The sequence below is a fragment of the Streptomyces sp. NPDC048644 genome (assembly GCF_043199105.1).
In the GTDB taxonomy this organism is placed as follows: domain Bacteria; phylum Actinomycetota; class Actinomycetes; order Streptomycetales; family Streptomycetaceae; genus Streptomyces.
This window is the reverse complement of record NZ_JBICVO010000012.1, coordinates 115,344-173,014: the sequence shown is the minus strand read 5'-3', so window position 1 is coordinate 173,014 and position 57,671 is coordinate 115,344. Positions and strand designations below refer to the sequence as shown.

Here is a 57,671-nt window from a genome sequence, read left to right as displayed (position 1 = left end):
CGGAATGACAGAGACGACGAGCGGCCCGGCACGCGGCTCCCGCGCAAAGGGCAGCAAGGCGAGCAAGGGTCTGCGCATCGAGCGCATCCACACCACCCCCGGCGTGCATCCGTACGACGAGGTGGAGTGGGCGCGTCGTGACGTCGTCATGACCAACTGGCGCGACGGCTCGGTCAACTTCGAGCAGCGTGGCGTCGAGTTCCCCGACTTCTGGTCGGTGAACGCGGTCAACATCGTCACGAGCAAGTACTTCCGCGGCGCGGTGGGTTCGCCGACCCGTGAGGCGAGCCTCAAGCAGCTCATCGACCGCGTGGTCAAGACGTACCGCAAGGCGGGCGAGGACAACGGCTACTTCGCCTCCCCGGCGGACGCCGAGATCTTTGAACACGAGCTGGCGTACGCGCTGCTCCACCAGGTCTTCAGCTTCAACTCGCCGGTGTGGTTCAACGTCGGCACCGCGCAGCCGCAGCAGGTCAGCGCCTGCTTCATCCTGTCCGTCGACGACTCCATGGAGTCGATCCTGGACTGGTACAAGGAAGAGGGGATGATCTTCAAGGGCGGCTCCGGCGCCGGCCTGAACCTCTCCCGCATCCGCTCCTCCAAGGAGCTGCTCTCCTCCGGCGGCAACGCGTCAGGCCCGGTCTCCTTCATGCGCGGCGCCGACGCGTCGGCCGGCACCATCAAGTCGGGCGGCGCCACCCGCCGCGCGGCCAAGATGGTCGTCCTGGACGTCGACCACCCCGACGTCGAGGCCTTCATCGAGACCAAGGTGAAGGAAGAGGAGAAGGTCCGCGCGCTGCGCGACGCCGGCTTCGACATGGACCTGGGCGGCGACGACATCACGTCCGTCCAGTACCAGAACGCCAACAACTCGGTCCGAGTGAACGACGAGTTCATGAAGGCCGTCGAGTCCGGCTCGAAGTTCGGTCTGCGCGGCCGGATGACCGGCGAGGTCATCGAAGAGGTCGACGCCAAGGGCCTGTTCCGCAAGATGGCGGAGGCGGCCTGGGCGTGTGCCGACCCCGGCATCCAGTACGACGACACCATCAACCACTGGCACACCTCGCCGGAGTCGGGCCGGATCACCGCGTCCAACCCCTGCAGCGAGTACATGCACCTGGACAACTCCTCGTGCAACCTCGCCTCGCTCAACCTCATGAAGTTCCTGCGCGACGACGACCAGGGCAACCAGTCGTTCGACGCCGAGCGCTTCGCGAAGGTCGTCGAGCTGGTCATCACCGCGATGGACATCTCCATCTGCTTCGCCGACTTCCCCACCGAGAAGATCGGCGAGACCACCCGCGCCTACCGCCAGCTGGGCATCGGCTACGCCAACCTCGGCGCCCTGCTGATGGCCACCGGCCACGCCTACGACTCGGACGGCGGCCGTGCGCTGGCCGGTGCCATCACCTCCCTGATGACCGGCACCTCCTACAAGCGCTCCGCCGAACTGGCCGCCGTCGTCGGCCCGTACGAGGGTTACGCCCGTAACGCGGACGCCCACAAGCGCGTCATGAAGCAGCACGCCGACGCCAACGGTGCCGCGGTGCGCGCCGACGACCTGGACACCACGGTCTGGGCCGCGGCCACCGAGGCGTGGCAGGACGTGCTGCGCCTGGGAGAGAAGAACGGTTTCCGTAACGCGCAGGCTTCGGTGCTCGCGCCGACCGGCACCATCGGCCTGATGATGGACTGCGACACCACCGGTGTCGAGCCGGACCTGGCCCTGGTCAAGTTCAAGAAGCTGGTCGGCGGCGGCTCCATGCAGATCGTGAACAACACGGTCCCCAAGGCGCTCAAGCGGCTCGGCTACCAGCCCGAGCAGGTCGAGGCGATCGTCGCGCACATCGCCGACCACGGCAACGTCGTCGACGCGCCGGCCCTCAAGCCGGAGCACTACGAGGTCTTCGACTGCGCCATGGGCGCCCGTTCGATCTCCGCGATGGGCCACGTCCGCATGATGGCCGCGGCGCAGCCCTTCCTCTCCGGTGCGATCTCCAAGACGGTCAACGTCCCGGAGACGGCCACCGTCGAGGAGATCGAGGAGGTCTACTTCGAGGGCTGGAAGCTCGGCCTGAAGGCGCTCGCGATCTACCGCGACAACTGCAAGGTCGGCCAGCCGCTGTCGGCCAAGAAGAAGGAAGAGGCGAAGGCCGAGGCGCCGGAGCCGGCGACCGAGAAGGTCGTCGAGTACCGTCCGGTCCGCAAGCGCCTCCCCAAGGGGCGTCCCGGCATCACCACCTCCTTCACGGTGGGCGGCGCCGAGGGCTACATGACCGCCAACTCCTACCCGGACGACGGTCTGGGCGAGGTCTTCCTGAAGATGTCCAAGCAGGGTTCGACCCTCGCGGGCATGATGGACGCCTTCTCCATCGCGGTCTCGGTGGGCCTCCAGTACGGCGTGCCGCTGGAGACCTACGTCTCGAAGTTCACCAACATGCGCTTCGAGCCGGCCGGCATGACCGACGACCCGGACGTGCGGATGGCGCAGTCGATCGTCGACTACATCTTCCGCCGCCTGGCGCTGGACTTCCTGCCCTTCGAGACGCGTTCGGCGCTCGGCATCCACTCCGTCGAGGAGCGCCAGCGTCACCTGGACACCGGTTCCTACGAGCCGGCCGAGGAGGTCGACGTCGAGTCGCTGGCGCAGTCCGCGCCGCTCCAGACCGAGGCTCCGAAGGCCGCCCCGGCGGTCCAGAGCGCCGAGGAGACCGCGGCTCCTGCGCCCCGGCAGGCGCACACCAACGCCGAACTGGTCGAAATGCAGCTCGGCATCAACGCGGACGCCCCGCTCTGCTTCTCCTGCGGCACGAAGATGCAGCGGGCGGGCAGCTGCTACCTGTGCGAGGGCTGCGGCTCCACGAGCGGGTGCAGCTGATTTCGGAGCTCTCCCGTGAGCGTCCGTACGTGCTCATGACCTCCGGGTGACCCTTCGGAGGTGAGAAAGGGAGCCGGCTGAGAAGCCGGCTCCCTTTCGGCATGGGCGTACGCCGTCACGGCACGATGGCCACGTCCGGTGAATCCTCGCCGGACGTGGCCTCCCCTTTGCCGGTCGGGTCAGCTGCCCATGAGCGCGGTGAATTCGTTGGGATCGGCGTCAAAGCCGCGGACATCGGCACGGAAGCGCCATTCGCCCTCTTCGTCGCGGACGAATTCGGCCACGACGGCGGCAGTTGACCGCGCGACGGTGGAGAAGTCGTTCTGGGCAAGGGCGGTGTAGCCCTCGTGGATCTCCACTTCGGTGTTGTCTATGTCGCCGAACGTCTTACGGCCGCCGCCCTGTTGGATCGCGACTCCCACCACGACCCGCGTGTAGCTGTCGGCCAGTCGGTCCAGCTCCAGCGTCATGACCTCGTCGGAACCGAAGCCCTGGCCGGTGCGGCTGTCACGGTTGAGGGTGATCGTCCCGTCGGGGGACCGGCTGTCGAAGTGCACCAGGTAGCACGGCTCGCCGACCGGCGTGTCCGCCTCGTACGTCGCGGCGATGATGTCGAGATCGTTGTCCGGCTCGCCGAGGGGGCTGGGATCCCACTTCAGTGTGACCTCGGCCTTCTCGATCCCTTTGTTGAGCGTGCTCACCGGGCTTCCCTTCCTTGGCGTTCCGTCGAACCGGGTCGCACGGAACGGTTCCGCGCGCGGTCGGCTGCCGACTGGTGACCGGGACTGCGGCCCCGGTCGGCCGGCGGGCAGCCGTGGAGCCCCTGGAGAGACCGCTCGCCCGTGCTCGTGCGAACCACTCGCCAGGACACCCCGTTGACCTTCCATGGTGCCACGTCGACGGGGGATCGCGGCGGGGTGAACTGCACTTGTGGAAAACCGGGTTGAGCTTGAGAGATGGCCTGATTGCGTTGCCTCTTCCGGCTGTCGCTCCACTCGTCGCGGTGTCCGGTGCGGGCGGGCCGCGGGCTCCCCGGGGCGGCCGGGAATCCGGGGCTCTCCTCGGGGCCGTCGGGCTTCTCAGTCGTCCGGTTCGCCCCACAGGCGGCGGAGGTGATGGTCCAGCACGTCCAGCGCGGCGGCGGGCGAGATGTGGTCGATCAGCACGTGGGTGGTGAGGCCGTCGACGAGCGCGAGCAGGGTGCGGGCCTCCAGGGCGGGGTCGCAGTCCGGCGTGGCCTCGGCGACGAGCTGTGTGAACACCTCTTGGAGGCCGGTGTAGTTGGCCCGCAGGATCTCGGCCAGGGGGCGGCTGACGGCCGCCTGCGCGAGGAACGCAAGCCAGACGCGGGCCTCGGACCGGTGCTCCTCCCGGAGCAGCGACAGCTCCGTCGTGGCGTGCCCCAGGGCCGTGCGGGCCGACTGGGCGGGGGACTGGACCAGGCGCGCCGACACCCGTGCGGAGATCCGTTCCCCGATGTGCCGCAGGGCGAAGGTCAGCATCTCGTCCTTGGTGCGGAAGCAGCGCTGGACCGCTCCCATGGAGACCTCCGCGCGGGCCGCGACGTCCCGGAGGGTGACGCCGTCCAGGCCGCTCTCCTCGGCGAGCCGGCAGACGGCGTCGGCGATCAGGCGGCGGCGGAACTCGTGGTCCACCAGTTTGGGCATGGCATGCACTCCGCTTTATTCGATGCGTTCGTATCGGCGGTAAGGGTACGATGCCTATCCGATGCAAGTGCATCGGAATGGCTTGTGAGGGCGGGAATGCGTCATGCCGGAGCGCGGGGAAGCCGGCGCATCGGGTGGCGGTACCAGGAGAGGGTGAGTCATGCGGGACATGCTGTGGCGGTTGCCGGCGCACGAGCAGGCGGCGGCCGTACGGGACGGCGCGGTGACGGCCGCCGAGCTGGTGGACGGTCACCTGGAGCGGATCGCCGAGGTCAACCCGGCGGTCAACGCCGTGACGCAACTGCTCGCCGGGCAGGCGCGGGCGGACGCGGCGGAGACCGACCGCCGCCGGGCCGCCGGGGGCACCCTGGGGCCGCTGGCGGGCGTCCCGTTCACGGTCAAGGAGACCACCGGGATCGAGGGGGTGCCGACGACCTTCGGTGCCGCGCGCTTCCGCGACTTCACCGCCCGTGCCGATGCGCCCCCGGTGGCCAGGCTGCGCGCCGCCGGAGCCATCCCTATCGGGCACACCAACATGCCGACCCTCATCCTGGCCGGTATCCACACCCGTAGTGAGCTGTTCGGCGACACGGCGAACCCCTGGAGCGGGGCGGTCACACCGGGCGGCACCAGTGGCGGCGACGCCGCGGCGGTCGCGAGCGGGATGGCGCCGATCGGCCTGGGCAACGACTCCGGGGGATCGGTGCGGATCCCGGCGTCCTTCTGTGGCGTCGCGGGACTGAAGCCGACCTACGGGCGGTACGCCGCCGATCACCGCATCGGTCCCGACGATCCCTCGCTCGCCGCCCAGGAGTTGGTCGTCGACGGGCCCCTGGCGCGTACCGTCGGCGATCTGCGGCTGGTCCACGAGGTGCTGGCGGGCGCCGATCCGCGCGATCCGAGGGCCGTGCCGGTGCCCCCCTACGGGGAGCCGTTGCCCGGACCGCTCCGGGTGGCGGTGGTGGCCGACCCCGGTGGCCACGGCGTGCACCCGGCGGTGCGCGGGGCCGTGGAGGACGCCGCCGACGCATTGCGGGACGCCGGGTACGAGGTGTGCGAGGTGCCGGACGTGCCGCGTCTGGATGATGCCCTGGAGGTCTACGCCCGGATGACGCTCACCGAATTCGCCGTCAGCTGGCCGGTGGTCAAGCCGCTGCTGGGGGAGGGCGGGCAGCGCTACATCGAGCAGGGGATGGCGCGGTCGGGCCCGGTGGAGCTGGCCGAGTACCTGCGGCTGACGGGGGTGCGGCTGGGCATCCGGCGGGACTGGGCGGCCTTCCTGGACGCCTTTCCGCTGGTCCTGGGGCCGGTGTTCACCGACCCGCCGTTCGTGCCGGGGGACGAAATGCGGGACGCGGAAAGCTCGTTGCGGGTGCAGCGCGCGATGCGCCTGTGTACGGCGACGAGCTTCGTCGGCGTCCCCGCGGTGGCCGTGCCCACCGGAGTGACGGGCGGGCTCCCCTACGGTGTGCAGCTCATCGGGCGGGCCTACCGGGAGGACCTGTGTCTGGACGCCGCCCAGGAGGTGGAGCGACGACTGGGTGTTCTCACCCCCATCGACCCGCACTCGTAAGGAAGTTCAGGGCGCACCCGGCAAGGCAGGCAGTGATTCCGGCCACCCCGGGGCCGTACGATGGCGCGGTGCTGGTCAAGTGGATTCGCCTCACCGTTGTGGACCGTCGAGGGTTCGAGCGGGGGCAGCGGAAATGGGCGGGGCTGCTGGGTGAGCCCGGGTTTCGAGGGCAGGGCGGGGGGTGGAGCCGCGGCCGGCCGGGCGTCGCGCACCTGGTCGCCTTCTGGGAGAGCCGGGCGTTCTACGACTCGTTCATGGCGCGCTCCCACGACCGGCTGGCCGCGGCGCAGGTGGGCACCTTCAAGGACAGCCAAGTCCGCCTCTTCGAGCACGAATTCGACGTGAAGGTGGGCTTCGAGCCGCTCTTCGGCGACGTGGACGTGCTGCGTCTCGCGCACTCCCAGGTGCGCGAGGACCGTGTGGAGCACTTCACGCTGATGCAGGAAAAGGTCTGGAATCCGGCGATGGCCGGGTCGCCGGGAATGGTGCGCGGGATGCTGGGGCGGGCTCCGGGGGAGGAGTTCTTGGTGTTGTCGATGTGGCAGTCGGCCGCCGAACGAGGAAAGTACCGCCCCGAACGGGTGGAGCGGCTCGCCCTGCGGGCCCAGATAGCGGCCGACGTGCAGGCCCTGGCCGGGGACGTCGTACAGCTCGAACCCTCCTGGACGGTCTGAGCCGCGCCGTTGCCCGCGGCTGAAGAGGTGTGGGGCGGGCGGGAGTTGCCGCGGTCCGCGCCTACGGAGCCGGCGATTCCCGCTCGTCGGCCGTGAAGGCCCCGGCGCGGGCCGCCGCCACCGCAGCCGCCGCGGACTGCGCCGCCAGGCCGGCGTCCACCGGCTCGCGGGTGATGAAGAGCCGGAAGAAGACCGGCGCCGATGCCGCCCGTACCAGCGCGCCCGCGTCGACGGCTGCGGGCAGTTCGCCGCGTTCCACGGCGCGTTCCACGATGGCCTCGCAGCGGGCGAACCGCTCGGCGTAGTAGGCGCGCAGGGCGTCGGCGGCACGCCCCGAGTGGAACGCCGCCGCGATGATCGCGGAACCGGGCGCGCCCACCTCGCGGTCCGCGAAGGAGCGCACCACCTCCTGGGCGAGCGCGCGCAGGTCGCCCTCCAGCGTCCCCGTGTCGGGCGGCAGCCAGCTGTCGTCGCCCGCGAGGTCCAGGGCGTCGGCCACCATGCCCTCGATGCCGCCCCAGCGCCGGTAGAGCGTCGTCTTGTGGACGCCGGAGCGCTCGGCGACGTACTCGACGGTCAGGCCGGGATAGCCGTGCTCGGAAAGGCCGGTCAGGACGGCGTCCCGGACGGCGGCGCGGGTGCGTGCGGTACGTCCGCCGGGGCGCCGGGTGCCGGGCGTGGCCTCCTCATTCAATTGCAACTCCTGTTGTGTTAGTTCGGGGGTTCGTGTCATCATCAGCGTAACGCAACTGAAGTTGTATTTGATGGTGCGGATGTGCCGCCCTGCCGCCACGCGGCCCAGGGCCGGCGATCCCGCGATCAACCGGAACGGAGCACTGATTGCCCACCCAGATCTCGCTGCACGACGTCACCAAGTCCTACGCCGACCGGCCGCTCCTCGACGGCGTCTCCCTGTCGGTACGCCCCGGCGAAACCCTCGGCATCGTCGGGGAGAACGGCGCGGGCAAGTCCACGCTGCTGCGCATCATCGCGGGCGCCGAACAGCCCGATGAAGGCCACGTGGTGCTCCGCGCCGACGGCGGCGTGGGTTACCTGAGCCAGACCCCCGACCTCCCCGCCGACCACACCGTCCAGGACGCGATCGACACCGCGCTCGCCGACCTCAGAGCCATGGAGCACCGGCTGCGTTCCATGGAAGAACAGCTGGGCGGCGCCTCGGCGGAGGAACTCGCGGCATACGGCGACCTGCTCACCCTCTTCGAACTGCGCGGCGGCTACGAGGCCGACGCCCGCGTCGACAAGGCACTCTTCGGGCTCGGCCTGGACCAGGTGGCCCACGACCGGCCGCTCGGCAGCCTCTCCGGTGGTGAGCAGGCCCGGCTCGGACTGGCCTGCGTGATCGCAGCGGCCCCCGAGGTCCTGCTGCTCGACGAGCCGACCAACCACCTCGACGCGAGCGCCCTCGACTGGCTGGAAGAGGCACTGCTCGCCCACCGCGGCACCGTCCTCACCGTCTCCCACGACCGGCTCTTCCTCCAGCGGACCGCCACCGCGATCATCGAGGTCGACGCCGAGCGCCACCGGATCGTGCGCTACGGCGAGGGCTACGGCACGTTCATCGCCACGAAGGCGGCGGCCCGGCAGCGCTGGGAGCAGGAGTACGCGCAGTGGTGCGACCAGATCGCACAGCTCACCGAGTTCTCCCGCGGCACCGCCCACCACGTCGCCCAGGGCCGGGCCATCAAGGACGGCAACAAAATGGCCTACGACCGCGCCGGGGGGCGCGTCCAGGCATCCGTGTCCAGCCGGGTGCGCAACGCCCAGGAACGGCTGCGCAGACTGCACGAGGAGGCCGTACCCCGACCGCCCGACCCGCTCCGCTTCCGGGCGGCACCGGACCTCGGCGACACATCGGGCGCCCTCGTCACCCTGGACGGCGTACGCGTCGGGAACCGCCTCGCGGTGGACGCGCTCTCCGTCGCCGCGGGCGAACGCCTGCTCATCCACGGCGCCAACGGCGCGGGCAAGACCACCCTGCTCCGCGTCATGGCCGGCCTCACCGAGCCGGACCGCGGCACCGTCGCACGCCGCGGCGGAATCGGCTTCCTCGCCCAGGAAATCGCGGCCACCCGCCCCACGGAGACCCTGCGGACCGCCTTTAGCCGGGGACTTCCGGGCGAGGCCGAAGAACTGGCCGCCCTGCTGCTGTCCTTCGGCCTCTTCCGGGAGGCCGACCTGCGGGTACCCGTGGGCACCCTCTCGGCGGGCCAGCGCCGCCGCCTCGCCCTCGCCCGCCTCCTGGCACGCCCCGCCGACCTGCTCCTGCTCGACGAGCCCACCAACCACCTCGCCCTCGGCCTGGTGGAGGAGCTGGAGGCGGCCCTGGGCGCCTGGCCCGGCGCGCTCGTGGTGGTCTCCCACGATCGCCTGCTGAGCCGCCGCTTCGGCGGCATCCACTACGAGATACGCGACGGCCGCCCGGTCCGCACCCACGGCTGAGAGACGGAGCGCAAGCGGCTCACATGCGGGCGCCGCGGCCCCACCGGGCCCGGCCCCGCCGGTACCGAGGGCGGCTGCGGCACGCTCACGGCAGGCGTTCTAGGGTGGCGTCATGGCACGGCCCCGACGCATCGTCCTCATCCGCCACGGAGAGTCGGTGGGGAACGTCGACGACACCGTCTACGAGCGGGAACCCGACCACGCGCTGAGCCTGACGGACAACGGACTGCGCCAGGCCCGCGAAGCCGGCGGCCCGCTGCGCGAACTCTTCGGCGGGGAACGGATCTCCGCATACGTCTCGCCCTACCGCCGCACCCACCAGACGTTCCAGTCCCTCGGCCTGGACCCCGGCAAGGTCCGGGTACGCGAGGAGCCGCGGCTGCGCGAGCAGGACTGGGGCAACTGGCAGGACCGGGAGGACGTACGGCTGCAGAAGGCGTACCGGGACGCGTACGGACACTTCTTCTACCGGTTCGCCCAGGGCGAGTCCGGTGCCGACGTGTACGACCGCGTCGGGGCGTTCCTGGAGAGCCTGTGGCGAAGCTTCGAAGACCCGGACCACCCGCCGAACGTCCTGATCGTCACCCACGGCCTCACCATGCGGCTGTTCTGTATGCGCTGGTTCCACTGGACGGTGGCCGACTTCGAGTCGCTCGCCAACCCGGGCAACGCCGAACGGCGCACCCTGCTCCTGCGGCCCGACGGGCGCTACGACCTGGACCGGCCGTTCGAGCGCTGGTGTGAACCGGAGCCTTACGGCCTCAGCGGTTAGAGTGCCACCGATGACCGCCGACCACCGTGACGCAGACCGCTTCGAGCGGGCCCTGGCCAGCCTGCGCGGACTGACCGTGGGCGACGCCCTCGGATCCCAGTTCTTCGTCCCCGCCCATTACCCCGCCCTCAAGCGCCGCACGCTGCCGCCCGCCCCCTGGCGGTGGACCGACGACACCGAGATGACCTGCTCCGTGCTGGCCGTCCTCACCACCCACGGCCGCATCGACCAGGACGCGCTGGCCGGGTCGTTCGCCGACCACCACGACGCCGACCGCGGCTACGGACCGGCCGTGAACCGCATGCTCGACCTCATCCGGGAGGGCGGCGACTGGCGTGAACTGGCCTCCGGCCTCTTCAACGGCCAGGGCTCCTGGGGCAACGGCGCCGCCATGCGCATCGCCCCCGTGGGAGCCTGGTACGCCGACGACCCCGAGCAGGCCACCCACCAGGCGGAGATCTCCGCCTACACCACCCACCAGCACCGCGAGGCCGTGGTCGGCGCGATGGCCGTCGCCGCAGCCGCCGCCCTGGTGGCGAACCCGGCCGGCGCCCCCGGCCCCGAGCAGCTGATCGACGACGTGATGGCGCTCATCCCGCGCAGCGCCGTCCAGGCCGGCCTGCGCCGCGCCCGGGACATGCTCGACTACGCGAACTCGGGCACCGTCGCCGCCGTCCTCGGCTGCGGACGGCGCACCACCGCCCACGACACCGTCCCCTTCGCCCTGTGGGCGGCGGCCCGCCACCTCGGCAACTACGAGCAGGCGTTCTGGACCACCGCCGAGGCCGGCGGCGACGTGGACACCACCTGCGCCATCGTCGGCGGCATCATCGCGTCCGGCCGCGGCGGCCACCCGCCCCAGGAATGGCTCGACGGCACGGAACCCCTCCCTTCCTGGATGCCCGTCCCGGCGGGATGACCCTCCGCGGCGCCCCCGCCGCAGTACGTCCCCCGGAACGCCACACCGGCCGCCCCGCGACCCGACACCGGACACCGCCCGCCTCCCGGCGCGCCGCGGCCAACTGGCGCCGCCGGCCGTCGACTTCACGCCTCACGCTGCTCCGGAGCCGCACCGGCCGAGAACCGCTGTTCCGGCACCGCACACCGGCCGCGAGCCCCCGCACACGGGCCGCCCCGGCGCCTTGGCGGCCCTCCTGCCGCGCCACCGGACCGCCCTCCGCCGAGCTCGCATTCCGGCCGATCCGCAGTTGTTCCGTATCCGATGCGGACGCCCGACCCGAATAGGCGTACGCTGGCTGGCGCCATGCCGTACGAGCCTCCCACCCATACCGTCGAGCGATCACTGCGCGCCACGACGGGCGCCAAGATCATCGCTGGTGTCGACGAGGTCGGGCGAGGAGCCTGGGCCGGCCCGGTGAGCGTCTGCGCGGCCGTCACGGGCCTGCGTCGTCCGCCCGCCGGACTCACCGATTCCAAGCTGCTGACCCCCAAGCGCCGGACCGAACTCGCCGACCTTCTCGGCACCTGGGTCACGGCATACGCACTGGGGCACTCCTCACCCGAGGAGATCGACTCCCTGGGCATGACCGCGGCGCTCCGGCTCGCGGCCATCCGCGCCCTGGAAGCGCTGCCGGTCCGCCCGGACGCGATCATCCTCGACGGCAAGCACAACTACCTGGGCGAGCCATGGCAGGTCCGCACGGTCATCAAGGGCGATCAGTCCTGCATCGCGGTCTCCGCCGCATCCGTGATCGCCAAGGTGCGTCGCGACGCGATGATGGCCGAACTGGGCGCCGAGCACGTGGAGTTCGACTTCGCGGCCAACGCCGGCTATCCCTCTCCGACCCATCGCATCGCCCTGGAGGAGCACGGTCCTACGCCGCACCACCGGGTGTCGTGGTCCTACATGGATGCGCTGCCCCGGTGGCGGCATCTGAAGAAGGTGCGCGTCACCCCCGAAGCAGCCGCTCTGGAGGCCGGTGGCCAACTCGGCTTCGACTTCTGAGCGGTGCGGGCATCAACGCGGTACCCGCTGACATGTCCCGCACGCACGTTTGATAGACATCCCTTTATGCCTCTCATCCCCGAGGAGCCTCAGATTCACGAGAGTGTCCCGGGTCCCCGCGCAACTCCGGCCGCCGGCCGCACCGCGTCGACCCCCCGCCCTGTTCCCGGCCCCGGCCCCCGCCCCGCACCTCCGCGTGGCGCTCCCGCGGCCGGCGTCCGTCCGGGCAAGCCCGGACCGTCTGCCCCGCCGCGTGGGCCCGCCGCCCCGCCGGCGCAGCGCACCGGCCCCCCGACGCCCGCTGCCACCGATGCCGGTACGGCAACCGGGGCGCAGCTTCAGCTGATCCCGGCCCCGGCCGACGGCGCCGTCGACGCCGCCGACGAAGCCGTCGATCTCCTGCTGGACTCCGGGCGGGCGCCGGGCGACATCCTGGTGCTCACCACCGGCGACCCCCACCCGTGGGCCGCGCACGAACTGTCCTTCGGCGAAGCGTCCTACTGGGCGCAACACGACGCCGGGGACGATGTGTTCTACGCGGACGCCGCTGCCGAGCGTCCCACCGGACGGCCCGTCGTGGTCGTCGCGGTGAACGGCGGCACCGACGAGGCCACCGCACGGGCCCTGCCCGCCGCGCTGGCCCGTGCCGGGGCACTGCTGATCGTCTGCGGAGACCCGCAGCAGATCAACACCGTGCTCGGCGCGCACGCCTGACGGACCCCTGCCCGGAGCAGCCCGCCGGCCCTTGGCCGGTCGGGCTCGCTCGTGCGCCCGGACACACCGCGGCGGCCACCCGGTGCGCCCGCCGTCCGGACCTCTGCGTGCGCCGGTCGCCGCCCTCCGCTTCCGGAGCCCGGGACACCGGCTTCCGTCAACAGGCCGCCGTGTGCCGCTCGGTCTGCGCGGCGCCGCCACCGGCCCGCGGGGCCGCGCCGCTCCCGCGTCGTGACCGTTCTGCCACCTGCGCACGTGCCGCCGGACGCGATGCCTCCGGTGGACGGCGGAGTCCCGCAGCCCCGAACTGCTCCGGGACGACGGGACGCCCGTCACCGGGGCCCTGCGGCACGGCCCGTGACGTCGCCCGCGACCCGCGCCCGTCCGCCGGAGAACCGGCCAACGGGCCGCGCGGATCGGGCAGTTCGCGCCGCCCCCGGGGCCGACGCCCGCCCCGCTCCTCGCCCAGGACCTGCCAGCGGCCACGGGTCAGCGTGATGTACGCCCCGCACCGCAGCCCGTGCAGCGTGCACGCGTCACGCAGTCCCCACATCCAGGCCCCGTCCGTCTCCGTCCAGCGCGGCTCGCCTTCCCGGCAGTACAGCAGCACCGCCGTACGGACCGGAACCCGCAGCCGCAGGTCGTGCGGGACGACCTGCCGGAGGTGGAGCAGCAGGACGTTGCGCAGCTGCCAGCCGTCCGCCTCCTTGACGGGCTCGCTGAAGGAAGCGCTCGCGGTCACCCGCTGCTGCGGATCCAGCACCGCGACGACGGCCGTCGAAGGAACCGGGCGATGGAGTTCGTGCAGTCTCAAGACGACCTCACGCGGGTTGCGCAGCAGCGGAATCCCTGCCGACGCCCACTCGGCGGGCTCCAGCATCCGGCCCAGTCGTGCAGCGGAAGCGGCGGACGGAGACGAAGACGCGGGCATGAGCGGGACGGAGCCGAAGGCCACGGTCCTCCCTTCGTCTGCACATCCGCACAACGGGCGGCAGCCGGACACGACAAGGCACGACACGGCGGAGCCGGACCCTGCGGCCGGAACGGTACGGGGAGCAGCCCCCATTCTCCCGATCGCACGCGCGTGCGGCAACGCTCTCGCGCCGTCCGCCGACCCCCGAATCGCCCCGTGCGCTGCCCTTATCCTGCCCGCCGCGACGTCTCCTGATGCCGGTTCCACCCCCTCACCTTGGCTCGGCGCACGGCCCCCGGACTATCCCTGGACAGCGAGGACCAGCGGAAACACTCCGTCCGCGCCGGCCTTGCGCAGCAACCGGGCGGCCACCGCCAGCGTCCAGCCGGTATCGGCGTAGTCGTCCACCAGCAGCACCGGGCCCCCTGCCGACTCCAGCGCCCCGGCCAACTCCGGCGGCACGGTCAGCGATCCGTGCAGGGCCCGCAGCCGCTGGGCGCTGTTGCTCCGCGGGATCCGGCCGTCCGTCCCGTCGTCCGCCGAGATCACCGTCCCCAGGAACGGCATCCTGCCGACGGCAGAGATCCGCCCGGCGAGCGACTGGATCAACTCCGGCCTGGAGTGCGACCCGAGAGCGACCACCCCCACCGGGCGGGCCGGCGCATCCGCCCCGCCCGAGGCCCAGCCACCCGGGCCCTTCGCCCAGTCGGCGAGGACGGTGACCACCGCGGACGCCACATCATCGGGCACCGGGCCGTCCGCCGCCTGCGGGGCCAGCATCGGCCGCAGACGATTGCCCCAGCCGATGTCCGAGAGCCGGCCCAGGGCACGGCCGGTCGCGGCCAACTCACCTGCGGGGATCCGCCCCTTGAGATCGACGCCGATGGCAGGCAGCCCCGTCGGCCACATACGCCGCGGCTCCACCTCCACACCGGGCCGCCCCAGCTCACCGCGCGCCGCGTCGAGCGAGGCCGCGGACACCTCCGTGGTGAACCGCGACCCGGCACAGCTGTCGCACCGCCCGCACGCCACCGCCGCCTCGTCGTCCAGCTGCCGCCGCAGGAACTCCATCCGGCAGCCCGTCGTGACCGCGTAGTCCCGCATCGCCTGCTGCTCGGTCTCACGCTGCCGCGCCACCCAGGCGTACCGCTCGGCGTCGTACGACCACGGGCGCCCGGTGGCCGTCCAGCCCCCCTTCACACGGTGCACCGCGCCGTCCACATCGAGCACCTTGAGCATCGTCTCCAACCGCGAACGACGCAGCTCCACCTGCGGCTCCAGAGCCGGCAGCGACACCGGCCGGCCGGCCGCCGCCAGGACGTCCAGCGTCCTGCGCACCTGCTCCTCCGGCGGGAACGCCAACGACGCGAAGTACCTCCAGATCGCTTCGTCCTCCCGGCCCGGCAGCAGCAGCACCTCGGCGTGCTCCACACCACGCCCGGCGCGCCCCACCTGCTGGTAATAGGCGATCGGCGAGGACGGCGAACCCAGGTGCACCACGAAACCCAGGTCGGGCTTGTCGAAACCCATACCGAGCGCGGACGTCGCCACCAGCGCCTTCACACGATTGGCGAGCAGATCGTCCTCCGCCTGCTGCCGGTCGGCGTTCTCCGTCTTACCTGTGTACGAGGACACGGTGTGGCCGCGGTGCCGCAGGAACGCCGTGACCTCCTCGGCCGCGGCCACCGTCAAGGTGTAGATGATCCCGGAACCCGGCAGCTCGTGCAGATGGTCCGCCAGCCACGCGAGCCGGTGCGCGGCGTCCGGCAGCGTCAGCACACCCAGACTCAGACTCTCCCGGTCCAGCGGCCCACGCAGCACCAGAGCCTGCGCCGCGCCCTCACCCGTCCCCAACTGCTCGGCGACATCGGCCGTCACCCGGGCGTTGGCCGTCGCCGTCGTCGCGAGCACCGGTACCCCCGGCGGCAGATCGGCGAGCATCGTCCGCAGCCTGCGGTAGTCCGGCCGGAAGTCATGGCCCCAGTCGGAGATGCAGTGCGCCTCGTCGACCACCAGGAGCCCGGTGGCCGCCGCCAGCTTGGGCAGCACCTGATCCCGGAAATCGGGATTGTTGAGCCGCTCGGGGCTCACCAGCAGGACATCCACCTCACCCGCGGCGACCTCCGCCTGGACGGTGTCCCACTCCTCGGTGTTGGAGGAGTTGATCGTGCGCGCCCGGATACCGGCCCGCGCGGCTGCCTCGACCTGGTTGCGCATCAGCGCGAGCAAGGGGGAGACGATCACCGTCGGCCCTGCGCCGCGCTCGCGCAGCAGCGCCGTCGCGACGAAATAGACCGCGGACTTCCCCCATCCCGTGCGCTGCACGACCAAAGCACGGCGATGGTCGGCCACCAGCGCCTCGATCGCCCGCCACTGATCCTCACGCAGCCGTGCCGCGCCGCTGGGGTCACCGACGAGGCGGGTCAGAACGGCATCGGCCGACGCACGCAGATCTTCGTTGCTCATGCCCCCATGCAACCCGATGCCACTGACAACGCGCGAACCCCGGCCCGAACCTGTGGATAACCACGTCACCCGTGAGTTATCCACAGGGGTCGCGGCGGAGCGCCGAGCGCGGGATCTTCGAGCCATGAATCAGCACAGCGAACCGTCCGACCGCCCGAACCCCGCAGACCGCAAGGGGCCGACGAAGCCCACGAACCCGACGAACCCCACGCGGCAGAAGCGGCCCACAAGCCGAGCACAGTCGGCGAACCCGCCCAGCACCCCCGCTTCCCGCCGCTCCCGCACCGACGAGCCACAGCAGACAGACGCTCCGGACAGCCCGGCATCCCGCGGCACGGACGAAGCCGACCAGGCTCAGGGAAACCGCCCTCGCCGCCCCGCCGACCCCACCTTCTCCCCGACGTCCTTCATCCCACCGAGCCTCGCCACCCCGACCATCCGTGCCGGCCGTCCCGCATCCCCGCCCGCCGAACACACCCCCGCCGACCCGGACGACACCCACCACAGCGCCGGCGACGTTCCCCAGGTCACGCTGCGCGGCCCGGCCGAACTCGCCGACGCGCTGCCCTACCTCATGGGCTTCTACCCCGACGACAGCATCGTCCTCGTGGCCCTGCACGGCGAACGAGGCCGCTTCGGCGGCAGGGTCAGGCTCGGCATCCCGAAGGACACGACCCAGTGGCCCTACATCGCCGACCAACTCGCCGAGTGCCTCGTCTCGGCGGCCGAACAGCGCGGCGAGCGGCCCGCCGGGATGCTCGTCTTCGTCTGCCAGGAACCAGAGCAGGGCGAGAGCGGCCAGGACGTGAAGCAGCGCCTCCGGCCCCTCGCCCAGCGGCTCCGCACGGCCTGCGGCGCCTTGGACGTACCGGTCCTGGAGGCGCTGTGCCTCTCCAACGGCCGCTACTGGTCCTACTGCTGCCCGGACTTCCGCTGCTGCCCCGCCGAAGGGACACCCATGGTCATGCCCGGTACGTCCGTGATGGCGGCGGCTGCCGCCTACGCAGGGATGCAGGTGCGCGGCTCGCTCAAGGACATGGAAGCGAGGCTGACCCCACGCACGGGGCCACGGGCCGCCGACCAGGTCAAGGCGCTGGACGCGGCAGCCGCCGCCCTCCTGCCACGCATGCTCCAGGAGGACGGATCGGCCGTCGTCCGGCGGGACACCATCGACCGCGCCGCCGCGATGATCCACCGCTTCCGCAAGGACACGCCCGCGGGCAGCAACAAGGCGCGCGACGCCTGCGATGACGCGCTGATCACCGACGCCGAGGCCGCCCAACTGATCCTCGGACTTCAGGACCGCGTCGCCCGCGACCGAGCCGCGGAATGGATGGACGGCCCCTCCGCCGCACCCGCCCTCCGGCTGTGGCGCGCCCTCGCCCGCCGCTGCGCCGGCGGCTACATCGAGCACTCCGTGGCACCGCTCACCCTCGCCGGATGGGTCGCCTGGGCCACCGAGGACGAACCCTCCGCCCGGGTGGCCCTCAGCCGCGCCCTGAGCCTCGACCCCGACTACGTCTTCGCCCGGCTCTTGCACGAAGGCATCAACGACGGCCTCGACCCGGAGCCGCTGCGCAGCTGTCTGCGGGGGGAACGCGCCGAACGCGCCGCTGCCGAGAGGCCCGACCCCGGTACGACACCGGACGGCGAACGCCCACTGCAGGGCCGTCCGACGGCAGCCGACCGGCCTTCGGGGCCGCGCGGCACGACCCGGCCCGCCGGCCGCCCGGCAGGCACACGGGCCAAGGGACGCACCGGGCGGAACGGTGACCGGAGCCGAAGGTGACCGTTCCCGCACTGCGCGGCCGGCGTGACCTGTGCGCCGGCCGCGCCGTTCAGGTGGGTGGCGTGAGCCGCAAGGAGCCACGGACCCACAAAGGAGCCCCGCACGTGCCAGGCATAGTTCCCACCCCGCCCGCCCCCCGGCCGTCAGGGGCACAGCGCGCCGCGCCGCTCCGCACCCCGCAGCCCCAACCCGTGCACTCCTCGCTGATCTGCCTGGCCCTGCCCGCCCTCGCGATCTCACCCGCCGACGGACAGCTGAGGGGCGAGGGCCTGAACGGCTACTACCGGGAGGGCCGCCGCATCCTCTCCCGCTGTGAAGTGCGGGTGGCCGGAGCCGAACCCCTCATCGTGCAGGGCAGGTTGACGGCCGCGGACCGCGCCCGCTTCGTCGGGACGGTGCGCAGGGCGGGGGAGCGCGGCCCGGACCCCGAGATCCACATGGAACGCCTGCGCCGAGCCGACGGCACCGAACGGCTCACCTTCCGCAGCAGCGCAGCGCGCGCCCTCCGGCTCCCCGTAGAAATCCGGCTGGGCGCCGACCTCACCGAGCTGGGCGCCGTCGCCATCGGACTCCCGGGCCCCGAACTGCGCGCCGCCGTGCACGGCTCGGGCCTGCGCTGGTCCGGGCCCGGCGCCCATGCCGTGGTGGCCGCGACCCCGGCCCCTGATGACGCGCTGGCCTCCGCGGGGCTGCTGCGCTGGGAACTGGACCTGCCGGCCGCCGGTCACCGCACCATCGACCTCCGCATCTCCCTCGAACTCCCTGCCCCCGGCCACGGGGGAGGCCACCGCACAGCGCAGGACCGGCCCACCGGAGGCGCCCCTTCCGGGCTGGACGACACCGGTCGGCCAGGCTCGTCCGGCTCCCTCGCCCCGCGTCCCCGGGCGGCCCGCCCGCCCCGCCCGTGGACACCCGCGCGGCTGGAATGCGACGACGCACGCGCGGACGCCCTCCTGGCGGCGGCTCTCGGCGATCTCAACGGCCTCCTGACACGTGATCCCGCAACCCCCATGGACCTGTACGTCGCCGGTGGAATCCCCTGGCGACCCGGCCTCGCCCCGGCCGACGCCCTGTGGTCGGCCCGCATGCTGCTGCCCCTCGGCACCCGGCTCGCTGCAGGCACCCTGCGCGCCCTCGCCCGTACACAACTGGCCGCTCCAGGAGCGGATTTCGGCCGAATTCCCGGCCCGCTGCGTGACGCGGGCCCGCACACCCCACCGAGCTGCACCGGCGTCGAGGCCACCCTGCTCTTCCCCGTCCTCCTGGCCGAAGCCAGGCGCTGGGGCCTGCCCGACCACGAAACCGAACGCCTGCTGCCCGCGGCGGAACGCTGCCTGCGATGGCTGCGCAGCACCGGCACGTCCGCCGACACCGCGCACCGCGTGAGCTACGTCCCCGACCCGGCACCGGACGGTCCGCACCGCTGCGAGACCCAGGCGCACGCCCACCGTGCGGCCCTCCTGGGCGCCGACCTCCTCGACGCCTACGGATACCCCGACGCGGCAGCCTTGCGGGACTGGGCCGCCCAGCTCCGCACCCGGTTCCGCAACGACTTCTGGCTGGACGACCGGTCCGGTGGCCGCCCCGCAGCCCTGCGCACCGCGGACGGCCGCCCCCTGCCGCACCTCGGCTCCGCAGCCGCCCATCTCCTCGACACCGGCCTCCTCGGGGACGGCACCCACGCGCCGGGACTCCTCGACTCGACCCGCACGGCGCAACTCGCCGCCCTGCTCGGCAGCCCGGCCCTGGACTCCGGCTGGGGGCTGCGCAGCCTGAGCGCCAAGGAGAGCGGCTACAACCCGTTCGGACACCGGAGCGGCGCGGTCCGGATCCATGAAACCGCCGTAGCCGTCGCCGGACTCGCCGCCGCCGGTCACGAGAAAGCCGCATCTGCGCTGGTCAAGGGCGTACTCGACGCAGCGGAAACCTTCGGCCACCGTCTCCCCGAGATGTACGCGGGGGAGCAGCGCATCGTGGGCAGCGTTCCCGTACCCCACCCGGCGGCCTGCCGCCCCGCCTCGGTGGCGGCAGCCGGCGCCGTACACCTCCTGGTCGCGCTGGCCGGTCTGCGCCCCGACGTCCCCGGCGGGACGGTCGCGGTGCGGCCGGTGAGCTGCGCTCCGCTGGGCGCGCTCCAGTTCACCGGCCTGAGCGTCGCCGAGCAGCCGTTCGCCGTGCGGATCAGCCGCCTCGGCATGGCCATGGTGGAGGAGGCGGCCGATGGCTTGCAGCTGGGGTCCTGAGATGCCACGGGGCCTGTTTATCGTCAGGCGGACGACTATGATCACGCCATGCCTCCCTACGACCCGTCGGCTTTCCCGCCCTTCGCCGTCACCGTCGACCTGGTCGTGCTCACCGTGCGCCGGCACGCCCTGTGCGCACTGGCCGTACGCCGCGGTGAGCCGCCGTTCCAGGGCCGGTGGGCGCTACCCGGCGGGTTCGTCCGCAGCGACGAAGACCTCGAAGGCGCAGCCGCCAGGGAACTCGCAGAGGAAACCGGCCTGCACGCCCACGCCCCTGCGGGGCCGACCGCGTACGGCGCACACCTCGAACAGCTCGCCACGTACGGTGCCCCGCAGCGCGACCCGAGGATGCGGGTCGTCAGCGTCGCCCATCTGGTCCTCGCCCCTGACCTGCCCGCACCGCGAGCCGGCGGCGACGCCCACAGCGCACGCTGGGCACCGGTCGACAGCCTCCTGGGACAGACACCCGACCCCGGCCGCGACGGCGACCTGCCCACTCCGCTCGCCTTCGATCACGCGCAGATTCTCGAAGACGGCGTGGAGCGCGCCCGCTCGAAGATCGAGTACTCCTCGCTCGCCACGGCGTTCTGCACGCAGGAATTCACCGTCGGAGAACTGCGCAGGGTCTACGAAGCCGTATGGGGCGTCGCCCTGGACCCCCGCAACTTCCATCGCAAGGTGACCGGAACTCCCGGCTTCCTGGTGCCCACCGGCGGCACGACGACCCGTCAGGGAGGACGCCCCGCCCAGCTGTTCAGGGCAGGCGGAGCCACCTTGCTCAACCCCCCGATGCTGCGCCCGGAGGCGTGACCGCACGGCCCGGGGCGACGCGATGACGCCGGACACGACACCATGCCACGACCCGGCAATTACGGGTAAATAAGACATGTAGGTCTATCTTGACGGGGTGAGTCCTCTCGTACCCCCCGCTGCCTCCGACCGGTCTCACGCCCCGCGAGGGACGCGATGATCCAGGCCATCGGACTGACCAGCGCGCCCCGCGGCGACCTGCCGCCCGCCGTCGACGACCTCACCTTCGAGGCACGACCGGGCAACGTTACCGTCCTGCACGGCCCCGCCGCAGCAGGCAAGACCACCGCACTGCGGCTGATGCTTCAGCTCGAAACGGGCCGAGGCGTCGCCCTCTTCCGCGGGCGCCCGCTGCACCGCGTCCCGAACCCCGCCCGCGAAATCGGCGTGCTCCTAGGTGACGTCCCCGGGCACCCCTCCCGCACCGCGCGCGGACACCTGCGCATGCTCAGCGCAGCGGCCGGCGTCCCCGCCGACCGCGCCGACGACGTACTCGACCTTGTCGGCCTCAGCGGTCTCGCCGACAAACAGATCGGTGACCTCTCCCGCGGCATGGACCGACGACTCGGCATGGCCGCCGCCCTCCTCGGCGATCCGCACACCCTTGTCCTCGACGAGCCCACCGAAGGACTCGCGCCCCGGGAAGCCGCATGGCTGCACGGCCTGCTACGCGGCTACGCCGCGCAAGGCGGCGCCGTACTCATCACTTCCCGCAACTCCAGGGAAGTCACCCGCATCGCCGACCACGTGGTCACACTCCACGACGGCAGGCTCACCGCCGACCAGGAGGTCGCCGACTTCGCCCGCACCCGCATGCGCCCCCGCGTCGCGGTCTGCTCTCCGCACGCCGACCGCCTCGCGGCCCTGCTGATCGACGAGTCGCAACGAGCACACCACGCCTCCGACCCCGCCATCGGCCGTGCCATCGAAGTCGTCCGCGAAAGCGGCAGTCGCATCGCCGTCTATGGCAGCAGCTGCGCCGCCGTCGGCGAAGCGGCGTTCCGGCATCACATCCTCGTGCACCAACTGACGGACGAGGTAGGCGACACCGCTTCCGCCGCGCCTCTCCACCGGGCCGACGGTCGCCCCGCAAGCGCAGTGGCCGCAGCACCCGAGGCGGTCGTAGTCACCTCCTCAGAGGAGACTGTCACGCACGTCGACGCACATATCGATATGACGACATCGACCATCAGTGACATCGCCTCGCACAGTACGTCGCGCACTCCCGGCGGCACTGCCGCAGTCAGTGACCGTGACGCACTGTCCGACACCCTCACTCTCCCGGTGATCGAGATGTCGACATCGGTGCCACACCAAGCTCTGCCCGTCCGCTCGCCGCTCGCCGAGCGACTCGTGATTCCACGGCTGCCGGCGCCGGGGCCGGCATGGCCGCTGCGCTACGAACTGCGCCGCGCCCTGAGCGACGGCACCGGACTGCTCGTCGCCGTCGTCACCCTGCTTGTGTCGCTGGTGCTGGCGCTACTGCTGGCGCGCCACGGGGCCGCCCCCACGTCCCGGGTGGTGACCGGCTGGCCGCGTCAACTCCCCTTCCCCCCGGCGGCGCTCGGAGCGGGGCTTCTCGGTTCGCTCGCCTTCGGCCAGGAGTTCCGCTATCCGGCACTGGCGCACGAACGCGGTGCCGTGCCACGGCGTCTTGGGCTGCTCGTCGCCAAACTCATCGTCAGCGCGGTCGCCGCGTTGGCGCTCGGCGCCGCCGTGCTCGCCGCGGATGAGGCGTCCTCGCGCCTGCTCTTCGGTCCGGACGCGGCCAACGCTCTCTCCGACTGGCCTGTGTTCAGCCTCGGTTGGGCGGGATTGTTGGTGGGGTGTGCCTGGGCGGGAGTGCTGGCCGCCGGTGTATTCCGTTCCACGGCAATGGGGTTGGCTGCCGTCCTCGCCGTTCCGGTGGTCGTCATGCCCCTGGTGCAGCAGGTGTTGGCCGAGCCGGCTGCCCGTTCCCTGTCCGGTCTGCCCGGGCGCCTGCGGTCGTCGGCTCTGATCCAGTGGCCTTCCGGAATTGACCAAGGTGTGTCCGTAGTGCTGCGCCTGGCCACTCAACCCGTAGGCGGTGCGCTGACGTTGTCGCTCGCGGCCCTGGTCTGCGCCTACGTGCTCACCGTGCTTCGTCATCGGGCTCACTGACCACCGCGCACGGTCGAATCGCGGTCCACTTCTTGTGTGGACTGTCCACAACTCGCCGTAGAAAGCGCGTTTCTTTCCGATAAAGCGTCAATTATGAGGTGACGGGCGATCACCCTTTCGTGTGCTTTTCACCAAAGACCTCAAGGGTGTTGGGGCCGCCGCCGACAAAGGATGCGTGAGTACCCTTGCGCACACCATGATGACCGCGGCTCGCCCCGCCGACAACGGCCACGCAGGCCCGGGCGAGCTTGACCGCTACCCCTATGGCGCCGCCAACGCCGGCGCGGACCGCGCCGAGCGCGTCGCGCCGGTATGGGACGGCGCCGAAGCAGACATGGCCCGTGCAGGCCGCCGCGCGGCGGGCAGCCGTGGCCGCGGCCTGCACGGCCAACTCGTCCAGCAGCTCGGTCAGATGATCGTCTCCGGCGATCTCGGTGCCGACCGTCCACTCGTCCCCGAGGAGATCGGCCAGCGTTTCGAGGTCTCCCGCACCGTCGTCCGTGAATCGCTGCGCGTCCTCGAGGCCAAGGGCCTCGTCAGCGCCCGCCCGAACGTGGGCACCCGAGTGCGCCCGGTCAGCGACTGGAATCTCCTCGACCCCGACATCATCGAATGGCGGGCCTACGGTCCGCAGCGCGACGACCAGCGGCGCGAGCTCTGCGAGCTGCGCTGGACGATCGAACCGCTCGCCGCCCGCCTCGCCGCAGGGCACGGCCGCGAGGACATCCAGCAGCGGCTCACCGACATGGTCGAGATCATGGGCCACTCCGCAGCCCAGGGCGACACCATGACCTTCGCCCGAGCCGACTCCGAGTTTCACGGCCTGCTGCTGCAGCTCGCCGGCAACCGGATGCTCGAGCACCTCTCGGGCATCGTCTCCGCCGCCCTGCACGTCTCCGGTGGTCCGTCGGGCGGCTGCGAGCGGCCAGTGGAGACGTCCGTGGGGCAGCACATGCGGATCGTCGACGCGATCGGCAGTGGGGACGCCACGGCGGCCGAGGGTGCCATGCGCCAGCTGCTCGCCGCGCACGGCGACAGCTCCGGGCAGGTTCCCGGTGCGCCCGTGGATCACGTCGTGCCCGCGCCCCGCGAGCACTGAAGGCCGTACCCACGCGCGTACGGACCGTAGGCGCCGCGTGGGCAGGGTGCCGCGCGTCCCGACGGCCCGGGTGCGATGCACGCGCGCGGGCCGTTCGCTCGCCGGATCCGGACGGGATCCGGATCCGGCGATGCACTTGGGAGGGTTGCATGTCATATGACCGGGAATGTGTCGTTATGGGGTGTGACTCGGGCCACGCAGATTGGGCGTAACGCTCTTCCGGGAAGCGCGATGACTTAAGAGGTGATAGCCGAGGAGGGAATACGAGCGGCGTACGTGACGCTGTTCAACTCCCCGGTTGCCCCTGCGCCGTCGGTCCATCCCCACCGGCGGTCGTCGGCTCCGATCCAGACTGGACGGGGTCGGAAGCCGTTTCCATCGTTCCGAGAGGTTGTTCGTGTCGGCCAGCACATCCCGTACGCTCCCGCCGGAGATCGCCGAGTCCGAGTCTGTGATGGCGCTCATCGAGCGGGGAAAGGCTGATGGGCAGATCGCCGGCGATGACGTGCGTCGGGCCTTCGAGGCTGACCAGATTCCGCCAACCCAGTGGAAGAACGTTCTGCGCAGCCTCAATCAGATCCTCGACGAGGAGGGTGTGACGCTGATGGTCAGTGCCGCAGAGGCGCCCAAGCGCACCCGCAAGAGCGTCGCAGCGAAGAGTCCGGCAAAGCGCACCGCCACCAAGACCGTCGCGGCGAAGGCCGCCACGGTGAAGAAGGCCACCGCAGCGGCCGCCCCCCTGGGGGACGACCCGTCCGGTGAGCCGGAGGCTGCGCCTGCCAAGAAGACCGTGGCGAAGAAGGCCACGGCCAAGAAGACGGTCGCCAAGAAGGCCACGGCCAAGAAGGCGACCGCCAAGAAGACGGCGGCCAAGAAGGACGTCGACGATCTGCTCGACGACGACACGGCCGAGGAGACCCCGGCGCCCGCCAAGGGTGACGCTCCCGAGGCCGCCGAAGGCACCGAGGCAGCCGGCTTCGTCCTGTCCGACGACGACGAGGACGACGCCCCGGCGCAGCAGGTCGCCGCGGCCGGAGCCACCGCCGACCCGGTGAAGGACTACCTCAAGCAGATCGGCAAGGTCCCGCTCCTCAACGCCGAGCAGGAGGTCGAACTCGCCAAGCGCATCGAGGCCGGCCTGTTCGCCGAGGACAAGCTCGCCACCGAGGAGAAGATCGCTCCCAAGCTCAAGCGTGAGCTGGAGATCATCGCCCAGGACGGCCGCCGGGCCAAGAATCACCTCCTGGAGGCCAACCTCCGACTGGTCGTCTCCCTGGCCAAGCGGTACACCGGTCGCGGCATGCTCTTCCTGGACCTGATCCAGGAGGGCAACCTCGGCCTGATCCGTGCGGTCGAGAAGTTCGACTACACCAAGGGCTACAAGTTCTCGACCTACGCGACGTGGTGGATCCGTCAGGCCATCACCCGTGCCATGGCCGACCAGGCCCGCACCATCCGTATCCCCGTCCACATGGTCGAGGTCATCAACAAGCTCGCGCGCGTCCAGCGCCAGATGCTCCAGGACCTGGGCCGTGAGCCCACCCCGGAGGAGCTGGCCAAGGAGCTCGACATGACCCCTGAGAAGGTCATCGAGGTCCAGAAGTACGGTCGCGAGCCGATTTCGCTGCACACCCCGCTGGGCGAGGACGGCGACAGCGAGTTCGGTGACCTCATCGAGGACTCCGAGGCGGTCGTCCCGGCCGACGCGGTCAGCTTCACGCTTCTGCAGGAGCAGCTGCACTCGGTCCTGGACACGCTCTCCGAGCGCGAGGCCGGCGTGGTCTCGATGCGCTTCGGCCTCACCGACGGCCAGCCCAAGACGCTGGACGAGATCGGCAAGGTCTACGGCGTCACGCGTGAGCGGATCCGCCAGATCGAGTCCAAGACCATGTCGAAGCTGCGTCACCCGTCGCGCTCCCAGGTGCTGCGCGACTACCTCGACTAGCAGATCCGGCACGGACACCCCGCGAGCCCGGTCCTCCCGTCATGGGAGGGCCGGGCTCGCAGCCGTCCGGGTGCGGGAGGCGGCCGTTTGGGTCACTCTTGGTGGGCGATCGATGTCTCAGAGTCAGGAGCTCGTATGCGCCCGTTCCTCCGCGCCGTACCCGGAGCCCTCGCGCTGGTCCTTGCCATACCGATGACGGCGACCGCTGACGAGTCAGTGGTCGGCGGTCAGCCCGTACAGGCCACACAGAGCCCCTGGGTGGTGGCTCTCGCGTCCCAGGACCGGTTCGGCGGTGAACGCTCCGGGCAGTTCTGCGGTGGCGTGCTGGTCGGCCGCTCAACCGTTGTCACGGCGGCGCACTGTCTGAGTGAAGAAGTGCTGGGTGTGCCCTGGCGGCAGGTGCGCGATCTGCGGGTCATCGCCGGCCGGGAGGATCTCGCCCGTGCCGGCGGACAGGAGCTCAAGGCGACGAAGGTGTGGGTCAGCCCGCAGTACGACAGCTGGACGAACGAGAGCGACATGGCGGTGCTCACCCTGGAGAAGCCGGTGACCAACCGGGCGATCCCGATAGCCGACAGTGACTCCGGCGCCTACGAGCCGGGCGCTGCCGCCACCGTCTACGGGTGGGGTGACACCACGGGGGAGGGCAGCTATGCGACGCGGCTGCGTTCCGCGCGGGTGAATGTCCTGCCGGACTCGGAGTGCGCGCAGGCGTACCCCGGAGGCGCCGACGGCACGTACAAGGCCGCCTCGATGCTGTGTGCGGGCGAGCCGCAGGGTGGGCGGGACGCCTGCCAGGGTGACAGCGGGGGGCCGCTGGTCGTGCAGGGTCGCTTGGTGGGGCTGGTGTCCTGGGGGACCGGCTGCGGGAAGCGGGGGAATCCCGGCGTCTATACGCGCGCCTCGGCGCTGATCCCGGAGGTCGCCGCACATGGCGCCGGCTGAGAGTCCGGAGCTGCCGCGCGGCGTGTGAGCGTACGAGTGCGGGCGGTCTCCCCGGTTGTGCCGGGGAAGCCGCCCGCAACACGGCACTGGGCCGCTACTCGCTCGTCGTCGTGGATGCGATGTGTCAGCGGTCCTCTTCGGACGCAGACGCCGGAGTGGCGGTGAGCCGCTCCGTCTCGTCCTGTATTTCCGCGGCGATCTTCTTGAGTTCTGGCTCGAACTTGCGACCGTGATGGGCGCAGAAGAGCAGTTCTCCGCCGGACATCAGGACGACGCGCAGGTATGCCTGGGCGCCGCAGCGGTCGCAGCGGTCAGCGGCCGTCAGCGGGCTCGCGGGTGTCAGAACAGTAGTCACGTCGCCTCTTCTCTAGCTCGACGAGCTGTCGTACCAGGGTCAACATCCAACCAGGCCGAAAACGTTCCCGCTCGTGCCTATTCCTCGAAAAAATTCTCCGAGGAGGGCCGGGTGCTGCCGGGTGGCGGCGAATGAGCCGTATTGCTTGGTGGTCTGATTCACGTTGGTTGCTGGGGTATGTCCTCCCGGCTGGCTTGCCGGTCGTTGATGAGGACGTGCCCGGAGCCTAAATGGTTCATGCCTCGAAGGGAACGTGATGTTCACGTCACCTCGCCCTCACCCTATCGAGGGATCGAACGAACGATCGAAATTCTACTAGCATGGGAGCGCTTACGGGTGGCGTCGCATCGGCTCTACTGGGCCTCGGTACCCTCTGACCGGCGACACCGCCACAACAGAGTCCGCGGAATGCGGACTGCCAGAAATTCAGCGAGGAGCGAACCGCGTGACCGCCGAGATGTCCGTGCCGTCCACCGCAGTGCTGACCGGGGCAGACCGGGACGGTTCCAACTACACCGCGCGGCATCTGCTCGTCCTCGAGGGGCTGGAGGCCGTCCGTAAGCGTCCCGGCATGTACATCGGCTCGACGGACAGCCGTGGCCTGATGCACTGCCTGTGGGAAATCATCGACAATTCCGTCGATGAGGCGCTGGGCGGCTACTGCGACCACATCGAGGTGATCCTCCACGACGACGGTTCGGTGGAGGTCCGTGACAACGGCCGCGGCATCCCCGTCGACGTCGAGCCCAAGACCGGGCTCAGCGGCGTCGAGGTCGTGATGACCAAACTGCACGCGGGCGGCAAGTTCGGCGGCGGCTCCTACGCCGCGTCGGGCGGCCTGCACGGCGTCGGCGCATCGGTCGTCAACGCCCTGTCCGCACGCCTCGACGTCGAGGTGGACCGCAACAGCAAGACCCACTCGATCAGCTTCCGCCGCGGCGTACCCGGGATCTTCACCGAATCCGGCCCGGATGCTCCGTTCGATCCGGGCAACGGCCTGCTCAAGGGCAAGCGGGTCGCCAAGGCGAAGACCGGCACCCGGGTGCGCTACTGGGCGGACCGCCAGATCTTCCTCAAGGACGCCAAGCTCTCCCTGGAGACGCTGTACGCCAGGGCCCGCCAGACGGCCTTCCTGGTGCCCGGCCTGACCCTCGTCGTCCGTGACGAACGCGGCATCGAGGGCGCGGGCAAGACGGAAGAGACCTTCCACTACGACGGCGGCATCAGCGAATTCTGCGAGTACCTCGCGCAGGACAAGGCCGTGTGCGACGTCCTGCGGCTGACCGGCCAGGGCACGTTCAAGGAGACCGTGCCGGTACTCGACGACCGCGGTCACATGACACCGACCGAAGTCACCAGGGAGCTGGGTGTCGACATCGCGCTGCGCTGGGGGACCGGCTACGACGCGACGGTCAAGTCCTTCGTCAACATCATCGCGACGCCCAAGGGCGGCACGCACGTCTCCGGCTTCGAGCGGTCGATCGCCAAGACCGTCAACGAAGCGCTCCGGTCGACCAAGCTTCTGAGGGTCGCCGAGGACGACGTCGTCAAGGATGACGCCATGGAGGGCCTCACCGCCGTCGTGACCGTACGGCTGGCCGAGCCGCAGTTCGAGGGGCAGACCAAGGAAGTGCTCGGCACCTCCGCCGCTTCCCGGATCGTCGCCCAGGTGGTCAGCAAGGAACTCAAGGCATTCCTGACCTCCACCAAGCGGGACGCCAAGCAGCAGGCGCGGGCCGTCCTGGAGAAGGTCGTGGCCGCGGCCCGTACGCGCATCGCCGCCCGCCAGCACAAGGAGGCGCAACGCCGGAAGACGGCGCTGGAGTCCTCCTCGTTGCCGGCCAAGCTGGCCGACTGCCGCAGTGACGACGTCGACCGCAGCGAACTGTTCATCGTCGAGGGCGACTCGGCGCTCGGCACCGCGAAGCTGGCGCGGAATTCGGAGTTCCAGGCACTGCTGCCGATCCGCGGCAAGATCCTGAATGTCCAGAAGTCATCGATTTCGGACATGTTGAAGAACGCCGAATGCGGATCCATCATCCAGGTCATAGGGGCTGGATCCGGCCGCACCTTCGACATCGACACCGCCCGTTACGGCAAGGTCATCTTCCTTGCCGACGCCGACGTCGACGGCGCCCACATCCGCTGCCTGCTGCTGACGCTGTTCCAGCGCTACATGCGGCCGATGGTCGAGCAGGGCCGTGTCTTCTCCGCTGTTCCGCCCCTGCACCGCGTCGAACGAATCAACCCCAAAAAGGGCCAGGAAAAGTACATTTACACGTACTCCGACAACGAACTGCGTCAGACGCTGCTCGAACTCCAGCGCAAGAACATCCGCTACAAGGACAGCATCCAGCGGTACAAGGGCCTGGGTGAGATGGACGCCGACCAGCTCGCCGAGACCACCATGGACCCCCGGCACCGCACCCTGCGGCGGATCAACATCAGCGATCTCGAAGCGGCGGAGCGGGCGTTCGACCTCCTGATGGGCAACGAAGTCGCACCGCGCAAGGAATTCATCACCAACTCCGCTTCCACGCTGGACCGGTCGCGCATCGACACCTGAGCCGTCACCGGCCGCTCCGGAGGGCGTCTCTCCACCCGTGGGTGGAGAGACGCCCTCCGCGTTTTCCACCCCCTCCCCACCCTGGCTCCGATCCGCCGGAAGGGCCCGCTCCGTAGCGTCGGAGACGTCGGAATTCCCCGCCCCACGGAGGCCCAGGCCATGAGCGGCTTGCTCAACATCGTTGTGATCGTCGCGGTGGTCGCGATCGTTCTCGTCCGCCAGTTCCAGGCGCAGCGGGTGTCCGACAGCAAGAAGTGGTGGCTGATTCCCGTCGTCCTCACCGTGCTGGCGCTACGCGAGCCCGGCCTCCTGGATCCCGCACACCGGGCGGCCTCCGCCGTGCTGCTCGCCGTCGGCCTCCTCATCGGCCTGGCCGGCGGAGCCGCGTGGGCCTGGACCACCACGATGTGGACCGACGAGACCGGTGCCGTCTGGACGAAGGGCAGCCGGAAGACGGCCCTTGTCTGGCTCGCCGGACTCGCTGTCCGCCTGGGGGTGGTCGGAATCGGCGCGCTCCTGGGTGTCCACCAGGGCACACCGGCCATGATGCTGTCCGTCGCCGCGATGCTGTTGACCCGCAGTGGGATCACGGTCGGGAAGGCCCGGTCCGTACGGCCCACGTACCGTGTTCCTGTTGGTGGCTGAGAAGCGTCGCCACCCACCGGAAGGACCATGTGTGCCGTTGACCACCTGGACGAGCTGGCCCCTACGCGAGTCGCTCTCCCGTGACGACCTGACCGACGTCCGACGGTGGATCGGCCGGATCGTCCGCATCGCCCTGGTCGCCGTCCTCGCGTGGGTCACCCTGGCGCGGTCGGACTTCCACGTCTGGGGCATGGCCGTCGCCGCCGCCGGGATCGTGCTGAGCGTGCTGGCGTTCCGCGGCTTCCACCGGCTGACCCTGCGCCGGCGACTGTGGCCCTCCCTCGGGCTGCTGCTGGCGATGGAACTCGGCGCGTTCGCCTTCCAGACCGCGGGGGCCTCACTGCCCGCACTGGTCCTGTGGTGCGGCTGCGCCATCACCGCGATGGAACGGCTGCCACTCGCCGCGGCCGTCGTGTGCGCCGCCACCGCACTCGGCGCCTACGCCGCCGTCAACCACGACAGCTGGCTCACCACCACCACGACGACAGTGGGACTCGCCCTCGCCGGCTACGTGCTGCGGCTGGACTCGGAGGCGCGCGGCAACGCTCACCGGCTGCTCGCGCAGGAACGCGCCGCGCGCAAGGCCGAGGCCGAGACGGCGGCACTCGCCGAACGCGGCCGTATCGCACGGGAGATCCACGACGTCCTCGCCCACAGCCTGAGCGCACAACTGGTCCACCTGGAGGCGGCGAGGCTGCTCATCCACCGCAGCACCGATCTGGAGGCGGACCGCGACCAGATCCTCGAGCGGGTGGTGGCGTGCCGGGGGATGGCCCGTGAGGGCCTGGACGGCACCCGTGAAGCGCTGTCGGCGCTCCGTGGGGAGATGGCCCCGGTCGAGGACTTCCTGCGCGATCTGACGGCCGCTGAGGGCGCGCAGTTGGCCGTTGCGGGGGAGCGTCGCACGCTGTCGCCGGAAGCCGGGCTCGCGGTCCGCCGGGTCGCCCAGGAGGCGCTGACGAACGTACGCAAACACGCCCCGGGTGCCCGGGTGACCGCCCTCCTGGAGTACGCGGAAAGCAGCGTCATCCTGGAGGTGCGGAACTCACGAGGGCGCGGCAAGCCCGGAGAGCTGGCCTCCAGCGGCTCCGGGTACGGTCTCCTGGGGATGCGGGAGCGCGCCGAACTTCTCGGTGGGACGCTGGAATCCGGCCCCGTCAAGGAGGGTTTCGTGGTGCGGTTGCAGGTGCCCGCATGACGGCGCAGCCGGCCCGCGTGGTGGTCGCGGACGATCAGACCGTGGTGCGCGAGGGAATCGTGATGCTGCTGGGGCTGCTGCCCGGCATCGAAGTCGTGGGATCGGCCCCGGACGGCGAGGAAGCCGTCCGCATGGTCGCCGAACTCGCCCCCGACGTCGTCCTGATGGACCTGCGGATGCCCCGCTGCGACGGCGTCGAAGCCACCCGCCGCATCCGGGCGGACCACCCGGGAACCCAGGTGGTGGTCCTCACCACCTACGCCGACGACGACTCGCTCTTCCCCGCGCTCCAGGCCGGTGCCCGCGGATACCTCACCAAAGACGCGGACGGCGACGAAATCGTCCGGGCCATCGACGACGTGCTGTCCGGGGAAGCCGGACTGGCGCCCAAGATCCAGCGACGTTTGCTGGAGCGCTTCGCGGAACCCGTACGGGACTTGCCGCAACCCGCGGACGAACCGCCCGACGGGCTGACCGCACGCGAGGTCGAGGTGCTGCGGCTCGTCGCCGAAGGGCAGTCGAACCCGGAGATCGCCCGCAGCCTGCACGTCTCCACCGCCACGGTGAAGACCCACATCAACAACCTCTTCGGCAAGGCGGGGCTGCGGGACCGCGCACAAGCGATCCACTACGCGTACCGTCACGGCCTCGCGCAGCCACCCACGTAAATCCGTCACCTGATGGGGTGAAGGATACGGAAGGAAGAGTCCAGGAACTTCCTTTCTGTCCATCCTTGAGGCACACGGTCAACAGGCCCGTGCGACAAGGAGTGTTCGGTGGACAAGCACGACGGCCGCACGGCCGCAGAGCCAGAGGTCGGACCGCTCGACGGCCCCTGGAGCGACGCACTCGCCCTCAGGTGGGACGAGTGGGACTACCCGACGGACCACGGAGACGAAACACACGCCATCCCGGCGGCTCCGCCGGTACCGAAACCGAGGTCCGCGGAGCACGACGAGGTGTACCTCGCCGTGCAGCGCAGCGCCGCCTTCCAAGAAGTACGCCGCCGCTACCGGGGTTTCGTCATCCCGGCCACCGTCCTCTTCCTGGTCTGGTACCTCGCCTACGTCATCGCCGCGACGGCCGCCCCGCACCTCATGGCGCGCCACGTCATCGGGGCCGTCAACGTCGCGATGCTGGCCGGACTCGGCCAGTTCATCACCACGTTCTTCCTCACCTGGGCCTACGCGCGCCACGCCCGTCTCCGCCGGGACAACGCCGCGCTGGACATCCGCTGGGAGACCCAGGAGCTGACGGGAGGGAACCTCCGTTGACCGGCGACCACCAGTCCCTGGCCCTCATCCTGTTCAGCGTATTCGTCGCGGTCACCCTGGGGATCACCACCTGGGTCAGCCGCCGTCGGCACGGCTCCGCTGAAGAGTTCTACGCCGGTGGCCGGCTCTTCTCCCCTCTGGAGAACGGCTTCGCCATCGCCGGCGACTACATGTCGGCAGCGTCCTTCCTCGGCATCTCCGGACTCATCGCCCTCTTCGGCTACGACGGCCTCCTCTACTCCGTGGGATTCCTCGTCGCCTGGCTGGTCGTGCTGTTCCTCGTCGCCGAACTGGTCCGCAACTGCGGCCGGTTCACCCTCGCCGACGTCCTGGCCGCCAGGATGCGTGAACGCCCCGTACGCATCGCCGCCGGTACTGCTTCGGTCACCGTCTCCGTGCTCTACCTGGTCGCCCAGATGGTCGGCGCCGGCAGCCTCGTCGCTCTGCTGCTGGAAGGCGCGGGTGCGCAGGAACGCGCCTGGATGGTGATCGGCGTCGGCGCCCTCATGGTCGTCTATGTCGCTTGCGGAGGGATGCGGGCCACCACCTGGATCCAGATCGTCAAAGCCGTACTCCTCATGGGCGGTGCCATCGCACTGACCGTCCTGGTACTCGCCCGTTTCCACGGCGACATCAACACCCTCCTGACGACCGCCGCCGAACGCAGCGGCCACGGCAGCGACTTCCTCGCTCCGGGCCTCAAATACGGCGGTGGCTGGACGGAACGACTGGACTTCATCAGCCTCGGCCTCGCACTGGTTCTCGGAACGGCCGGGCTGCCGCACATCCTGTCCCGCTTCTACACCGTCCCCACGGCGCGCGCCGCCCGCCGGTCCGTCATCTGGTCCATCGGCCTGATCGGCGGGTTCTACCTGATGACGATCGTGCTCGGCTTCGGAGCGGCGGCGGTACTCGGCAGTGACGCGGTACGGGTCTCCAACAGCGCGGGCAACACCGCCGTCCCGCTGCTGGCCCTGGACCTGGGTGGCGGCGCCGGCTCCACGGGCGGCACGGTGCTGTTCGCCGTCGTGGCGGCTGTCGCCTTCGCCACCATCCTGGCCGTCGTCGCCGGCATCACGCTTGCCTCGTCGGCCTCCGTGGCCCACGACCTCTACGCAACGCTCAAGCGCAACCGCCCGACGAAGCAGGGACGGGTACACAGCGAGGTGACCGTGGCACGCGTCGCGGCTGTCGCAGTCGGTGCGGTGGCCATCGCCCTTGCGCTGCTCGCCCAGGACCTGAACGTCGCATTCCTCGTCGGTCTGGCCTTCGCCGTGGCAGCATCGGCCAATCTTCCGGTACTGCTCTACGCGCTGTTCTGGCGCCGGTTCACGACCAAGGGCGCCGTCTGGTCCGTGTACGGCGGCCTGGTACCGGCCATCGTGCTCGTGGTCCTCTCGCCGGTGGTTTCCGGCAGCCCGACAGCGATCTTCCCGGGACTGGACTTCCAGCTCTTCCCCCTGGAGAACCCCGGTGTCGTATCGATTCCACTGGGCTTCTTCATGGGATGGCTGGGGACCGTGGCCTCTCCGGAACCCGCCGACGCGGCCCGCCACGCGGAGACCGAAGTGCGGGCGCTGACCGGGGCAGGAGCGGCGTAGGCGCGAACTGCGGCCTACACCCACTCGTAGCGGTGCTCGGGGCGTCCGGTCTCGCCATACCTGAGGGTGAGGCGGACGCGCCCGGTCCGCTCGAGCAGCTTGAGATAGCGCTGCGCCGTCTGCCTGCTGAGACCTGCCCGCACGGCGACGTCCTGGGCGGAGAGCGGGGCGTCTGCGGTCCGCAGCACGGACCGCACACGGTCGGCGGTGGCCGCGGAATGCCCTTTGGGCAGTTCCGCCGGGCCCGCACCCGTAGCGCTCAACGCGCCGAAGATACGGTCCACTTCGTACTGCTCCGCCTGCCCGCCGCCCTCGAAAGCGCGATGCAGGGCCGCGTAGCCCTCCAGCTTGGAGCGCAGGCCGGCAAACGTGAACGGTTTCACCAGGTACTGCAGCGCGCCCTGACGCATCGCTGCCTGAACCGTCGCGATGTCACGAGCGGCCGTCACCATGATGACGTCGGTCAACAGACCACGTCGGCGTAGGACGCTCACCAGGTGGAGGCCCGTTTCGTCCGGCAGGTAGTGGTCCAGGAGGATCAGATCGACGGGGTGCGCGTCCAGAGCGGCCAGTGCGTCGGCCACGGTGTGTGCCATGCAACTGACCCGGAATCCCGGGACCTTGGCGACGTAGGCGGCATTGATCTCCGCGACGCGCATGTCGTCGTCCACGACCAGTACGTCGATCATCGGCAGGTTCCCGTGGCGTCGTCGTTGGGGTGGGTGGGCGCCGCGTCCTTACCGCCCCTAGGAGTGTGGGTTTCCGTGACTGTCCCTGGGTGGGCTGCGGCATATGAGTCGGGAAGTACGTCGGAGAAGGCGTCGGGGAGTGTGACAGTGAACATCGCTCCACCACCGGGGCGTTCACCAACCTCTGCTCTGCCTCCGTATCGCTCGGCGAGCCGGCGAACCAGTGCCAAACCGATGCCACGGCGACCGTGGGCCGGTGGGTCCTTCGTCGTCCAGCCTTCGGTGAAGATCTCGACGCGTTGCGCCTCGGGAACACCCGGGCCGTTGTCGCAGACGCGGATGACCGCGGTCCGGCCTTCGGCACGTACCTCTACTTCGAGCCGTGCGTCGCGCGTCGTCGCCGTCGCATCGAGGGCGTTGTCCACCAGGTTGCCGAGAACGGTCACGAGGCTGTGCGGATCTATCAGCCGGTCGGGGAGGAGCGTGTCGGCGGAGATGCTGAGCGAAGCACCGCGTTCGGCGGCGACAGTCGCCTTGCCCACCAGGAGGGCAGCGAGTAGCGGATCGTGAATGCGCTCGGTGACCTGCTCCGCTGTTACCCGGTGTACTCCGACAGCTTGCGTCACGAAGTCGGCGGCCTCCTCGTGAAGGCCCAGTTCCAGCAGGCCAAGGAGCGTATGCAGACGATTGGCATGCTCGTGGTCCTGCGCCCGGAGGGCATCGATCAGCCCACGAGTGCCATCCAACTCACGTCCCAGCCGTTCCAGCTCGGTTCGGTCACGCAGGGTGACAACTGCACCGCCGTCGTCGGTCGGCATACGATTGACAACGAGCACACGTTGTCCACTGACGGCCAGCAGGTCCGTTCCGGATACCCGGCCGGCCAGCACGTCTGCCGTACGGCCTGGAGGGAGCGCGGTGTCCAAGGGGCGACCGACATCCTCGGCACACAGATCCAGGAGCCGTTGTGCCTCGTCGTTCATCAGGCGGATCCGGCCGTGCCGGTTCAGTGCGAGGAAGCCTTCGCGGATGCCGTGCAGCATCGCCTCGCGTTCGTTGAGCAGGGCGGAGATGTCGGAGAACGCCAAGTCATGGGTACGGCGCTGGAGACGACGGGAGACGAGGTAGGCGGCCAGGGCGCCCACGGCCAAGGCGCCGCCTGCGTAGGCCAGCAGTTGGGGGACGGTCGACAACAGCCGCTCGTGCACGCTCTCGTACGCGATGCCAACCGACACTGCACCGATGATTTTGCCGTTCGCGTCCCGCAACGGCACCTTGCCGCGTGCGGACCTTCCGAGGGTGCCTTCGTCGATCTGCATGATGTCGCGGCCCGACAGAGCAGCGCTGGGATCGGTGGAGACATGGCGCCCGATCTCGTCGGGATCGGTGTGTGACCACCGCACGCCGTGATTGTCCATGACCACGACATACTCGGCGCCGGTCGCGGTACGGATCCGTTCGGCTGCGTCCTGAACAGGGCCGTGAGGCGTTGGTTGCGAGGCCACCAGAGCGTCGTCCAGGCGCGGCTCGGCTGCGGTGGTTTGCGCAATTGCCAGCGCGCGATGCATCGCCTGATTGTCGAGTTCGGTGCTGAGTGGGGCGAGGAACAGCCCGGTTGCCAACCCCGTGACGCCGGTCGTGATCGCCAGCTGCATCAGCAACACCTGGGAGAACACGCGACGTGGCCATCCCAAGTGGGTGAGGGTTAGGCGTTTGCGGTCGGTGGCATGGCTGGTGCCACCCGCAGACTGATCACCGGTACCGGCCACGCCCGAAAACGGCCGCGCAGCGTTTTGTGGCTGAGGGGCCGAAGCTCCACTTCGGGATGGCGGGCCGGGAAATGGGGCGGAGCCCGAGCGCCCAGTGGCTCTCGGGTACGGAGCTGGTGCTTCCTTCTCGCCCATGTGAACGAACAGTAAGCGTCGCAGTGGCCGGCTCCGCAATGGGGTTCGAAGGTTTCCGGAAGGTGCTCGTAGAGCAAGGGAAGCCCGACTTTGAGTAGCTGTCGGCGACGCTCGGCGAGTTATCCACAGGCCTTTCGTCTACACACAGTGAGGTCTTAGCCTCGCGGGTGCGAGAGGGAAACGCTCGCGGCTTGGCCGAGGAGCCAGCAGCAGCCGGAGCGGCGAAGAGCTGGAAACAATGAAGTCGACGGGGGAGCGGGGCCTGTGGTGACAGAGCTGCGGAGCGTTGCATGGAAGGGGCTCGCCGTGCCGTTAGTGGTCCCGGCTTTCGGCCTGGGGCTTGCGGTGGCGCTGGGGCTGACCATCGGGTTTGCCTGCGCGCGAGATGGGGGACGTCCTGGTGCTCTCGGACAGAGATCACGTCGGCGGGCCCCTTCCGGGAGAGCCGACCACTCGGCCGAGCCTCGAGGATCAGGTGAACGGAAGCATGGGCACGTCGATCGGAGCCATGGCCAAGTTGCCAGGAACAGCCGCGATGTCGGTCACGGCCATACGCGAAGGTGGGCCGAACAGCGCGCCACAGCTCGCGGGCGCCGAAGCACCGTCGGACCGTTGCTCGACCACGACCTGCCACATGCGTCCGTCGGAGTGCGCGACGGACACGGTCCAGGCGGGGATGCGCCCCGTGGAGGCGCTGTCACCGGGAGGCGTGTTGGCACTCCTCGGTTCGGGCCGCACCGAGTCGGCCCGTACGACGTCGAGTGCGTTCGCCCGATCCTCCCCCAGAAGGTCGCGGACGGCGAGCTCGGCGGCCTGTCCAGGCCGATCCCAAGCGGACCGGCCCCGGCAGTGGTCGAGCGTGACCCTGCCATTGCGCGCCGCGTCCACGGCGGTCTTCACCAGCTGAGCCGAGGCGCGACCGTAGGCGTAGCCGAAGGGGAGCACGAAGAGGGTGGGTGCGAACCGGTGGCCCCCGATATGCGTGACCTCCCAGGTGTCGGCGCCGCTGGACAGGAGCTCAGCCGCGAGCGGACGGCCAAGAACAGCACAGCAACGGTCCCGCCTGCCGTTGGTGCAGACGAGGACCACAGGGTCACCCGTGTGCGGGCTCCACAGTCCGCCGTGATCGCCGAACCCCAGGGCGACGAAATCCAACCGGAGCAGCGCGGCCTGCAGGTCGGTAACTGTCGTCGTACGGATCCAGGTAGAGCCCGGCGCGGTGTGCGCGAGGAAGAGCCGGCGGGAGGACGTTCCGTGGCCGTCGGCGTGTCGTCCGGGCCTTCGGATGAGGGCGACACGGACTCCGGTACCCGTTGTCGCAGCTTCCAGAGCTCGGCCGATGTGCGGGTCGAGGTGGCTGTCCGTAAGCGCCTTCTCGCCCCACGGGCCGGGTTGTTCGATGAGCAGCCAGGTTCGGGCGGTAGCCGCAGTTCCGGCCAAGGATTCGGCCGCTTCGAGGGAAGTGGTGGTGCAGGTGCTCACAAAGGTGAGCCTAACCGGCCTGGTCGGGAGACGGATGTGGGCGGGTGGGGAGACGGTGCCCAAGCAGGCGCGAGAGGCGCGCGTCGTGGGTCACGTACCAGGCGCGGAGGTCGGCAACATCGCTCCCGCGCGGCGGGAGGCGGGAAAAGTCAGCGGCGCAGAGCTTCTGTCACGAGGCCCAGGGGCACGGGGCCTAGGCAGGCCCGCGGGCAGCGAGAGCGGTGACGTTGATCGTGCCCGGCGCGCAGGTGTGAGGAGCAACTGACCGTTCGATCACTGACGGTGGCGAGCAGCGCTGCGGTACCGAGCGCTCCCTCGCGTCGGTTCTTACGGACCTGCTGGTCGTGGCAGTGGCTCTGCAGGGTGTTGTGCTGGATCGTTCGGTCCAGGGGGAGGCTGGTCGCGGGACGACCAGGCGTAGGGGTGGGGATCGGGCCTGTTTCGGCTTCGGCGGTCCGTTACGATCGACAGCTCGTTCGCCGCCGGTTCGTACGGTTCGCCATCCGCAGCTCGGCCCGGCGCCCGCACCATGGAGGCGCATCCCTTGGCCACGCAACAGATTCCGGTTGTCGTCCTCGCGGGCTTTCTGGGGTCGGGCAAGACGACGCTGCTCAATCATCTGCTCGCCGCCGGCGACGGAACGCGTATCGGCGCGATCGTCAATGACTTCGGCAGCATCGAAATCGATGCGATGACCGTCGCCGGTCAGGTGGACTCGATGGTGTCGCTCGGCAACGGTTGCCTGTGTTGCGCTGTCGACACCAGCGAACTGGACGACTATCTGGAGCGCCTCGCCCGGCCTGCGGCTCGTATCGACGTGATCGTCATCGAGGCAAGTGGCTTGGCCGAACCGCAAGAAGTCATCCGCATGATCCTGGCCAGTGAGAACAGCCGCATCGTCTACGGCGGGCTGGTCGAGGTCGTCGACGCGGCAGAGTTCGAAGCGACACGTGCCCGCCACCCGGAGCTCGACCGTCACGTGGCGATCGCTGACATTGTCGTGCTCAACAAGGCCGATCGCATCGGAGACGCGAGACGAGCACAGCTCAGGGACACGCTGGCGGAGCTTGCTCCGGGGCGGCCGGTGATCAGCGCGGCGTACGGGCGGGTCGATCCGGAGCTGTTCTTCGACCGCGGGCCAGGTGAGGACAACGATGAGGCTGTGCGCCAGCTGTCGTTCGAGGACCTGCTGAGGGAGACAGCTGCCTACCGGACGGCGGTTGCCGGTAGCACCGATCCATCGGACCACGTATCGGGCGTTCGGTCCTCGTACGGATACGCCGATCAGCACAGCAACGATCCGTACGACGGCAGCCCGTACGGCAACACCCCGGACAGCGATGAGCTGAGGGGCGACGCGCAGTTGCTGGCCCATGGAGCACAGCCGCATGGCGGCCAGGGACTGCCGGGGGATCAGCTCAGTCGACATGTCGACTCAGGTGTGCGCGACGGGCACACTCACGTCACTGGTGAGCAGTGTTCCGGCGGCTGTCACACCGGGCATCTGCACAGCGCCTACGAGAGCGTGGAGTTCACGTCGGAACAGCCGATGCATCCGCGTCGGTTGATGGAGTTTCTCGACAGTCGTCCCGTCGGCCTGTACCGCATCAAGGGGTTCGTTCACTTTGATGTGCCGGGTAGCAGGCAGAAGTTCGGCCTGCATGCGGTCGGCGACTTCTTGCGGTTCTACCCGTCGGCTTGGGAGCGCGGCGAGGTCCGCAGTACGCAGCTTGTGCTGATCGGCAGTGGGATTGATGCGGCGGCGCTGCGCAAGGAGTTGGAGGGCTGTCGCCACGTTGCGGCAGGTGATGCTGCGCCGCGCACGGCGGACACGGACACCAGCGCCGCCGGACATCACCCCGCCGCCCCGGATGACGACTTCTTGGAGCGGAGCATGTGGGGTGTGCTGCGGTACGTCGCCGGCCAGGAAGCCGCTGAGTGGTAGATGGCCGGGCGGCTGAGGCCGTGGGCCCGGAGGGCAGCCCGGCATGTCCGGCACAACACCTGGTGGTAGCAGCAACCACCGTGCGGATCACGCCCGGAGGCCGGAGAAGAAAGACAACGCGAAGGCCGCGCCGCGGCCGTCGGGTGGTGGTGCCCGTCCTACGGGGCAGCTGCCCAACGGCCGCAGCGCGGCCTCGGCCGCCGGATGTTGCTACACCGGGCCCGCCACTGCCGACACCGTCTTGGTGAGCGGCACGCCCGAGCCGTCCCGGCGCGGATCCACCTCGGGCAGGCTCACCGGGGAGCCCTTGGCGTCCGCGGCATGGGCAGGTGCGGCTCCGGCCCAGGCGAAGGTCAGGCAGTCCTCGCCCTTCAGGAAGCGCTGGCAGCGCACGCCGCCGGTCGCCCGGCCCTTGCGCGGGTACTGGTCGAACGGCGTCAGCTTGGCCGTCGCCTCCGAGTCGTCCAGGGTGCCGTGCGATCCGGCGATGGTGAAGACCATGGCGTCGGCGGCCGGATCGACCGCGCCGAAGGCGATGACCTTCGCGCCGTCGCCGAGCTTGATGCCCGTCATGCCGCCCGCAGGACGGCCCTGCGGACGTACCTGCGCCGCCTGGTAGCGCAGCAGTTGGGCCTCGTTGGTGATGAAGACCAGGTCTTCCTCGCCGGTGCGCAGCTCGACGGCGCCGACGATGCGGTCGCCCTCCTTGAGGGTGATGACCTCCAACTCGTCCTTGTGCGCCGGGTAGTCGGGCACCACCCGCTTGACGACGCCCTGTTCGGTGCCGAGCGCGAGGCCGGGTGAGGACTCGTCCAGCGTCGTCAGGCAGATCAGCTGTTCGCCGTCCTCCAGCGTCAGGAACTCCGCGAGCGGGGCGCCGCCGGAGAGGCTGGGGGCGGCGGCGGTGTCCGGGAGCTGCGGCAGATCGATCACCGGGAGGCGCAGCAGCCGGCCCGTTGACGTCACGGCGCCGACCTCGCCGCGGGTCGTCGCCGGCACCGCGGAGACGATGGCGTCGTGCTTGACGCGCTTGGCGTCGGCGTCGAACGGCACGTCGCCGCCTGCCGTGCGGGCCAGCAGCCCGGTCGACGACAGCAGCACCCGGCACGGGTCGTCGGAGACCTCCAGCGGCACCGAGGCGACCGAGGTGCCCGCCGACTCCAGCAGCACCGTACGGCGGTCCGTGCCGTACTTCTTGGCGACGGCGGCCAGTTCGCCGGAGACCAGCTTGCGCAGCTCGGTGTCCGACTCCAGGATGCGGGTCAGTTCCTCGATCTCGGTCTGCAGGCGGTCGCGCTCCGACTCCAGCTCGACGCGGTCGAACTTGGTCAGCCGGCGCAGCGGGGTGTCGAGGATGTACTGCGTCTGGATGTCGCTGAGCGAGAAGCGCTCGATCAGCCGTTCCTTGGCCTGGGCGCTGTTCTCGCTGGACCGGATGAGCCGGATGACCTCGTCGATGTCGACGAGGGCGGTGAGCAGTCCCTCCACCAGGTGGAGACGGTCGCGTCGCTTGGCACGGCGGAACTCGCTGCGCCGCCGCACCACGTTGAAGCGGTGGTCGACGTAGACCTCGAGCAGCTCCTTGAGGCCCAGCGTCAGCGGCTGGCCGTCCACCAGGGCGACGTTGTTGATGCCGAAGGACTCCTCCACCGGCGTCAGCTTGTAGAGCTGCTCCAGGACGGCTTCCGGGTTGAAGCCGTTCTTGATCTCGATGACCAGGCGCAGGCCGTGTTCGCGGTCGGTGAGGTCCTTGACGTCGGCGATGCCCTGCAGCCGCTTCGAACCGACCAGGTCCTTGATCTTGGAGATGACCTTCTCGGGGCCCACGGTGAAGGGGAGTTCGGTGATGACCAGCCCCTTGCGGCGCGCCGTGACGTTCTCCACGGCCACGGTGGCGCGGATCTTGAACGAGCCGCGGCCCTTCTCGTACGCGTCCCGTACGCCGCCAAGGCCGACGATCCGGCCGCCCGTCGGCAGGTCGGGCCCCGGCACGAAGCGCATCAGGGTTTCGAGGTCGGCGTTCGGATGCTTGATCAGGTGGCGGGCCGCGGCGATCACCTCGCCGAGGTTGTGCGGCGGCATGTTCGTCGCCATTCCCACCGCGATGCCGGACGCGCCGTTGACCAGGAGGTTGGGGTACGCGGCGGGGAGGGCGACCGGCTCCTGCTCCTGGCCGTCGTAGTTCGGCGCGAAGTCGACGGTGTCCTCGTCGATGGACTCCGTCATCAAGGATGTCGCCGACGCCATCCGGCACTCGGTGTACCGCATCGCGGCGGGCGGGTCGTCGTTGCCGAGCGAGCCGAAGTTGCCGTGGCCGTCGACCAGGGGCAGCCGCATCGAGAACGGCTGCGCCATGCGCACCAGCGCGTCGTAGATGGAGGCGTCACCGTGCGGGTGGAGCTTACCCATCACCTCGCCGACGACCCGGGCGCACTTGACGTAGCTGCGTTCGGGCCGCAGGCCCATCTCGTTCATCTGGTAGAGGATGCGGCGGTGCACGGGCTTGAGGCCGTCGCGGGCGTCCGGCAGGGCGCGGGAGTAGATGACCGAATACGCGTACTCGAGGTAGGAACCCTGCATCTCGTCGACGACGTCGATGTCGAGGATTCTCTCCTCGAAGTCGTCCGGCGGCGGCGGGGTCTTCGTGCTGCGGCGGGCCATCGCGGCTGCGGCTCCTTCTGCTGCGTCTACTGCCGATGTGGGGTCGACCGGCCGTTGGGTGAACAGCCGCCGGTCCGACCGGCTGGGGGATCGACCGGTGAGTCTGCCTGAGTCTGACGCGGACCATTGTGGACCGCCCCACTGACAACGCCGACCGCGACTCCCCCTCAGCCGGCCCGCCGCCGGCCGCGGACCGCTCGTACGAGGTCGCTCGGGCGGGAACTTCGCCAGATGCCGACGCGCTTGCATACAGTGACAGAACTTCCTCGCAAGCGGATCGAAGGGACGTACATGCCCATGGGTCACACGGCCACAGAACAAGCCGGCTCCGGCGGACTGACAGCGACCGAGCACCGGCTGGCCAATGGCCTGCGCGTGGTGCTCTCCGAAGACCACCTGACGCCGGTGGCGGCCGTCTGCCTGTGGTACGACGTCGGCTCCCGCCACGAGGTGAAGGGCCGTACGGGCCTGGCCCACCTCTTCGAGCACCTCATGTTCCAGGGTTCCGGGCAGGTCAAGGGCAACGGCCACTTCGAGCTCGTCCAGGGCGCCGGCGGCTCGCTGAACGGCACCACGAGCTTCGAGCGGACCAACTACTTCGAGACCATGCCCGCCCACGAGCTGGAGCTCGCGCTCTGGCTGGAGGCGGACCGGATGGGCTCGCTGCTGACCGCGCTCGACGACGATTCCCTGGAGAACCAGCGGGACGTCGTCAAGAACGAGCGCCGCCAGCGCTACGACAACGTCCCCTACGGCACGGCCTTCGAGAAGCTGACGGCCATGGCGTACCCGGAGGGCCACCCGTACCACCACACCCCCATCGGGTCGATGGCCGACCTGGATGCCGCGTCCCTGGAGGACGCGCGGGCGTTCTTCCGCACGTACTACGCGCCCAACAACGCGGTCCTGTCGGTCGTCGGTGACATCGACCCCGAGGAGACGCTGGCGTGGATCGACAAGTACTTCGGGTCGATCCCCATGCACGACGGCAAGCAGCCGCCGCGCAGCGGCGAACTGCCCGAGACCATGGGCGCCCAGCTGCGCGAGATCGTCGAGGAGGAGGTGCCGTCCCGCGCTCTGATGGCGGCCTACCGCCTGCCGCACGACGGCACCCGTGAGGTCGACGCCGCCGACCTGGCGCTGACCGTCCTGGGCGGCGGGGAGTCCTCGCGGCTCTACAACCGCCTGGTGCGACGCGACCGCAGCGCCGTCGCCGCCGGCTTCGGCCTGCTGCGGCTGGCCGGTGCGCCGTCCCTGGGCTGGCTGGACGTCAAGACGTCCGGTGGCGTGGCGGTGCCGGACATCGAGAGCGCCGTCGACGAGGAGCTGGCCCGCTTCGCCGCGGAGGGGCCGACGCCGGAGGAGATGGAGCGCGCGCAGGCCCAGTTGGAGCGTGAGTGGCTGGACCGCCTCGCCACGGTCAGCGGCCGTGCCGACGAACTGTGCCGCTACGCCGTCCTGTTCGGCGACCCGCAGCTCGCGCTGTCCGCCGTGCAGCGTGTCCTGGAGATCACGCCGCAGGAGGTGCAGGCCATCGCCCAGGCCCGGCTGCGCCCCGACAACCGCGCGGTGCTCGTGTACGAGCCGACCGCGGCCGACGAGACCGCCGACAACGACGAGGAGGCGGCCCAGTGAGCGACGCCGCGACCGCAGATTCCGCCATGACCGCGATGGAGTTCCACCCGCAGCCCCGGGGTGGCGCGCCCAAGCCGTGGGCCTTCCCCGCGCCCGAGCGCGGCGCGCTGCCCAACGGGCTTACGGTGCTGCGCAGTCACCGTCCCGGGCAGCAGGTCGTCGCCGTCGAGATCGACATCGTCGCGCCCCTGGAGTCCGAGCCCGAGGGGCTCGACGGCGTTGCCACGATCATGGCGCGCGCCCTGTCCGAGGGCACGGACAAGCACGACGCCGAGGCATTCGCCGCCGAACTGGAGCGCTGCGGCGCGACCCTGGACGCGCACGCCGACCACCCCGGTGTCCGGGTCTCCCTCGAAGTGCCGGCCTCCCGGCTGCCCCGCGCGCTCGGCCTGCTCGCCGACGCGCTGCGCGCCCCGGCCTTCCCCGACAGCGAGGTCGAGCGTCTGGTCCGCAACCGCCTGGACGAGATCCCGCACGAGCTCGCCAACCCGGCGCGGCGTGCCGCGGTGGCGCTGTCCAGGGAGCTGTTCCCGGCCGCCTCCCGGATGTCGCGGCCCCGCCAGGGCACCGAGGAGACCGTCGAGCGTATCGACGCCCCCGCGGTGCGGGCCTTCTACGAGGCCCACGTGCGCCCCGCCACGGCCACCGCCGTCATCGTCGGCGACTTCACCGGTGTCGACGTGGACGCCGCCCTCGCCGAGACCCTCGGCACCTGGACCGGCTCGCTCGCCGAACCGGTCACCCCCTCGCCGATCACCGCCGACGACACCGGCCGCGTGGTGATCGTGGACCGCCCCGGTGCCGTCCAGACGCAGCTGCTCATCGGCCGTATCGGCGCCGACCGGCACGACCGGGTGTGGCCCGCGCAGGTGCTCGGCACGTACTGCCTGGGCGGCACCCTCACCTCGCGGCTCGACCGTGTGCTGCGCGAGGAGAAGGGCTACACCTACGGGGTGCGCGCCTTCGGCCAGGTGCTGCGCTCCTCGGCGCCCGATGCCCCCGGGGGGCACACGGGTGCCGCGATGCTCGCCATCAGCGGCTCGGTGGACACCGCCTCCACCGGCCCGGCGCTCGACGACCTGTGGACGGTGCTGCGCACCCTCGCGGCGGAGGGCCTGACGGACGCCGAGCGGGACGTCGCCGTGCAGAACCTCGTCGGCGTCGCGCCGCTCCGGTACGAGACCGCAGCGGCGGTCGCCGGGACGCTCGCCGACCAGGTGGAGCAGCACCTGCCGGACGACTTCCAGGCGCAGTTGTACGCGCGGCTGGCCGAGACCGGCACGGTCGAGGCGACGGCCGCGGTGGTCAGCGCGTTCCCGGTGGACCGGCTGGTGACGGTCCTGGTCGGTGACGCGGCGCAGATCGCCGAGCCGGTCAAGGCGCTGGGCATCGGCGAGGTGACGGTCGTCAGCGGCTGACGTGCCGACAGGACGGTTGCCGTAGGGGGCCGTCCATGGAGCGACACAGGGGCTCCCGGGGTGTTCAACCGCCCCGGGAGCCCCTTTATGTCCGCATTTTCCCCGGCTGGTTGCGTGGTGCAGGTGTGGCGCTTCGCACAAACTGCCGGTTCTGTTTGCCGATCGAAAGACGCCCCGATTAGCGTCAACCCCGCTGTTCGTCAGCCGTACGCCGCAACCGTGGCACCGGACAGTCATCGCCGAGTCCCCGTACGGCGCGAGCCAGGGGAGCCGGGGACCCACATGTCCCCTGGGGTGAATCGGGTGCCTCTCCGGAGGAGCCCGTAGGAGACCTTCCTGCTCCGAACCCGTCAGCTAACCCGGTAGGCGAGAAGGAAGGAAAGGACAAGCCAGCACATGGCGTTCACCCGTGCCACCGGGAAGCACCGTCGTCCGAGCCGCACCGCGCGGACGACCCGCAACATCGCCGGCATAGCCGGTCTCGCCGCCACCGGCGTCGTCGCCTCCGTGGCCTCGCCCGCGCTGGCCGCCACGGCCCCCGCGAGCCCCCAGGACGCCGGCCTCGCGCACGCGGTCGTCCTCGGCGACGAACTCGCCGACCACGTCGCGGCGCAGGCCGACGCGCAGCAGGCCGTCGCCGAGGTCGCAGCGGCGAAGGAGAAGGCCGAGGCCGAGGCCAAGAAGCAGGCCGAAGAGGCCAAGCGCCGCGCGCAGGAAGCCAAGGAGAAGGCCGAGAAGGAGCGCGAGGCCAAGGCCCGTGCCGCCCGCGAGGAGGAGCGCAAGCGCCTCAACGCCTTCGTCGCGCCTGTTACCGGCTCGTATGTCTCCACCGCCTACAAGGCGTCCAGCGGACTGTGGTCATCCGGCAGCCACACCGGCATCGACTTCCACGCCGCCACCGGGACGCCCGTCCACGCCGTGGGCGCGGGCACCGTCGTCGAAGCCGGCGCCGGCGGCGCGTACGGCAACAACATCGTCATCAAGATGAACGACGGCACCTACACCCAGTACGGCCACATGTCGTCGCTCGGCGTCTCCGTCGGCCAGAGCGTCACACCGGGCCAGCAGATCGGTCTCTCCGGCGCCACCGGCAACGTCACCGGCCCGCACCTGCACTTCGAGGCCCGCACCGGCCCGGACTACGGGTCGGACATCGACCCGATCGCCTACCTCCGCTCGCACGGCGTCAACGTCTGACGTTCCGCACGCGAAGACGCCGAAGCCCCGCCCGCAGGCACCTCCCGCGGCCGGGGCTTCGGCGTATCCGCAGGCGGACGGACGGGTGCGGCCTTCGGGCACAGCGCCGCATGGCCAAAAGATATCCATGAAGGAACGAACGCATCCGAAAAGCCACCGCCTTCGAATAGAGTTGCCAAAAGGCCGTCGCTCGGCGGCGTTTCCCGGGAATGACGGCGGAGGCACCCACGATGCGAGGCCATATTTCCGCGCAGGTCGTCTGCACGGCAATTCGCGAGGACATCGTCTCCGGTGCGCTGGCGCCTGGCAGGCGACTCGTCGAGGACATTCTTGCGGCCCGTTACGGCGTCTCCCGCGTCCCGGTCCGTGAGGCGCTGCGCACCCTGCAGTCCGAAGGGTTCGTCACCACGCGGCATCACGTCGGCGCCTGCGTCGCCGAACCGACCGCCCAGGAGGCGGCCGACCTGCTGGACCTGCGCGCGCTGCTGGAGCCGCTGGGCGCCGCCCGCGCGGCCACCCGGCGTACGGAAGCCCACCTCAAGGTGCTGCGCGGCCTGGTGCGGCTGGGCCGCGAAAGGACCCGTCACGCGCACCCGGCCGACCTGCCGCAACTGGACGGCTGGTTCCACGAGACGCTCGCCCAGGCGGCCGGCAGCCCCAGCCTGACCGCGCTGCTGACCCAACTGCGGCGGAAGATCGAGTGGATGTACGTCGTGGAGACCCCGCCCCGGTCGTCGCAAGCGTGGGACGACCACGGCGCGGTGCTGGACGCGGTCGCCAGGGGTGACGCGGACCGGGCACGTGCCCTGATGGCGGCTCACGTCGAACGGTCCTCCCCGGGGTACCGGCTGCGTCACCCGGCCACACCCGCGGTGAGGCAAACGAAACGACCCGTCAACACGGAGCGCGTCCGTTCTTAACAAGGGGACCGTATACCTGTGGTATTCGGGAACGTATATAGCGGGTGCGGGGTGCGGTCGACAGAAAGAGTTGAAATTCGGGGGAGAGGGAATCACGGGCGGAAGCGATTCCATTGTTTCCGGCGAACTCGGCGAACTCGGCGAACTCGGCGAACTCGGTGATGCGGGTGCGGGCCGGCACGATATGGGCGCGTAGGTCATTCCTTCCCGCGAATGCGGCAGCAGCCTCGGAATTCCTTATGGGTTTCCACCGCCCCGCCCGCCACTCGTCGGCGCCCGCTGTAACGGAACGGCCCCGTCGCGGCGACCGTGATGGTCGCTGCGACGGGGCCGTTTGCCGAGAGGCGGTGGACTCGAAGAGCCCGCGGCGGCTCAGACGGTCTCGGGGAGCTCTTCCAGGCCCTCCGTGACCAGCTTCGCCAGGCGGTCGAGCGCGGCGTCCGCGCCCTCCGCGTCGGAGGCGAGCACGATCTCCTCGCCACCCTGGGCGCCCAGGCTCAGAACGGCGAGCATCGAGGCTGCGTTGACCGGGTTGCCGTCGGTCTTGGCGATCGTCAGGGGAACGCCGGCGGCGGTGGCCGCACGGACGAAGATCGAGGCGGGGCGGGCGTGCAGACCCTCGGCCCAACCGACATTGACGCGGCGCTCAGCCATGGTGTTGCCCTTCAAGTCGTAACGGTTGTCTAGACCAGTGTCTCACGCTGCGGCGCGTGGTCCAGCAGCCCTTCGACCCGACTTTCCCACCACCCTTTCCGGCGCGCCCGTGCCCCGTCCCGGAGTGCGGACGTGGCGCTTCCGGGCGTGCTCCCGAACCCCCGCGGACCGACCGGCGGCAGGCGGGCACGCATGCCGAGCCGGTTGTCGGTGCCCGGTCGTACGCTGTCCGCATGCAGAATCCGCCGGACCACGCATACCCGACCCACTGGGAAGCCGACGTGGTGCTGCGCGACGGCGGCACGGCACGGATCCGCCCGATCACCCCCGACGACGCCGCACGCCTGGTCTCCTTCTACGAACAGGTCTCGGACGAGTCGAAGTACTACCGCTTCTTCGCGCCCTACCCCCGCCTCTCCGACCGCGATGTGCACCGCTTCACCCACCACGACTACGTGGACCGGGTCGGCCTGGCGGCCACCGTGGGCGGCGAGTTCATCGCCACCGTCCGCTACGACCGGATCAACGACCAGGGGCTGCCCGCCAAGAACCCCGGGGACGACCAGGCGGAGGTCGCCTTCCTGGTGCAGGACGCCCACCAGGGGCGCGGTGTCGCCTCCGCCCTCCTGGAGCACATCGCAGCCGTCGCCCGCGAACGCGGCGTCCGCAGGTTCGCCGCCGAAGTGCTGCCGGCGAACACCAAGATGATCAAGGTGTTCACGGACGCCGGCTACACCCAGAAGCGCACGTTCGAAGACGGCGTGGTCCGGCTGGAATTCGACCTCGAACCCACCGAGCAGTCCATGGCCGTCATGCGCGGCCGGGAACAGCGCGCCGAAGCCCGCTCCATGCAGCGGCTGCTCGCCCCCGGCTCGGTCGCCGTCGTGGGCACCGGCCGCGCACCGGGAGGCGTCGGCCGCACAGCGCTGCGCAACCTCCTCGACTCCGGCTTCACCGGCCGCACTTACGCCGTCAACCACGCCTTTCCCGCGGACACCGACCGGCTCGACCCGGAAGGCGTACCGGCCGTGCGCTCGCTGCGGGAGATCTCCGGGCCGGTCGACCTCGCGGTCATCGCGGTGCCCGCCGACCGCGTCCCCGAGGTCGTCGAGGACTGCGGCGAACACGGCGTGCAGGGCGTCCTGATCCTCTCGTCCGGCTACGCCGAGGCCGGGCCCGAAGGCCGGGAACGCCAGCGCGCCCTGGTGCGCCAGGCCCGCTCCTACGGCATGCGGCTGATCGGCCCCAACGCCTTCGGCCTGATCAACACCGCCCCCGGGGTCAGGCTGAACGCCTCCTTCGCACCGATGATGCCCGGCGCCGGCCGCATCGGCCTGTTCACCCAGTCAGGCGCGATCGGCATCGCCCTGCTCAGCGGGCTGCACGACCGCGGCCCCGGGGACGGCGGCATCGCCGGCATCTCCACCTTCGTCTCGGCGGGCAACCGTGCCGACGCCTCCGGGAACGACCTCCTCCAGTACTGGTACGACGACCCGGACACCGACGTCGTGATCCTCTACCTGGAATCGATCGGCAACCCGCGCAAGTTCACCCGGCTCGCCCGCCGCACCGCAGCCGTCAAACCGGTCGTCGTCGCCAAGGGGGCGCGCCACCACGGCACCGCACCTCCCGGCCACACCGTCCCCACCGTCCGCATCCCCGACAGCACCGTCTCCGCCCTGATGCGCCAGGCCGGCGTGATCCGCGTCGACACGGTCACCGAACTCATCGACGCGGGACTGCTGCTCGCTTCCCAGCCGCTGCCCGCCGGGCCGCGCATCGGCATCCTCGGCAACTCCGAGGCGCTGTCGCTGCTGGCCTACGACGCCTGCCTGACCGAAGGGCTGCGCCCGCAGCGCCCCCGGGTGCTCCCCTCCGCCGCGACCCCGGACGACTTCCGCACCGCGCTCGCCGAGACGCTCGCGGCCGACGGCTGCGACGCCGTCGTCGTCACGGCGATCCCTTGGGTGGGCGAGGGAAACGCGATCTCCCCGGGCGAGGGCGCCGCACTCGCCGCCTCCTTGCGCACGGCCGCCGCGGGCGATCCGACGAAGCCGGTGGCCGTCGTACACCTGGCCATGGACACCGTCGCCGAGGCCCTGGCCGCCCCTGCCACCGGACCGGCGGCCACCGGACCGGCCCCCGCCCCCGCCGCCACGGAACCCCCACCCGACGCGACTCCGCCCCCGGAAGACACCGGGCCGCCGGCATCCCCCGGGTACGCCCCGCCCTCCGGCCCTCCCACAATGAGCCGACCCGCCGCGCCCGATGCCCCACCCCGTCCCGCGCCGCGCCAGGAAGGCATCCGCATCCCGGCCTACCCCGCCGCCGAGCGTGCCGTCCGCGCGCTCGCCGAAGCGGTCCGCTACGCCGCCTGGCGCCGGGAAGCCGCCGAGCCGGGCCGGGTGCCCGCGTACGACGACATCCAGGAGGCCGCGGCCGGCGCCGACATCGAGCGGCTGCTGGAGCGGCTCGCGCCCGTGGCGGGCCGTTCGGTTCCGCTGCCGCCCGAGGATGCCGCCGCCCTCCTCGCCCGCTACGGCGTGCCCACCCACCCCTCGCTGCCCGCCCCCGACCCGGACGCCGCCGTCCGCGCCGCCGACCACCTCGGCTACCCGGTCGCCCTCAAGACCACCGCCCCCCACCTGCGCCACCGCTCCGACCTCGGGGGCGTCCGCCTCGACATCGCCAACGCGACCGAACTGCGCCGCACCTACGCGGAGCTGACCGCCTTCCTCGGCTCACCGGAAGAGCTGCGCCCGGTCGTCCAGGCGATGGTGCCGCGCGGCGTCGACACGGTCATCCGCGCCGCCATCGACCCGGCGGCCGGCGCGGTGCTCTCCTTCGGCCTGGCCGGCGCCCCCTCCCAGCTCCTGGGTGACATCGCGCACCGCCTCATCCCGGCGACCGACCGGGACGTCGACGAACAGATCCGCTCCATCCGGGCCGCCCCGCTGCTCTTCGGCTGGCGCGGATCCCAGCCCGTGGACACCTCGTCGCTGGCCCAGCTGCTGCTGCGGGTCTCCCGGCTCGTCGACGACCACCCCGAGGTCGTCGGCGTCGACCTCGAACCGGTCGTCGTCGCCCCGCGGGGCCTGTCCGTCCTCGGAGCGTCCGTCCGGCTGGCCAGCCCGCCCGCCACCACCGACCTCGGCCCCCGCCGACTGCCCGCCTACTGACGCGCACCGGACGCGGGCGACCAGGAGGGGACGAGAGACAAGGAGTCGCGGAACCGACGGCACGAGCCCGCACCCGCACGCACCGCGCCGCCCGTGGCCGTGGCCATGCCCGTGCCCCCGATCCCGCCCGCGCGGACGGCCTCCGGGTGGCCCCCGGCCGCGTCCGGCCCGCCTCCGGGCCCGCGCGGTGCGCCGCTCGCACGCCGGTGCGGAATACCCCGTCCGACGCGTCCTGCTGCCCCCGCCACGCCCCGTAAGATGGATGCCATGGCTAAGACCGGTACGACGACCCAGGGGCTGCGCGCGGCGATCGAGCGCAGCGGCTATTACCCGGCCCTCGTGGCCGAGGCGGTGCAAGCCGCGGTCGGCGGCGAGCCGGTCGTGGCGTACCTGGTGCACCAGGAGACGACCTTCGACGCCAACGAGGTCCGCCGCCATGTGACCGTCCTGGTCCTCACCGACACCCGCTTCATCGTCAGCCACACCGACGAGCAGGCCGCCGACGCCACCTCGCCGTCCCCCTACGCCACCACCTCCACGGAGTCCGTCAAGCTCGGCCGGATCTCCTCGGTCGTGCTGAGCCGGGTGGTCGCCAATCCGGAGTCGTACACTCCGGGCCAGCTGCCCCGCGAGGTCGTCCTCACCATCGGCTGGGGCGCGGTCGCGCGCCTCGACCTGGAGCCCGCCACCTGCGGCGACCCCAACTGCGAGGCGGACCACGGCTACACCGGCTCCTCCACCGCCGACGACCTCTCGCTGCGGGTCAGTGAGGCGGGCGACGGCCCCGACTCGGTCCGCGAGACGCTCACCTTCGCCCAGGCGCTCTCCGAGGCCACCGCGGCCACCACCAGCACCCGCTGATGGTGTACACCGCCAACGCCTGGCCGGAACCCGAACCGCTCGACCCGCTCGCCGCGCCCCCGCCCGCCTACGGCACCGGCTCGCTCGCCGACCTGCTCCCCGCCATCGCCGCGGGGCAGGGCCTGCCCGGCCTCGGCACGGCCATGGAACTCGCCCCCGCGGACCGCGTCTGCGTTTTCCTCATCGACGGCCTCGGCTGGGAACTGCTGCGCGCCCACCCCGATGAGGCACCGTTCCTCACCTCCCTCCTGGGGACGTCGTTCAACGGCAGCGGCCGTCCGCTCACCGCCGGTTTCCCCTCCACCACCGCCACCTCGCTCGCCTCGGTCGGCACCGGCCTGCCGCCTGGCGCCCACGGCCTGCTCGGCTACACCTGCGAGAACCCGGCGACCGGCGCTCTGATGAACCAGCTGCGCTGGCAGCCCTGGACCGACCCGTACACCTGGCAGCCGCACCCGACGGTCTTCCAGCAGGCCGACGCGGCGGGCATCCACACCTGCCAGGTGTCCGCGCCGCACTTCCAGCAGACGCCCCTCACCAAGATCGCCCTGAGCGGCGGGACGTTCCACGGCAGGCTCACCGGCGAGGAGCGTATGGACCTCGCCGCCCGGCAGCTCGCCGCAGGCGACCGCTCGCTGGTCTACACGTACTACGCCGAGGTCGACGGCAACGGACACCGCTACGGCGTGAACTCCGACGCCTGGCGCGGCCAGTTGATGTACGTCGACCGCCTCGCGCAGCGGCTCGCCGAGCAACTCCCGCCGCGCAGCGCCCTGTACGTCACCGCCGACCACGGCATGATCGACATCCCCTTCGACCCCGACTCCCGGATCGACTTCGACGAGGACTGGGAACTGCGCGCCGGCGTACGCCTGCTGGGCGGCGAAGGACGCGCCCGGCACGTCTACGCCCACCCAGGTGCCGCCGCCGACGTGCTCGCCGTGTGGCGTGAGGTCGTCGGCGAGCAGATGTGGGTGGCGAGCCGCGACGAGGCCATCGCCGCCGGCTGGTTCGGGCCGCACGTCGACGACCGGGTCCGCGCCCGCATCGGCGACGTCGTGGCGGCGGCACACGCCGACATGGTGATCATCGCGAGCGAGCGCGAGCCAGGCGAATCGCAGATGACCGGCATGCACGGTTCGATGACCCCCGTGGAGCAGCTGGTTCCGCTCCTGGAGGTCCGTACCTGACCGCGTCACCACCCCGCCGCTGTGCCCGTACGAGCCCGAAAGGCCCGCAACTCCCCATGCCCGAGCTGGTGTTCTTCTCCGGAACGATGGACTGCGGAAAGAGCACCCTCGCTCTGCAGATCGAGCACAACCGCTCGGCCCGCGGGCTACAGGGCCTGATCTACACCCGTAACGACCGGGCCGGCCACGGCAAGCTCTCCTCCCGCCTCGGGCTGGTCACGGAAGCCGTCGAGGCGGCCGACGACATGGACTTCTACACCCACATCGTCGGCCGTCTCAGCTCCGGCGGCCGGGTCGACTACGTCATCGCCGACGAGGCCCAGTTTCTCGCCCCCGAACAGGTCGACCAGCTCGCCCGGGTCGTCGACGACCTCGCGCTGGACGTCTTCGCGTTCGGCATCACCACGGACTTCCGCAGCAAGCTCTTCCCCGGCTCCCAGCGCCTGGTCGAACTGGCCGACCGGATAGAGGTACTTCAGGTCGAGGCGCTCTGCTGGTGCGGCGCGCGGGCCACACACAATGCCCGCACGGTCGGCGGCCGGATGGTCGTCGAGGGTGCCCAGGTCGTCGTCGGCGATGTCGACAACCGGCAGGCGGACGTCGGCTACGAGGTGCTGTGCCGGCGCCACCATCGCCGCCGCCAGACCTCGGCGACCGCCCACGCCGCCGCCCTCTCCCCGGACGTCCTCCCGGTCGACGCGTCCCGATAGGGCCCCGTCAGGCGGCCGGCTGGACGAGCGTGAAGACGGCGCCCTCACTGTCGGCGGCCACCGCCAGCCGCCCGTGGGCGGAGTCCCGGGGTGCGTGCAGCACCTGCCCGCCCAGCTCGACGACCCGCCTCGCCGCGGTGTCGGTGTCCGGGACGGCGAAGTACGTCATCCAGTGCGCACCGCGGTCCGGCGGCAGCGCCTGCCCCACGCCGTGGATACCGGCCACCGCCTGCCCGTTGAGGCACAGGGTCAGGTAGTCGAAGTCGGCCGAGACCACGGCCTGCGAGGTGTAGCCGAAGACGTTCTCGTAGAACGGGCCGACCGCATGGGTTTCCTGGGTGACCAGTTCGTTCCACACCGGAGTGCCAGGCTCGCCGACGGCAGCCGTGCCGGTCATCGCTCTCCCTTGCCAGATACCGAAGACCGCGCCCTGCGGGTCGACGGCGATCGCCATCCGGCCGGCGTCGTCCGCGTCCAGCGGCCCGACCCCCACCGTCCCGCCGCAGCAGCGGATCTGCTCGGCGGTCGCGTCCGCGTCGTCACTGGCCAGATAAGTGGTCCAGGCGCCTGGCAGTTGCCGGTCGGGCGCCAGTTCGCCGAGTCCCGCCACCTCCCTCCCGTTGATGAACGCCCTGGCGTACGGCCCCAAGTGCTGCGGGCCCGGTCGGAACTCCCAGTCGAAAAGCGCGCCGTAGAACTCCTGCGTCGCGGACAGACTGTGTGCCATGAGGCTCACCCAGCAGGGTGCGCCGGACATCCGCCGAGTCGCTGCCTCGGTCGTCATCGTCACTCTCTCCTCGGACCATTGGGATGGTGGCCATGTGTGTGGGGGGATGGGTGCAAGACCCGACCAGATGCTCGCACCAGGTGACCCACCGTGCGCCCCGGCCGCGCCGTTGCTGCCGGGTTCGTGCGGGAGAATGACCGTTTTTGCCGGTGCACATCCGGTTCGGCGGCCGAACCGGCCGACGCAACTCCGTCATACGCAGGGTGGGCACCCGCCTTCTGTACGTAGCCATCTCTACGCAAGGATGCGACCCATGAATCACCTCATCACCGCTCCCGAACTCGCGAACACGTTGTCGACGGGCACACCGCCCGCCCTCCTGGACGTCCGCTGGCAGCTCGGTGGCCCGCCCGGCCGCCCTCAGTACGCGACAGGACACCTGCCCGGCGCGGTCTACGTCGACCTCGACACGGAACTGGCCGGGCCCCCGGGAGCCGACGGCCGCCACCCGCTGCCGTATCTCGCGGTCTTCGCCGACGCCATGCGGGCGGCCGGCGTCCGCAGCGACCGCCCTGTGGTCGTGTACGACGCCGGGCAGGGCTGGGCCGCGGCCCGCGCCTGGTGGCTGCTGCGCTGGGCAGGTCACCCCGATGTGCGGGTGCTGGACGGCGGGTTGGCCTCCTGGACGGCGTCGGGAGCCACTCTGACGAGTGAGATTCCGGTACCGTCCGCCGGTGACTTCACCCCTGCACCGGGCGCACTGCCGGTGCTGACGGCGGACGAGGCCGCCGCACTGGCACGAACCGGCGTCCTCCTGGACGCACGCGCCGCCGAACGCTACCGGGGCGACGTCGAGCCCATCGACCGCGTCGGCGGTCACATCCCGGGCGCGGTCAGCGCACCCACGACCGAGAACGTCACCGAGGACGGCACCTTCCGCGGCACCGGCGCCCTCGCGGCGCGCTTCGCGGCACTGGGCGCCAAGGACGGCGCCGAGGTCGGTGTCTACTGCGGTTCCGGCGTCTCCGCCGCTCACGAGGTGCTCGCCCTGGCGGTCGCCGGCATCCCGGCCGCGCTGTACGTCGGGTCGTGGAGCGCCTGGTCGTCCGACGCGTCCCGCCCGGTGGCCACCGGCGGCCTGCCCGGCTGAGCCGGACCGCGCAGCCGAACCGCCCGCCCCGTACGGCACGGGGCGGGGCGGGCGGTTTCGCGCGGGTGCGGCGTCTCGCTATTCGGGCTTCTTGCGCCGGGTGCCGAAGACGATCTCGTCCCAACTGGGTACCGCGGCACGGCGTCCCGGCCGGACACCGTCGGCCTCGGCCTGCCGGTCGGTCGTTCCGGTCAGCCGGTCACGGTGGCCGGCGACGGCCCGCGGCATCAGCACGTCGGCGTACGCGGAGCCGGCACCTGCGCTGGCCGCAGGCGCGGCCGGCTCCTCGACCTCGTCCTCCTCCGGCTCGTCGATCGGCGGCGCCTTGACGGTCTCCGGCACGACCATGTCGCCGCGGAAGCTGGGCACCGCCTCCAGCAGGCTGGTCAGCGAATCCCGCTCGCGTTCCCCGACAGCTTCCTCGGGAACCCGCGGCTCGGCCTCCTCCTCGGCCGGAGCGGTACGTTCCGCGCGCTCGCGGTCCGGCATCTGCCGGTCCAGAGCGCGGTCCAGCGGCCGGTCACGCGGCAGCCGCGCGATCCGGGGCACGAACGGGAAGCTCGGCTCGGGAGTGTCGTCGGCCTCACCGATCAGCGCCCGCGCCTCGTCGTCCACGGCCTGGACGAGCCGCCGCGGCGGGTCGTACGTCCAGCT

General features: G+C 70.9%; 43 protein-coding genes, 1 pseudogene and 1 riboswitch (1 of these 45 only partly in view). Of the genes and pseudogenes, 31 read left to right on the top strand and 13 right to left on the bottom strand.

Going from position 1 to position 57,671, the window contains the following annotated elements; genetic code table 11:
• The first annotated feature begins 4 nt into the window (after window positions 1–4).
• Window positions 5–2,878, top strand: a complete 2,874-nt coding sequence (locus ACGFNI_RS25720) for a vitamin B12-dependent ribonucleotide reductase (protein ID WP_393687001.1) — start codon at window positions 5–7, stop codon at window positions 2,876–2,878.
• A 179-nt stretch (window positions 2,879–3,057) separates the two neighbouring features.
• Here ACGFNI_RS25720 and ACGFNI_RS25715 read toward each other — a convergent pair whose 3' ends face one another.
• Entirely contained in the window at window positions 3,058–3,579 is a 522-nt protein-coding gene (locus ACGFNI_RS25715; protein ID WP_393687000.1) for a TerD family protein, read from the bottom strand.
• Between the two features lie 378 nt (window positions 3,580–3,957).
• Entirely contained in the window at window positions 3,958–4,545 is a 588-nt protein-coding gene (locus tag ACGFNI_RS25710) for a TetR/AcrR family transcriptional regulator (RefSeq protein WP_393686999.1), read from the bottom strand.
• A 160-nt stretch (window positions 4,546–4,705) separates the two neighbouring features.
• Here ACGFNI_RS25710 and ACGFNI_RS25705 point away from each other — a divergent pair, with 160 nt between their 5' ends.
• Both ACGFNI_RS25705 and ACGFNI_RS25700 read left to right on the top strand, forming a co-directional pair.
• Entirely contained in the window at window positions 4,706–6,118 is a 1,413-nt protein-coding gene (locus ACGFNI_RS25705; RefSeq protein ID WP_393686998.1) for an amidase, read from the top strand.
• A 68-nt stretch (window positions 6,119–6,186) separates the two neighbouring features.
• Complete coding sequence (locus tag ACGFNI_RS25700) at window positions 6,187–6,792, top strand: YdbC family protein (protein ID WP_393686997.1); 606 nt, start codon at window positions 6,187–6,189, stop codon at window positions 6,790–6,792.
• 61 nt (window positions 6,793–6,853) lie between these two features.
• Here ACGFNI_RS25700 and ACGFNI_RS25695 read toward each other — a convergent pair whose 3' ends face one another.
• Complete coding sequence (locus tag ACGFNI_RS25695) at window positions 6,854–7,525, bottom strand: TetR/AcrR family transcriptional regulator C-terminal ligand-binding domain-containing protein (RefSeq protein WP_393687065.1); 672 nt, start codon at window positions 7,523–7,525, stop codon at window positions 6,854–6,856.
• A gap of 107 nt (window positions 7,526–7,632) precedes the next feature.
• Here ACGFNI_RS25695 and ACGFNI_RS25690 point away from each other — a divergent pair, with 107 nt between their 5' ends.
• The 5 genes from ACGFNI_RS25690 (at window position 7,633) to ACGFNI_RS25670 (ending at window position 12,704) form a co-directional block, all read left to right on the top strand.
• Window positions 7,633–9,252: an ABC-F family ATP-binding cassette domain-containing protein gene (locus ACGFNI_RS25690; protein WP_393686996.1), complete on the top strand. Its 1,620-nt coding sequence runs from the start codon at window positions 7,633–7,635 to the stop codon at window positions 9,250–9,252.
• Window positions 9,253–9,364: 112 nt separating this feature from the next.
• Complete coding sequence (locus ACGFNI_RS25685; RefSeq protein ID WP_393686995.1) at window positions 9,365–10,024, top strand: histidine phosphatase family protein; 660 nt, start codon at window positions 9,365–9,367, stop codon at window positions 10,022–10,024.
• A 10-nt stretch (window positions 10,025–10,034) separates the two neighbouring features.
• The gene (locus ACGFNI_RS25680) at window positions 10,035–10,943 is read left to right on the top strand and encodes an ADP-ribosylglycohydrolase family protein (protein ID WP_393686994.1); all 909 of its coding nucleotides are present in this window, start codon (window positions 10,035–10,037) and stop codon (window positions 10,941–10,943) included.
• Between the two features lie 345 nt (window positions 10,944–11,288).
• Window positions 11,289–11,990, top strand: a complete 702-nt coding sequence (locus ACGFNI_RS25675) for a ribonuclease HII (RefSeq protein ID WP_393686993.1) — start codon at window positions 11,289–11,291, stop codon at window positions 11,988–11,990.
• Between the two features lie 66 nt (window positions 11,991–12,056).
• Window positions 12,057–12,704 (top strand): hypothetical protein, encoded by a 648-nt coding sequence (locus ACGFNI_RS25670; protein ID WP_393686992.1) that lies wholly within the window; start codon window positions 12,057–12,059, stop codon window positions 12,702–12,704.
• A gap of 439 nt (window positions 12,705–13,143) precedes the next feature.
• Here the strand turns inward: ACGFNI_RS25670 and ACGFNI_RS25665 are convergent.
• Window positions 13,144–13,635 (bottom strand): annotated as a pseudogene (locus tag ACGFNI_RS25665) (hypothetical protein); the annotation flags it as partial.
• A 282-nt stretch (window positions 13,636–13,917) separates the two neighbouring features.
• Window positions 13,918–16,083 carry a RecQ family ATP-dependent DNA helicase gene (locus tag ACGFNI_RS25660; RefSeq protein WP_393686991.1) on the bottom strand — a complete coding sequence of 722 codons (2,166 nt, stop codon included), beginning with the start codon at window positions 16,081–16,083 and terminating at the stop codon, window positions 13,918–13,920.
• Between the two features lie 532 nt (window positions 16,084–16,615).
• Here ACGFNI_RS25660 and ACGFNI_RS25655 point away from each other — a divergent pair.
• The 7 genes from ACGFNI_RS25655 (at window position 16,616) to ACGFNI_RS25625 (ending at window position 27,056) form a co-directional block, all read left to right on the top strand.
• The gene (locus ACGFNI_RS25655; RefSeq protein WP_393687064.1) at window positions 16,616–17,872 is read left to right on the top strand and encodes a DUF4192 domain-containing protein; all 1,257 of its coding nucleotides are present in this window, start codon (window positions 16,616–16,618) and stop codon (window positions 17,870–17,872) included.
• Between the two features lie 104 nt (window positions 17,873–17,976).
• Window positions 17,977–20,115, top strand: a complete 2,139-nt coding sequence (locus tag ACGFNI_RS25650) for a glycogen debranching N-terminal domain-containing protein (protein WP_393686990.1) — start codon at window positions 17,977–17,979, stop codon at window positions 20,113–20,115.
• Window positions 20,116–20,163: 48 nt separating this feature from the next.
• The gene (locus ACGFNI_RS25645; protein WP_393686989.1) at window positions 20,164–20,925 is read left to right on the top strand and encodes an NUDIX domain-containing protein; all 762 of its coding nucleotides are present in this window, start codon (window positions 20,164–20,166) and stop codon (window positions 20,923–20,925) included.
• 156 nt (window positions 20,926–21,081) lie between these two features.
• Entirely contained in the window at window positions 21,082–23,067 is a 1,986-nt protein-coding gene (locus ACGFNI_RS25640; protein ID WP_393686988.1) for an ATP-binding cassette domain-containing protein, read from the top strand.
• 121 nt (window positions 23,068–23,188) lie between these two features.
• Window positions 23,189–24,166, top strand: coding sequence for a FadR/GntR family transcriptional regulator (locus ACGFNI_RS25635; protein WP_393686987.1), 978 nt, complete (start codon window positions 23,189–23,191; stop codon window positions 24,164–24,166).
• Between the two features lie 391 nt (window positions 24,167–24,557).
• A complete protein-coding gene (locus tag ACGFNI_RS25630; protein WP_393686986.1) occupies window positions 24,558–26,111 on the top strand; it encodes an RNA polymerase sigma factor in 1,554 nt (517 codons plus the stop codon).
• A gap of 135 nt (window positions 26,112–26,246) precedes the next feature.
• Complete coding sequence (locus ACGFNI_RS25625) at window positions 26,247–27,056, top strand: S1 family peptidase (protein WP_393686985.1); 810 nt, start codon at window positions 26,247–26,249, stop codon at window positions 27,054–27,056.
• Window positions 27,057–27,180: 124 nt separating this feature from the next.
• On the opposite strand, the gene ACGFNI_RS25620 is transcribed toward ACGFNI_RS25625, so the two are convergent.
• Window positions 27,181–27,411 (bottom strand): hypothetical protein, encoded by a 231-nt coding sequence (locus ACGFNI_RS25620; protein ID WP_393686984.1) that lies wholly within the window; start codon window positions 27,409–27,411, stop codon window positions 27,181–27,183.
• Window positions 27,412–27,856: 445 nt separating this feature from the next.
• On the opposite strand from ACGFNI_RS25620, the gene ACGFNI_RS25615 reads away from it, so the two are divergent.
• The 6 genes from ACGFNI_RS25615 (at window position 27,857) to ACGFNI_RS25590 (ending at window position 34,695) form a co-directional block, all read left to right on the top strand.
• Complete coding sequence (locus ACGFNI_RS25615) at window positions 27,857–29,977, top strand: type IIA DNA topoisomerase subunit B (RefSeq protein WP_393686983.1); 2,121 nt, start codon at window positions 27,857–27,859, stop codon at window positions 29,975–29,977.
• A 159-nt stretch (window positions 29,978–30,136) separates the two neighbouring features.
• Entirely contained in the window at window positions 30,137–30,622 is a 486-nt protein-coding gene (locus ACGFNI_RS25610) for a DUF1453 domain-containing protein (RefSeq protein WP_393686982.1), read from the top strand.
• Between the two features lie 31 nt (window positions 30,623–30,653).
• Entirely contained in the window at window positions 30,654–31,820 is a 1,167-nt protein-coding gene (locus ACGFNI_RS25605) for a sensor histidine kinase (RefSeq protein WP_393686981.1), read from the top strand.
• Complete coding sequence (locus ACGFNI_RS25600) at window positions 31,817–32,488, top strand: response regulator (RefSeq protein WP_393686980.1); 672 nt, start codon at window positions 31,817–31,819, stop codon at window positions 32,486–32,488. Before ACGFNI_RS25605 ends, ACGFNI_RS25600 begins: the two co-directional genes overlap by 4 nt.
• A gap of 108 nt (window positions 32,489–32,596) precedes the next feature.
• Window positions 32,597–33,094, top strand: a complete 498-nt coding sequence (locus ACGFNI_RS25595; protein WP_393686979.1) for a DUF485 domain-containing protein — start codon at window positions 32,597–32,599, stop codon at window positions 33,092–33,094.
• Window positions 33,091–34,695, top strand: coding sequence for a cation acetate symporter (locus ACGFNI_RS25590; protein ID WP_393686978.1), 1,605 nt, complete (start codon window positions 33,091–33,093; stop codon window positions 34,693–34,695). The genes ACGFNI_RS25595 and ACGFNI_RS25590 overlap by 4 nt, the downstream gene beginning before the upstream one ends.
• 14 nt (window positions 34,696–34,709) lie before the next feature.
• Here the strand turns inward: ACGFNI_RS25590 and ACGFNI_RS25585 are convergent, their stop codons facing one another.
• The 3 genes from ACGFNI_RS25585 to ACGFNI_RS25575 all read right to left on the bottom strand — a co-directional run bounded on the left by ACGFNI_RS25585 (window position 34,710) and on the right by ACGFNI_RS25575 (window position 38,770).
• Window positions 34,710–35,384 carry a response regulator gene (locus ACGFNI_RS25585; protein ID WP_393686977.1) on the bottom strand — a complete coding sequence of 225 codons (675 nt, stop codon included), beginning with the start codon at window positions 35,382–35,384 and terminating at the stop codon, window positions 34,710–34,712.
• A complete protein-coding gene (locus tag ACGFNI_RS25580; RefSeq protein ID WP_393686976.1) occupies window positions 35,381–37,039 on the bottom strand; it encodes an ATP-binding protein in 1,659 nt (552 codons plus the stop codon). The genes ACGFNI_RS25585 and ACGFNI_RS25580 overlap by 4 nt, the downstream gene beginning before the upstream one ends.
• A gap of 720 nt (window positions 37,040–37,759) precedes the next feature.
• A complete protein-coding gene (locus ACGFNI_RS25575) occupies window positions 37,760–38,770 on the bottom strand; it encodes a sucrase ferredoxin (protein ID WP_393686975.1) in 1,011 nt (336 codons plus the stop codon).
• Between the two features lie 544 nt (window positions 38,771–39,314).
• On the opposite strand from ACGFNI_RS25575, the gene ACGFNI_RS25570 reads away from it, so the two are divergent.
• On the top strand, window positions 39,315–40,715 hold the full coding sequence (locus tag ACGFNI_RS25570; protein WP_393686974.1) for a CobW family GTP-binding protein: 1,401 nt from the start codon (window positions 39,315–39,317) through the stop codon (window positions 40,713–40,715).
• A 210-nt stretch (window positions 40,716–40,925) separates the two neighbouring features.
• Here ACGFNI_RS25570 and ACGFNI_RS25565 read toward each other — a convergent pair whose 3' ends face one another.
• Window positions 40,926–43,376: a DNA topoisomerase (ATP-hydrolyzing) subunit A gene (locus tag ACGFNI_RS25565; protein WP_393686973.1), complete on the bottom strand. Its 2,451-nt coding sequence runs from the start codon at window positions 43,374–43,376 to the stop codon at window positions 40,926–40,928.
• Window positions 43,377–43,673: 297 nt separating this feature from the next.
• Between ACGFNI_RS25565 and ACGFNI_RS25560 the strand changes: the two genes are divergently transcribed.
• The 4 genes from ACGFNI_RS25560 (at window position 43,674) to ACGFNI_RS25545 (ending at window position 48,546) form a co-directional block, all read left to right on the top strand.
• On the top strand, window positions 43,674–45,011 hold the full coding sequence (locus ACGFNI_RS25560) for a M16 family metallopeptidase (protein WP_393687063.1): 1,338 nt from the start codon (window positions 43,674–43,676) through the stop codon (window positions 45,009–45,011).
• A 35-nt stretch (window positions 45,012–45,046) separates the two neighbouring features.
• Window positions 45,047–46,429 carry a M16 family metallopeptidase gene (locus ACGFNI_RS25555; RefSeq protein WP_393687062.1) on the top strand — a complete coding sequence of 461 codons (1,383 nt, stop codon included), beginning with the start codon at window positions 45,047–45,049 and terminating at the stop codon, window positions 46,427–46,429.
• Window positions 46,430–46,656: 227 nt separating this feature from the next.
• A riboswitch (cyclic di-AMP (ydaO/yuaA leader) is annotated at window positions 46,657–46,813 on the top strand.
• Between the two features lie 12 nt (window positions 46,814–46,825).
• Complete coding sequence (locus ACGFNI_RS25550; protein ID WP_393686972.1) at window positions 46,826–47,626, top strand: M23 family metallopeptidase; 801 nt, start codon at window positions 46,826–46,828, stop codon at window positions 47,624–47,626.
• Window positions 47,627–47,856: 230 nt separating this feature from the next.
• Window positions 47,857–48,546 (top strand): GntR family transcriptional regulator, encoded by a 690-nt coding sequence (locus tag ACGFNI_RS25545; RefSeq protein ID WP_393686971.1) that lies wholly within the window; start codon window positions 47,857–47,859, stop codon window positions 48,544–48,546.
• A gap of 372 nt (window positions 48,547–48,918) precedes the next feature.
• Here ACGFNI_RS25545 and ACGFNI_RS25540 read toward each other — a convergent pair whose 3' ends face one another.
• Window positions 48,919–49,200 (bottom strand): HPr family phosphocarrier protein, encoded by a 282-nt coding sequence (locus ACGFNI_RS25540; protein WP_393686970.1) that lies wholly within the window; start codon window positions 49,198–49,200, stop codon window positions 48,919–48,921.
• Between the two features lie 233 nt (window positions 49,201–49,433).
• Between ACGFNI_RS25540 and ACGFNI_RS25535 the strand changes: the two genes are divergently transcribed.
• From ACGFNI_RS25535 to ACGFNI_RS25520, 4 genes are all read left to right on the top strand, one after another.
• Window positions 49,434–52,379, top strand: coding sequence for a GNAT family N-acetyltransferase (locus ACGFNI_RS25535; RefSeq protein ID WP_393686969.1), 2,946 nt, complete (start codon window positions 49,434–49,436; stop codon window positions 52,377–52,379).
• Between the two features lie 267 nt (window positions 52,380–52,646).
• Window positions 52,647–53,240, top strand: a complete 594-nt coding sequence (locus ACGFNI_RS25530) for a DUF5998 family protein (protein ID WP_393686968.1) — start codon at window positions 52,647–52,649, stop codon at window positions 53,238–53,240.
• A complete protein-coding gene (locus ACGFNI_RS25525; RefSeq protein ID WP_393686967.1) occupies window positions 53,240–54,430 on the top strand; it encodes an alkaline phosphatase family protein in 1,191 nt (396 codons plus the stop codon). Before ACGFNI_RS25530 ends, ACGFNI_RS25525 begins: the two co-directional genes overlap by 1 nt.
• A gap of 56 nt (window positions 54,431–54,486) precedes the next feature.
• Window positions 54,487–55,140 (top strand): thymidine kinase, encoded by a 654-nt coding sequence (locus ACGFNI_RS25520; protein ID WP_393686966.1) that lies wholly within the window; start codon window positions 54,487–54,489, stop codon window positions 55,138–55,140.
• 7 nt (window positions 55,141–55,147) lie between these two features.
• Here the strand turns inward: ACGFNI_RS25520 and ACGFNI_RS25515 are convergent, their stop codons facing one another.
• Entirely contained in the window at window positions 55,148–55,924 is a 777-nt protein-coding gene (locus ACGFNI_RS25515; RefSeq protein WP_393686965.1) for a VOC family protein, read from the bottom strand.
• A gap of 256 nt (window positions 55,925–56,180) precedes the next feature.
• On the opposite strand from ACGFNI_RS25515, the gene ACGFNI_RS25510 reads away from it, so the two are divergent.
• Window positions 56,181–57,017, top strand: a complete 837-nt coding sequence (locus ACGFNI_RS25510) for a sulfurtransferase (RefSeq protein WP_393686964.1) — start codon at window positions 56,181–56,183, stop codon at window positions 57,015–57,017.
• A gap of 78 nt (window positions 57,018–57,095) precedes the next feature.
• Here ACGFNI_RS25510 and sepH read toward each other — a convergent pair whose 3' ends face one another.
• Window positions 57,096–57,671, bottom strand: partial view of a septation protein SepH gene (gene sepH / locus ACGFNI_RS25505; protein ID WP_393686963.1) — the 3' portion only. Its footprint extends 492 nt past the window's final position; the window shows 576 of its 1,068 coding nt (coding positions 493–1,068); its start codon lies beyond the right edge, outside the window; its stop codon occupies window positions 57,096–57,098.

Bases quoted from the DNA above. Each gene is read 5' to 3' on its own strand.
- ACGFNI_RS25720 (WP_393687001.1), top strand. From the start codon at position 5: ATGACAGAGACGACGAGCGGCCCGGCACGCGGCTCCCGCGCAAAGGGC.
- ACGFNI_RS25710 (WP_393686999.1), bottom strand. From the start codon at position 4,545: ATGCCCAAACTGGTGGACCACGAGTTCCGCCGCCGCCTGATCGCCGAC.
- ACGFNI_RS25705 (WP_393686998.1), top strand. From the start codon at position 4,706: ATGCGGGACATGCTGTGGCGGTTGCCGGCGCACGAGCAGGCGGCGGCC.
- ACGFNI_RS25695 (WP_393687065.1), bottom strand. From the start codon at position 7,525: ATGACACGAACCCCCGAACTAACACAACAGGAGTTGCAATTGAATGAG.
- ACGFNI_RS25685 (WP_393686995.1), top strand. From the start codon at position 9,365: ATGGCACGGCCCCGACGCATCGTCCTCATCCGCCACGGAGAGTCGGTG.
- ACGFNI_RS25680 (WP_393686994.1), top strand. From the start codon at position 10,035: ATGACCGCCGACCACCGTGACGCAGACCGCTTCGAGCGGGCCCTGGCC.
- ACGFNI_RS25675 (WP_393686993.1), top strand. From the start codon at position 11,289: ATGCCGTACGAGCCTCCCACCCATACCGTCGAGCGATCACTGCGCGCC.
- ACGFNI_RS25670 (WP_393686992.1), top strand. From the start codon at position 12,057: ATGCCTCTCATCCCCGAGGAGCCTCAGATTCACGAGAGTGTCCCGGGT.
- ACGFNI_RS25660 (WP_393686991.1), bottom strand. From the start codon at position 16,083: ATGAGCAACGAAGATCTGCGTGCGTCGGCCGATGCCGTTCTGACCCGC.
- ACGFNI_RS25645 (WP_393686989.1), top strand. From the start codon at position 20,164: ATGCCTCCCTACGACCCGTCGGCTTTCCCGCCCTTCGCCGTCACCGTC.
- ACGFNI_RS25640 (WP_393686988.1), top strand. From the start codon at position 21,082: ATGATCCAGGCCATCGGACTGACCAGCGCGCCCCGCGGCGACCTGCCG.
- ACGFNI_RS25625 (WP_393686985.1), top strand. From the start codon at position 26,247: ATGCGCCCGTTCCTCCGCGCCGTACCCGGAGCCCTCGCGCTGGTCCTT.
- ACGFNI_RS25610 (WP_393686982.1), top strand. From the start codon at position 30,137: ATGAGCGGCTTGCTCAACATCGTTGTGATCGTCGCGGTGGTCGCGATC.
- ACGFNI_RS25600 (WP_393686980.1), top strand. From the start codon at position 31,817: ATGACGGCGCAGCCGGCCCGCGTGGTGGTCGCGGACGATCAGACCGTG.
- ACGFNI_RS25585 (WP_393686977.1), bottom strand. From the start codon at position 35,384: ATGATCGACGTACTGGTCGTGGACGACGACATGCGCGTCGCGGAGATC.
- ACGFNI_RS25580 (WP_393686976.1), bottom strand. From the start codon at position 37,039: ATGCAGCTGGCGATCACGACCGGCGTCACGGGGTTGGCAACCGGGCTG.
- ACGFNI_RS25565 (WP_393686973.1), bottom strand. From the start codon at position 43,376: ATGGCCCGCCGCAGCACGAAGACCCCGCCGCCGCCGGACGACTTCGAG.
- ACGFNI_RS25560 (WP_393687063.1), top strand. From the start codon at position 43,674: ATGGGTCACACGGCCACAGAACAAGCCGGCTCCGGCGGACTGACAGCG.
- ACGFNI_RS25555 (WP_393687062.1), top strand. From the start codon at position 45,047: ATGGAGTTCCACCCGCAGCCCCGGGGTGGCGCGCCCAAGCCGTGGGCC.
- ACGFNI_RS25550 (WP_393686972.1), top strand. From the start codon at position 46,826: ATGGCGTTCACCCGTGCCACCGGGAAGCACCGTCGTCCGAGCCGCACC.
- ACGFNI_RS25545 (WP_393686971.1), top strand. From the start codon at position 47,857: ATGCGAGGCCATATTTCCGCGCAGGTCGTCTGCACGGCAATTCGCGAG.
- ACGFNI_RS25540 (WP_393686970.1), bottom strand. From the start codon at position 49,200: ATGGCTGAGCGCCGCGTCAATGTCGGTTGGGCCGAGGGTCTGCACGCC.
- ACGFNI_RS25535 (WP_393686969.1), top strand. From the start codon at position 49,434: ATGCAGAATCCGCCGGACCACGCATACCCGACCCACTGGGAAGCCGAC.
- ACGFNI_RS25530 (WP_393686968.1), top strand. From the start codon at position 52,647: ATGGCTAAGACCGGTACGACGACCCAGGGGCTGCGCGCGGCGATCGAG.
- ACGFNI_RS25525 (WP_393686967.1), top strand. From the start codon at position 53,240: ATGGTGTACACCGCCAACGCCTGGCCGGAACCCGAACCGCTCGACCCG.
- ACGFNI_RS25520 (WP_393686966.1), top strand. From the start codon at position 54,487: ATGCCCGAGCTGGTGTTCTTCTCCGGAACGATGGACTGCGGAAAGAGC.
- ACGFNI_RS25515 (WP_393686965.1), bottom strand. From the start codon at position 55,924: ATGACGACCGAGGCAGCGACTCGGCGGATGTCCGGCGCACCCTGCTGG.
- ACGFNI_RS25510 (WP_393686964.1), top strand. From the start codon at position 56,181: ATGAATCACCTCATCACCGCTCCCGAACTCGCGAACACGTTGTCGACG.